This window comes from Streptomyces sp. NPDC024017, from assembly GCF_040638895.1.
In the GTDB taxonomy this organism is placed as follows: domain Bacteria; phylum Actinomycetota; class Actinomycetes; order Streptomycetales; family Streptomycetaceae; genus Streptomyces.
The window spans coordinates 54,182-109,029 of record NZ_JBEZYZ010000006.1 but is presented as its reverse complement, the minus strand read 5'-3'; the positions used below and the strand labels follow the sequence as shown (position 1 = coordinate 109,029).

The window sequence follows — 54,848 nt, the reverse complement described above, 5'->3', positions numbered from 1 at the left end:
CCGAGCCGGTCCCGGACGGCCCGCCGGTCCCCGACGACACCCTCCTCGCGGCCGCGCTGCGCGCCATCCGGGCCGGCGATCTCGCCTCCACCACCCCGCGCAAGCCCGGCGCGGCTCCGGCGGTCAACGGTGAGCTGCCCCGCACCGGCGCCGCCGAGACCCTCGCCACCATGCAGGCCGCCGTCCTCACCGGCGAGGCCCTGTGGATCGGCTACGTCAACGCCGAGGGCGCCGCCAGCCAGCGGGTCATCGCCCCGATCCGCGTCGAGGGCGGCTTCGTCACGGCGTACGACCACACCGCGGACGAGGTCCGTACGTATCCGCTGCACCGGATCACCGGGGTCGCGGAGCTCGCCGACGACGCGGGCTGACGTCCGCGCTGACGAAGACTCGCGGGCCGTCACCCGTTCGGGTGCAGGCGGGCGTTCATGCACGCCACGCCGGGGAGTTCCCACCCTTGGGCGACCTTCCCGGGTGTGCCGCATCACGCCGTGTGCGCGGGGGCAGCCACCGGGTGTCCTGTGAGCTTCGCCGAAAGGAAGTCCCCCGCATGCGCGTTGTCCGTCGAGTCGCCGCCGTCCTGGCCACCGCCGCCCTGATGACGTTCGGAGGGCTCGCCACCCCGGCCTCCGCGGTGAGCATCGATGTCGCCGGTCTCGTCCTCGAGACCCCGCAGATCTGATCCGGTCCCGCGCACCCGTCGGGCCGGCCCGGGCGTCCCCGGGGCCGGCTCGCGACGCGGTGTCCCTCGTCTCTCAGCCCGTGAAAGGCCTTGCCGTCCCCATGCGTGAGAACCTGCCCGCCGTCGCCCTCTGTGCCGTCGCGCTCATGGGGGTGCTCGCGCCCTCCGCCGGCGCGGCCCCCGCGCCGCCGCTGCCCCTGCCGGTCGCCGGTGTGGAGCCGCTGGTCACCGAGGGGGTCACCATCGAGGGCCCGCTGGTCCAGAACGTCAGTCTGCCCACGCTGAAGTAGCGCGGCGCGTCCGGTAGCTGTCCCCGTCCAGCCGCACGATCTCGGCGTGGTGGGCGAGGCGGTCCGTCATCGCCGGGGCGGACGGGCCGAAGACCTCGTCCCAGCGGCCGAGCGGGCGGTCGCTGGTCACGATCAGCGAGGCCCGCTCGTAGCGGTGCGCGACGAGCTGGAAGAACAGGCCCGCGGTCGCCGCGTCGAAGGGCGTGTAGCCGACCTCGTCGACGATCAGGAGGGAGTGATCGTCGAGAGCGGTCAGCTCCGCGTCGAGCCGGCCGGCGGCCCGGGCGCCCGCGAGCCGGGCGGCCCACTCGGCGGCGGTCGCGAACAGCACCCGGTGCCCGGCCTGGCAGGCGCGTACGCCCAGGGCGACGGCCAGGTGGGTCTTGCCGGTGCCGGGCGGGCCGACGAAGACCACGTTGCGCCGGGCGGTGACGAAGTCCGCCTTGCCGAGCCTGGCCACGGTCTCCCGGTCGAAGCCCCGGGGATGCTGCTGGTCGAAGTCCTCCAGCAGCTTGCGGGCCGGGAAGCCGGCGGCACGGATCCGGGCCTCGGCGTCGACGTCCGGGTGGGGCTGCGGCGGGACGGCCGCCGCGGCCACCGGGCTCTCGCCGCCCGGCTCGGGCCGCCGCGGGTCAGCCGGTGCGGCCGGCAGGGCCTCGGGATCCGGCTTCGCCCGCTGCCGGTCCGCGTGGTCGTGCTCCCGTGGGCGCACGACCGGCGGGTGCTCGGACGGTGTGTGTCCGGCCGGTGTGTGTCCGGCCGGTGTGTGCCCGGCCGGCGAGCGGTCGGCCGGCGAGCGGTCGGCCGGCGAGCGGTCGGCGTGTCCGCGGTCCGCGTGCGCGACCATCGGCCCCGACATGTAGGCGAGGATCGCCGCCGAGGCGATGAACGCCATGTGGATCACCGTCCCCCACAGCAGGGCGTGCTGGGAGGTGTGGTGGACGTCCACGAACATCTGGAGCAGGTGCACGGAGGAGATGCCCACGATCGCCGTGGCCAGCTTGACCTTCAGCACGTTGGAGTTGACGTGCGAGAGCCATTCGGGCTGGTCCCGGTGGCCCTGCAGGCCGATGCGCGAGACGAACGTCTCGTAGCCACCGACGATCACCATGATCAGCAGGTTGGCGATCATGACGACGTCGACCAGCTTGAGCACCGCGAGCATCACGTACGTCTCGGTGGCGTGCCCGCTCACGCACATCAGGATTAAGGTCCAGAGCTCCTTGAAGAACTTGTAGACGTAGACGCCCTGGGCGGCCACCAGCCCGAAGTACAGCGGGGCCTGGAGCCAGCGGGTGGCGAACAGGGCGTATCCGAGCGTGGTGGTCGTCGGGTTCTGCACCTTCGCCATTCTTCGGGGCCGCGATGGAAAAACTGAATTCACACCACACGTTGGGATGAATAGGCATTCAGTACGACCGGACGCGCAGATCACACCACCTGACGCGGTCGATCAGGCACACTTGACGTTTGGCCGGGGCGTCGCGCTGTCGAACCGTCCGAGCCGTCCGGCCGTAGAAAGGGTGCCGCGCGTGAATGGTCCGCTGATCGTCCAGTCCGACAAGACCCTGCTCCTGGAAGTCGACCACGAGCAGGCCGACGACTGCCGTCGGGCCATCGCCCCGTTCGCGGAACTGGAGCGGGCACCGGAGCACATCCACACCTACCGCGTGACCCCGCTGGGCCTGTGGAACGCCCGCGCGGCGGGCCATGACGCCGAGCAGGTCGTGGACGCGCTCGTGCAGTACAGCCGCTACCCGGTGCCGCACGCGCTGCTCGTCGACATCGCCGAGACGATGGACCGCTACGGCCGTCTCACCCTGTCCAAGCACCCGGCGCACGGGCTGGTCCTGACCACCACCGACCGCCCCGTGCTGGAGGAGATCCTGCGGTCGAAGCGGGTCACGCCCCTGGTCGGCGCCCGCATCGACCCGGACACGGTCGTCGTGCACCCCTCCGAGCGCGGGCAGATCAAGCAGACGCTGCTGAAGCTGGGCTGGCCGGCCGAGGACCTCGCCGGGTACGTCGACGGCGAGGCGCACGAGATCGAGCTGGCCGAGGACGGCTGGGCGCTCCGGCCGTACCAGAAGCAGGCCGTCGAGAACTTCTGGCACGGCGGGTCGGGCGTCGTCGTCCTGCCCTGCGGCGCCGGAAAGACGCTGGTCGGCGCCGGGTCGATGGCGCAGGCCAAGTCCACGACCCTGATCCTGGTCACGAACACGGTCTCCGCCCGGCAGTGGAAGCACGAGCTGGTGAAGCGGACGTCGCTCACCGAGGACGAGATCGGCGAGTACAGCGGGACCAAGAAGGAGATCCGCCCCGTCACGATCGCCACGTACCAGGTGCTGACGACCCGGCGGAAGGGCGTCTATCCGCACCTGGAGCTGTTCGACTCGCGGGACTGGGGGCTGATCGTCTATGACGAGGTGCACCTGCTGCCCGCGCCGGTCTTCAAGTTCACGGCGGATCTGCAGGCCCGGCGGCGGCTCGGTCTGACCGCCACCCTGGTGCGCGAGGACGGCCGCGAGTCGGACGTGTTCTCCCTGATCGGTCCCAAGCGGTTCGACGCGCCGTGGAAGGAGATCGAGGCGCAGGGATACATCGCGCCCGCCGACTGCGTGGAGGTCCGGGTCAATCTGACGGACTCCGAGCGGCTCGCGTACGCCACGGCCGAGACGGAGGAGAAGTACCGCTTCTGTGCGACGACCGCGACCAAGCGGAAGGTCACGGAAGCCATCGTCCGCCGCTTCGCCGGGCAGCAGATCCTGGTCATCGGCCAGTACATCGACCAGCTCGACGAACTGGGCGAGCACCTCGGGGCGCCCGTGATCAAGGGCGAGACGTCGAACGCGCAGCGGGAGAAGCTCTTCGACGCCTTCCGGGAGGGCGAGATCAGCGTGCTCGTCGTGTCCAAGGTCGCGAACTTCTCGATCGACCTGCCGGAGGCGACGGTCGCCATCCAGGTCTCGGGCACGTTCGGATCCCGGCAGGAGGAGGCCCAGCGGCTCGGCCGGGTGCTGCGTCCCAAGTCCGACGGCCACCAGGCGCACTTCTACTCGGTGGTCGCCCGGGACACCATCGACCAGGACTTCGCCGCCCACCGCCAGCGCTTCCTGGCGGAGCAGGGGTACGCGTACCGGATCATGGACGCGGACGAGCTGCTCGCGGAGAGCTGAGGAGGGCGCCCCCTCTCACTTGGGGCTCACTTGTGGCGGCGGACCACGCCGACTTCCTCTCCGTACTCGCCGAGGACGACCACGTCGAAGGCTGCGCGCGCGAAGACCTTGACGGCGCGCAGGGCATCGCCGAGGCGGTGGCGGTGGCTGCCTGCCACGGCGGTGGCGCCGGGCGGGCGGCCCGGTGCCGGGGCGGGGGAGATGGTTGCTGCGCTCATGTCTCCATAGTGCGTTTTCGGCCGTAAAGCCCGCGTCGGTCTCCGGACCGAACTGTGCGGTGGTCCGTGTACGCCCGTGGGGCGACCCGGCCCCCTCAGGGAGGAGGGCCCTGTCCCCTAGGGGATGAGGGAAGAGAACGGGCGGAGAAAACCGTTCGCGGCCGGCACCCCCGCTCCTCTAAGATCTCCGCTCTTGCCCGCCTCCCTCACGGAGTGCCGCCGACCGGACGGAAACCGGCCGGCATCTCACCGCCATCCCGCCAGCAGGTCCCCCCGGAGGCACTCCCTTGTCCACGCCCGTCGACGACCCGCTCTCGCGTGAGCGCTCCCACCTCTCCGCGTCCCGTTCCGCCCTGCGTGCCATGCGCGAGGGCGTCGAGGCCCTCGACATCAGCGACGTCACCGCGAACTGGGTCAACGCCGAGGTGCTGGCCCACCAGATCGAGGAACGCATCAAGGCTCTGGCCGACCTCAGCGACACCCCGCTGTTCTTCGGCCGGCTCGACTACCTGCACGCCCCAGGCGCCGAGGAGGCGGAGGGCGCGGAAGGGGAGCGCTTCTACATCGGGCGGCGGCATGTGCACGACCACGACGGCGACCCCATGGTCATCGACTGGCGCGCGCCGGTCTCGCAGCCGTTCTACCGGGCCTCCAAGAAGGACCCGATGGACGTCGCGCTGCGCCGCCGCTTCGGCTACACCCGAGGCGACATCACGGCGTACGAGGACGAGCACCTCTCCGACCCTGCAGAGGCGGCCGTCACCAGCAAGCTGCTCCAGCAGGAGATCGAGCGGCCGCGTGTCGGCCCGATGCGGGACATCGTCGCGACGATCCAGCCGGAGCAGGACGAGATCGTCCGGTCCGGCCTGTCCGGCACGGTGTGCGTGCAAGGGGGCCCGGGCACCGGGAAGACCGCCGTCGGCCTGCACCGGGTCGCCTACCTCCTCTACGCCCACCGCGAGCGGCTCGCCCGCACCGGCACACTGGTCATCGGGCCGAACCGGTCCTTCCTGCACTACATCGAGCAGGTCCTGCCCGCGCTGGGCGAGTTGACCGTCCAGCAGGCGACCGTCGACGACCTCGTCGCCCACGTCGAGATCAAGGGCACGGACGACGCGACGGCGGCCGTCGTCAAGGGCGACGCCCGGCTGGCGCAGGTGCTGCGCCGGGCCCTCTACGCGCACGTCACGATGCCCACCGAGCCGGTCGTGGTCGTGCGCGGCTCCCGCCGCTGGCGGGTACCGGCGTACGAACTGGAGGAACTCGTCCGCGAGTTGCTCGACCGCGACATCCGCTACGGCGCCGCCCGCGAGGCCCTGCCGCAGCGCATCGCGCATGCCGTGCTGGTGCAGATGGAACGGTCGGGTGAGGCGCCGGACGACCGGGTGCAGGACGCGGTGGCCCGCAACAGCGCGGTCAAGGCGGCGGTCAAGGCGGTGTGGCCCGCGGTCGACCCGGCGAAGCTGGTGCTGCGGCTGCTGTCGGATCCGGAGTTCCTCGCCGTCCACGCCGACGGGATCCTCGACGAGGACGAGCAGAAGGCGATCCTCTGGGTGAAGCCGGCGCGCAGTGTGACGTCGGCCAGGTGGTCGGCCGCGGACGCCGTCCTGATCGACGAGGCCACCGACCTGATCCAGCGCACGCACTCCCTGGGGCATGTCGTCCTCGACGAGGCGCAGGACCTCTCCCCCATGCAGTACCGGGCGGTCGGCCGCCGCTGCACCACCGGCAGCGCGACCGTCCTCGGCGACCTGGCGCAGGGCACGACGCCCTGGGCGACCCGGAGCTGGCAGGAGGCACTGACCCACCTCGGCAAGCAGGACGCCCTGGTGGAGGAGCTGACGGCCGGTTTCCGTGTCCCGACGGACGTCATCACCTACGCGTCCCGGCTGCTTCCGCACATCGCCCCGGGCCTCACCCCGGTGGGGTCGATCCGCGAGAACCCGGGCCACTTCGAGGTACGGCCGGTCTCCGGCCCGAAGGACGTGGTCGAGGCCTGTCGCGAACTGCTGCGCCACGAGGGCTCGACGGGCCTGATCGTGGCAGACGCGCGTGTGCCCGAGCTGGCTGGGGCGCTGACGGAAGCCGGCATCCCGTATCTCGGCCCCGGCGAGGAAACCACCCAGGACACCCGCCTGACCCTGGTCCCGGCGTCCCTCGCGAAAGGCCTGGAGTACGACTACGTGGTCCTGGACGAACCCCGGGCGGTGGTCGACGGCGAACCGGACGAACGGACAGGCCTCCGACGTCTGTATGTGGCGCTGACGCGAGCCGTGTCGGGCCTGATCGTCACGCACGCGGCCGGGCTGCCGCCGCAGTTGGCGTCGACCACCCTTCGCTGAAGCGTCGGGCCCGTACAGCGGGCATCACTGGCGGTGATGCCCGCGGGCGTCGCCCCTCAGCGCCAAGCAGTCGCTCCTGCGCTCAGGTCGCGACCAAGCCGCCGTCGGCGGTGAGCACCGCGCCGGTGATGTAGCTGGCCTTGTCGGAGGCCAGGAACACCACGGCTTCGGCGATCTCCTCAGGCTCGCCGGCGCGGGCGAGCGGTGTGGTCTGGCTGAACGCCTCGAACATCTCGCCCACCGTGTCGACGGCCATGTCGGTCCGGATCGGGCCGGGCGCCACGGAGTTGACGCGAACGCCCGCCGCGCCGAACTCGACGGCCCACGACCGGGTCAGCGCGTCCATCGCGGCCTTGGAGGCGTTGTAGACGGAGCCGACCGGGGTGCCGATCTGCGCGGCGACCGACGACACGTTGACGATCGCACCCTTCTTCTTGGTCACCATGGCCGGCGCGAGCGCGGCCGTCAGGAAGTAGGACGCACGAACGTTGATGTCGAACACCTGCTCGTAGCTGTCGAGCGACTGCTCAGGGGTCGGCGAGAACGGGAAGATGCCCGCGTTGTTCACCAGCACGTCCACCTCGCCGACCTCCTCGGCGAGCTTGCGGACGTCGTCGATGTTCGCGACGTCCGCGACGACGAAGTGGCCCGTCCCGCCCGCCTGCTCGATCAGCTCGACGGTCTCCTTGCCGAGCTCGGCCCTGCGCCCCGTCACGTAGACGGTGGCTCCCGCCTCCGCGAGCTTGACCGCGATCGCGCGGCCGATACCCGACGTGGCGCCGGTGACGAGTGCCTTCTTGTCCTGCAGTTCGTTGGTTGTCATGTCTGCAAACGTGGCGGCGCCAGATCGTCGGAGCATAATTTCCGGATATACGGCCTGGTCAGGTAGCGCAGGCATCGAAATGAATCAGGTGGTCAGGGCCGCTGTGCGCAGCCTGAAGTAGCGGCGCACGAACTGCGGCAGCCGGTAGCGGCCGAGTACGAGCGGCTCGATCAGGTGCACGCCCGTGAGCGACTCCAGCACCATCTCGATCTCACCGGGGTCGGCCCCGGACATCTCCGCCGCATGGTGGCTGTCGATCACCTCGGCGTCCTGGCGCGCGAAGCACATGAGCATGTGCCGTTCCGGTTCGCTCAGCTGCTCCTCGGCCGCGATCAACGGGGCGAACATCGCAGCGCAGTCGGAGGGGATCACGCCGTCGAGCTTGCTCTGCCGCTCCATTTGCAGCAGGACCATCCCGATCGTCCAGTGAGGACGTGAGCTGAGCTTGCCGCCGATCACCCTGATCGGGCCCGGCAGGCGCGAGAGGCGTTCCAGCAGCATCTCGGCCTGCCCGGGTTCCGCGTCCGCGCGCACCGGACCGAGGACCTTGCGGAAGAAGTCCCGTGCCTCCCTCTCGGCCAGCCCGGCGGTCTTCAGCCAGGTCACCCCCGGCAGCTCGTTCAACCGGCGGACACTCGTGAGAATCATCGCCGAGCCGGGCGTGGCGAGATCACGTACGGCCGCCGCGTCCTGCACGTCGTCGACCACGACGAGGAAACGCTTGCCCCGCGCCTTCTCCCGCCACAGTGCGGCTTTGTCGCCGACGGGGTTCTCCACGCCGACCGCGCGCAACAGCTCGTCGACGACGTCCCCGCCCCCGACGAAGATCTGCCCGTCCGGGAAGCGGCCCTTGCCGAGGTGGCCGATCCGGGTGGCCAGCGCGGTCTTGCCGCTGCCCCGCATACCGGTGATGCCCACGGTGCCCGGCAACGTCCGGAGAGCCTGCGCGATCTCCTCGGCACGGCCAGTGAAGTCGATCAGATCCGGCAGCAGCTGCTCCGGTCTGCGCGGCGGAGTGAGGTCGCCCTTGAGGATCCGCGCGTGGATCTTGCGCAGCTCCGGCCCTGGTTCGAGGCCGAGCTCCTCGTTGAGGAGTGCGCGCGCCTGGTGGAAATGGTCAAGTGCTTCGCCCTGCCTGCCCTCCAGGTAGAGCGCGCGCATCAGGAGAGCGCGCGGTCGTTCCCTGAGCGGGAAGGCGGCGACGTGCTTCTGCAGCTCCAGCACGTCGAGTTCACGTTCGAGGCAGTCCTCCCGCGCCTTGAGCCGGTAGTCGCCGAGCCGCACCCGTTGCGCGTCGAAGTAGGCACTCCGGAGGCCTTCCAAGGGCTCTCCGCGGCAATCGTCGACGATCTCCGCGCGGACCGTGTACCCCCCGTCCCTGGACTTCAGGTTCAGCTCCGGAAGGATCTTGCGGATCTTGTACACGTACGTCCGCAACGCCATCACCGCGCTCGGCGTCGGGTCGTCCCAGACCATGCTGATCAACTGGTCGTTGCTCAGCCGGATGCCGTTGTTCAGCAGCAACGCCGCCAGCACTGCCCGCTGCTGGCGCGGCCCCAGTTGGATCTCCTCTTCGTCGTGCCAGGCTCGTACCGGACCCATCAGTGAGAAGCGCAGGCTCATGCAACGGCACAACGCACGAGCACGTCCCCCGCTTCCCCGTACAGAGGCGACCTGGAGAAACGCGGCACGGCGAACTGCCGTCGCCCGTCAGGGTGGTGGCGGACATCACCGCACGCGGGGTCACCGTCACCCAGGGGTGAGGGCCGGGGGCGTTCAGACGGCGTCCAGGGCGGCCCGCCACCGTGCGACGGCATCCGCCGACACCGGTGCCTCCCAGCCCTCCGGCCGAGCCGCCCCGCCGATGTGGAAGCCGTCGACCCCTGCCGTCAGCAGCGTCGGCACATGATCGAGCCGGAGCCCGCCCCCCACCAGGAGATGCTGCTCGTACCCCGGCTGTCCCTGCCGCCCCGCCTCCGCGAGCAGCACCGTCAGCCCCTCATCGACCCCACCCGAAGCCCCGGCCGTCAGGTACGTGTCCAACCCCGGCATCCCGTCCAGCTGCTTGCGCAGGGCGTCCCGGTCGGCGGCCCGGTCGATCGCCCGGTGGAAGGTCCAGGGGCATCCGTCCAGGACGGCCACCACCCGCTCCACGGCCGCCAGATCGACCACACCCCCGGCATCGAGGAACCCCAGCACGAACTCCTCCGCCCCGGCCTCCCGCAGCTCACCGGCCACCCGCACCAGCCGGTCGACGTCCCCCGCCGCGAACCCGTCGGCCAACCGCAGCATCACCCGCAGCGAGATGTCGACCGCCCCGCGGATCCCGGCGACGGTGGCGGCCGACGGCGTGAGCCCGTCGGCCGCCATGTCGGTGACCAGCTCGAGGCGGTCCGCGCCTCCCGCCTGGGCGGCGACCGCGTCCTCGACGCCGAGGGCGATCACCTCCAGGACTGCACGCTTGCTCATGGGGCCCCTTCGTCGGCACGGCGTCGGCGTTCGGACGCCTGACGGTTGCGACAGGTCTAGTCCAATCAAGACTACGCTGCCCACTCCTGCCGAATCCCAAGCACCCGGGGCCCCGCTCCCGCCTCAGCCGAAGATGTTCAGCTCCTTCGCCTCCACCCCGGCCAGCTCGAACGAAGGCACCTCGTCGACCGGCCGCCCCGTGTACAGCCGTACGAGCGTCGGCCCGTCCCCGATGAAACGGCCCGGGGGCCGCTCCCCGCCGCTCTCCCCCAGCCGCAGCGGCTCGTCCAGGTCGTCGAGGTCGGCGTGCAGCGGCACGTGCCCGCGCTCGCGGGTGATCCGGGCGAGCAGCGCCAGCGCGTCCGGCAGCCCGGCCCCGCCGTACGCCCCCGGCTCCCCGAGGGCCTCCCGCACGTCACCGGCGTGCACCCACTCCCCGAGGGCGAGACCGTCCAGCTTCCCGCCGGCCCCGGCGATGAGCGGCCCGGCCTCGCCCATCCCCCGCTCCAGCTCGTCGACGATCTGTGCGTCGCTCCAGCCGGACCGCTCCGCGATGTCCCGGTCGTTGGCCTCGGGCGAGAACACGCCCTCCTCGAACCTGCCCTCCGTCACCCGCGTCAGCGCGGCCGAGCAGTGCGCCAGCACGTCCCGCACCGTCCAGCCCGGACACGCGGCGACGGGCCGCGCGAAGTCCTCCCCGGCCCGGCCCCGCAGCAGCGGGATCAGCGCGTCACGCTCGATCGTCAGCAGCCGTCCGGGCTGCTCGGGGTCCCGTACATCAGGAACATCAGCAGGAGTCGTCATGCCCCCACGCTAGGTGCCACACCCCGCTCAGCGGGAGAATGCCACCATGGCCGATCTCGACACCCTGCGCACCCGCTTCGCCCGCACCCTGGAAGCGACCCGGGGGCCGGCCGGCGGCCCGGACCCGGCGCCCTACGCCGGGAACCTGCTCACCCGCTGGCAGGAGCCCCAGCGCCGCTACCACACGGTCGAGCACCTCACGGCGGTCCTCGACCGCGTCGACGAACTGGAGCGGTACGCGCACGACCCGGACGTGGTCCGGCTGGCCGCCTGGTTCCATGACGCGGTCTATCTCCCCGACCGCTCCGAGAACGAGGAGCGCTCGGCCCGCCTCGCCGAACGCGCCCTCCCGGAAGCCGGCGTTCCCGACGCGAAGACCGCCGAGGTGGCCCGTCTGGTCCGGCTCACCGTCACCCACGACCCCGCCGAGGACGACCCCGACGGCCAGGTCCTGTGCGACGCCGACCTCGCGATCCTCGCCTCGCCCCCGTCGGCGTACGCCGCCTACACCACGGCCGTCCGCGAGGAGTACCACTTCGTCCCGAACGACGCCTTCCGCGCGGGCCGCGCCGCGATCCTGCGCCAGCTCCTGGATCTCCCGCGCCTGTTCAGGACGCCGCACGGCGCCACCGCGTGGGAGGCCACGGCCCGCTACAACCTCGCCGCCGAGCTGGAAATGCTGTCGCTCTCCACCCACGACGCCTCGTAGCCTGCCCATCATGTGGACAACGGGAGCGGAACAGGTGGAGCAGGCCGTCGCCGAGTGCGTCGGGCTGTTGGGGGCGGTCACCGACCGGGACTGGGACGGAGTGCGGGCCGGGCGGCTGGAGTGGAGTTGCCGCCAGACGGCGGTGCACATCGCCGAGGATCTCATCGCGTACGCGGGGCAGCTGGCGGGGCGGGAGCAGGACGGGTACTCACCGTTCGAGCTCTCGCTGGAGGAGGGGACCGACAACGCCGGTGCGCTGCGGGTGATAGGCGCGATGGGGGCCCTGCTCGCGGCCGCGGTCCGCACCACCCCGCGCGACGTGCGGGCCTTCCATCCGTACCCGTTCCGCAGCGCGAACCGTGAGGGGTTCGCCGCGATGGGCGTGGCCGAGGTGCTGCTGCACACGCACGACATCTCCGAGGGGCTGGGCCTGTCGTACGAACCGGCGCCCGAGCTGTGCGACTTCGTGCTCACCCGGCTCTTCCCGCACGTCCAGCCGGGACCCACCCCGTGGCTGACCCTGCTGTGGGCCACCGGCCGCGGGGAACTGGCCGGCCGCGCCCCGGTCGCCCAGTGGCGCTGGAACAACAACGTGGTGATCGGGACCGAGCGGCTCACCCTGGAGGGCGTCACCCCGGCGGCGGCCACCGATCTGTCCACGGTCGGCCACGGCGGCTTCGAGTGGATCGAGGGCGGCCCGATCGAGGGCACCCGGGTCGGCGCCGGCCTGGTGTACAAGGAGTACGAGGACGGGGTCCACCGGCCGGAGTGGGGCATGTACGTGCTCGTCCGGCGCGAGGACGGCCGCGCGGTCGGCGCCATGGGCTTCCACAGCGTCCCGGACGAGGCGGGACGGATCGAGGTCGGCTACGACCTGGTCGAGGGCGCCCGCGGCCACGGCTACGCCACCGAGGCGCTGCGCGCGCTGTCGTCCTGGGCGCTGGACCGGCCGGAGGTGCGGACCGTGGTCGCGACCGTCGAGCGGGACAACGTGCCGTCGCAGCACGTGCTCGCGCGGGCCGGGTTCACCCAGGTCGCCGAGGACCCCGAGCACCTGACCTACGAGCTGCGCGAACTCCGCGAGGGATAGCGCCCCTTGGGCCGTCGCAGCCCCGCCCCGTACAGCAGCCGCACCACCTCGCGGCTGCTGACCTCCACGGCCCCGGCCCGCACCGCGTCGGCGTACCGCTGGTCGGGGATGTCGTAGTGGTCGCGTTCGAAGGCCCGGCGGGGGACGCCGAGGCGGGCGGCGAAGGCGTGGAGTTCCTCGAAGGAGACGTCGCTGACGAGGTGGGACCACATGCGGCCGTGGCCGGGCCAGTCCGGCGGGTCGATGTAGATCGTCACGAGGGCCTCACGAGGACGCCGCCCCGCCGATGGCCTCGCTCAGCGATCCCACCGCGGCCACCTTCACGCCCGCCTCGCTGCACACCCAGTGCGGGTCGGGCCCCAACTCCGGTTCCACGTCGAGGGCGTGCGGGTCGCCGGTGCCGCACACCGGGCACAGCGGCCAGCGGCCGTACCGCTCCAGCAGGGAGTCCTGGACGTCCTGCGCGACCAGGCCGGCCACGTACCGCGCGCCCTCGGGCCACTGCTCGACCCACCATCGGCGCTGCTTGACGGACTCCTCGACCAGGGACACGACATCCGCCTCGGCGACGCGGCCCGCGACGAGGTCGGCCAGCACAAGGGCGCGCGCGGCGTGCAGCGCCTGCTCCAGGGGGCTGATGGGATCCATGCACCCATTGTGCGCACTCTTGACCCGAACGCCGCCCCGAAAATATCTTTCAAACGTGACCCGAGACGTGAAGGAAATTTTCGCCAGCGAGCGCGGCGGCCCCTCGGGGGTGAGCGGCACCCCGCCCGCCCCCGCCGCCCTCGCGGCCAAGGTGCGCACGCTGGGCCCCTCGATGACGCGGTCCATGCAGCGCGTCGCCGAGGCCGTCGCGGCCGACCCGGCCGGCTGCGCGGCCCTCACGGTCACCGGCCTGGCCGAACTCACCGGCACCAGCGAGGCGACCGTCGTACGCACCGCCCGCCTGCTGGGCTATCCGGGTTACCGGGATCTGCGCCTGGCCCTCGCCGGACTCGCCGCGCAGCAGCAGTCGGGCCGCGCCCCGGCCATCACGACGGACATCGCGGTGGACGACCCGATCGCCGACGTGGTCGCCAAGCTCGCCTACGACGAACAGCAGACCCTCGCCGACACCGCCGCCGGCCTCGACACCGTCCAACTGGGCGCGGCCGTCACCGCGCTGGCCACGGCCCGCCGCACCGACGTGTACGGCGTCGGGGCGTCCGGCCTGGTCGCGCAGGACCTCACGCAGAAGCTGCTGCGCATAGGGCTGATAGCGCACGCCCACAGCGACCCGCACCTCGCCGTCACCAACGCGGTGCAACTGCGCGCGGGCGATGTCGCGATCGCCATCACGCACTCCGGGGCGACGGGGGACGTCATCGAGCCGCTGCGGGTCGCCTTCGAGCGCGGGGCGACGACGGTGGCGATCACCGGCCGGCCCACCGGCCCGGTCACGCAGTACGCCGACCACGTCCTCACCACGTCCACCGCACGCGAGAGCGAGCTGCGTCCGGCGGCGATGTCGTCCCGTACCGGTCAGCTCCTCGTGGTGGACTGCCTGTTCGTCGGGGTGGCGCAGCGGACGTACGAGAAGGCGGCGCCGGCGCTGTCGGCGTCCTACGAGGCGCTGGCCCACCGGCATCGTTCCTGAGGCGCGCCGCCCCGCCCAGCACCGGAAAGACACGGAAAGAGCCGTTCATGACCTCCACCTCCAGCCCCCGTGATCTCAGGACCGAGTTGGAGTCCCTGACCACCGAGGCCTTCCGGCCGGAACTCGCGGACATCGACCGGCTCCCGACCCTCGACATCGCCCGGTTGATGAACGGCGAGGACGCCACCGTGGCCGGGGCGGTCGCGGCGCGGCTGCCGCAGATCGCCGCCGCGATCGACGCCGTCGCGGAGCGGATGGCCCGGGGCGGCCGCCTGGTCTACGCGGGCGCGGGCACGGCGGGCCGGCTGGGCGTCCTGGACGCCTCCGAGTGCCCGCCCACGTTCAACACCGACCCCTCCCGGGTCGTCGGCCTGATCGCGGGCGGCCCGGACGCGGTGGTCACCTCGGTGGAGGGTGCGGAGGACTCCCGGGAACTGGCCCGGGCGGACCTGGCGACCCTCGCCCTGACCCCCGACGACACGGTGGTCGGCATCTCCGCCTCCGGCCGCACCCCGTACGCCATCGGCGCGGTCGAACACGCCCGCGCCCGCCACTCCCTCACCATCGGCCTCGCCTGCAACCCCGGCAGCCCGCTCGCGGCGGCCGCCGACCACGGCATCGAGATCGTCGTGGGGCCCGAACTGCTCACCGGCTCCACCCGCCTGAAGGCCGGCACGGCGCAGAAGCTCGTCCTCAACATGCTCTCGACGATCACGATGATCCGGCTGGGCAAGACCTACGGGAACCTGATGGTCGACGTCCGCGCCTCGAACGACAAGCTCCGTGCCCGCTCCCACCGCATCGTCGCCCTCGCGACCGGCGCCGCCGACGAGGACATCGAGCGGGCCCTGACCGCCACGGACGGCGAGGTGAAGCACGCGATCCTCACCCTCCTGGCCGACGTGGACGGCCCGACGGCGGCCCGCCTGCTGGAGGAGTCCGACGGGCACCTGCGGGCGGCCCTGACGGCGGCCGGCTGACACCACCGTCCCGAGGGCGCTGGCCGACCTCCTCTCACTGGAACCGGGCGACGTACTCGGCGAACGGCTCGATGCCCACCCCTGCGCGCAGCTCGTCCACACGGCCGGGCTCGGCACAGGGCCAGGGGATCGGGCTGCCGTCTTCCCTCACTCCGGCGACCTGGGTGCCGTAGACCTGCTCCCGCCCCTCGTTGACGAGCGTGCGGTCCCGCAGGAACGCCAGCTCCCGGGCACCGGCCCGCCCCGCCGCCACGGCCTCCTCCAGCAGCCGCAGCGCCCGCCGCTGCACGTCCAGTTGCCGGTCGGCATGCTGAGCGAGGATCCAGGCGGCCCGGGCGGCGTCCGCACCGACGAGGTCCGCCGTGGGCCAGCCGGCCTCGTCCATGATCTCGTTCAGCCGGTCCCCGTGACGGGCGGTGAGCCGCCGCCAGGCGAGCTGCTCGGCCGGGTGGTCGCTGTGGGCGGCTCCGGCGGCGGCCTGCTCGTGGTCGGCGGCGGCCATGGCGGTGAGTTCCTCGGCGAGGGTGGCGAGGGTCATCGCGAACTTCCTTTCACAGAAGGGGCGTTGACCCAAACCCTAAAGCCGCATTCCACCCATGAAGATCATTCCGGAGAACGGTGACACGGCCCCCCGGGTGCTGGGATACTGGATCTACCCCACCCGGCCGGACACCTCCACAGCCACCCGCAGCCCCTCCCCCAGCCGCTCGGCCTGTTCCGCCGTCGCTTTCTCGGCCAGGGCGCTGACCGCCGCGTTGAACCGCTCCATCGAGGTGGGGCGGTCCTGGCCCAGGACGTACTCCTTGAGGACCCGGCGCTGGGGTGCCATCGGGTCGCGCCGCGGCTCGCGGACCGAGTCGAGGATCTCCGGGAGCCGGGTGCAGGCCCGGTCCAGCAGGTACGCGCCGCCGGCCGTGGTGTAGGCCGCCCGGAAGTCCTCGTCGGGCAGGTCGTTCGCGTTGGTCAGGACGTACGGCTTGAGGCTCGCCACGAAGTCCGCGACCACGGACGACACATCGCTGATGAGGATGTCGGCCTGGTCGAAGCACGCGTAGAGCGTGGGAAGTTGCCCGGTGATGACGTGGTGCCGGACGGGGCCCCGGCTCTCCCAGAAGATCCGGTGCCACTCGGCGCGCAGCTCGTGCCACTCGGCCTCCCCGTCCAGGTCGGGCAGACGCGCCTCGCGGGTCTGCTGGGCGTCGTCGCCGCCGAGCCGCCCGGACAGTTCGCCGAGCCGGGCCTGGATCTCCGCGAGCCGGGGCCGCGCGGCGGCGGCAGCGGCCTCCGCCCACTCGGCGTCACGCCGCTCGTTGTCGGCGCGCAGCAGCTCCCGGATCGCCCGGTCCGCCTCGGCCGCCGCGCGGGAGCGCTTGCCGGTGAGGGGATGCGGCTTGTAGAGGACCCGTACGTTCTCGGCGAGCAGCTTCTCGATCAGCGGCACGCCCATCGGGATCAGGGACGTATGACAGTCGTCGTCGCTCCAGCCCTCCCAGGTCGGCGCGTACAGCACGGTCGGCAGCAGCCCCGGCACGTGGTCGGTGTGCAGCCGGATCGACGACAGCTGCGGGCGGCCCACCTCGACGATCGCCTTGTCGCTGATGGCGTGCCGCACCCGCTGGTAGCGGTCGCGCCCGGCCCGCCCGGCCACCCAGATCTCGTCGTACACCTTGCTCACCCGGTTGCTGCTGGCGAGCTTGTCGCTGTCGCCGTGCCCGATGAAGACGTGCTTGGCCTCGGCGACGCGCAGCATGTGCACGTTCTTGCCCGCGTTGCCCGGGTAGAGGACGACCCGCAGCTCGGGCATCTCCAGCTGCGCCACGTCGTCGGCCTTCGGCACGCACACGACCGGGATCGACGTACGGCTGAGAGAGCGGAACGAGGCCCGCTCCCGCAGGATGATCAACGGCCGCCGGTCGAGCTGCTCCAGCGTCTCGATCCACATGTTGACCTGGTACATGAAGTCCCGGGACACAGCCGCGAAACTGAAGTACAGCGCCACCTCCGGCCGGTACCCGGCGAGTTGCCGGTTGACCTCGGCGATCACCTCGTCACCCGACGGCATCCGGCGGGCCCGGCGCAGCTGCCCGAGCAGCGCCGCGACGGCCGCGACCGCGAGCCCGGCCGTCAGCACGAAGCCGATGCCCGCGGGCTGCCACGCCCCGGCCGCCAGCGCGGCGAGGAGCCCGGCGTGGGCCGGCAGGTCGAGGTGCAGCAGCTTGCGCAGGAAGCGCCGGTAGAGGAGAGCGGGCGGCGACTGCGGGATGCCCGCCCCGCTCATGTCGAGGTTGCGCACCACGACCGGCAGCGTGCGGCGCCGGCGAATCGCGTGGTGCACCGCCGTGTACAGCATCACCAGCGCGAAGTGAGCGCTGAACACCGCCAGCGCGGCCACAGGCACCGCACCCGGAGCGTTCATCCGGTCGGCGAGGGCGAGCAGCATCACCGTCCGCACGGCGAACCGCATGGTGCGGTCGAGCTGCAGCGCGGCCAGCCGCCGCACGAAGGCGGGAGAGCGCGTGTGCAGCACCTCGTCCACGGCGTACGTCACGGCCGAGGCCGCGGCGAAACCCCACAGCGACGGGAGCAGCGCGAACACGGGCAGTGCGGCGAATCCGGCGGCGAACAGGAACACAAGCAAAAGGTCGGTCTTCCCGCGCACACGCAGGACACCGCACAGCCAACGGAACGTCATAAGACAGGATTCCTCTGGGGAAAGGATGTGATTTCCGGAGTAGCGTGCGGTGGGGCGAACGCCGGTGTATGCGCGATACGCCTGTTCGACGGTGACGGAGGGCGAATGGTTGTACATCCATCGTTGGCTATTACTTCACCGTGACTTGGGCTCCCGGTTGACTTGCCGAACGCGAGCCCGCAAGGCCTCCCGCACGGGCAACGACCGCAGTACGTCGGTGAGTTGCTCAGCCGTCCGTACGTTGCACCGCCCCAGATCGACCAAGGCGAACGGCTCGTCGCTCGCGGCCGTCACCGGATCCACGCGCAGGGACGGCAGCACGACGCCGACTCCCGCGAGTGCGTCCCGCAGCGACTTCACGATCTCTTCGGTCGAGCGCACCTTCTGCTACCTCCACACAACCCGATCTGCACGACAGGGAGTCGCCCATGCCCGGATCCAGGGACCTCGACCCGTCCTCCTCACCTCGGGCCCTCCTGGGCGCCGAACTCCGCCACGCCCGCGAGAAGGCCGGCCTGAGCCAGGAGGAACAGGCAATGGCGCAGGATTACGGCCATGAGGAACACGCCTGAGTGGTACAAGTCCAGCTACAGCGGCGGGAGCGGCGACAACTGCCTGGAAGTCACCCAGGCATTCCCTGATGTCATCCCCGTCCGCGACTCCAAGACCCCCCACGGCCCGAAGCTCGTGTTCCGGGCCACCGCCTGGGCCGCGTTCGTCGAGAACCTCAAGGACGAGACGGCCTGAGCTTCGGGACCCGGGCTTCGAGCTCCCTTTTCAAGGAATGGGTGGAGGGCCTCAACCCGCCCTCCCACCCGGAGAGTTGACGGCACGCGTCCGGCTTGCCACGGACAGTCACGTACCTCTACCGTTCCTGGACAAGCAACAGCCCCCGCCCGGTGCGCCAACACCTGCGGGGGCTTAACCAACGAGATCGAAAGACAGTCGATCCCATGGCTGACGCCAACTTTAGTGCTGCCTCCCCGTCCGCGCACCCCCTGGCGAACCCGGGCTACGGCAAACGCACTGCTGCCGACCAACTCCCCGGCACGAACCACGACTTCGCGTACCTCCCGCCCCGCGAAGCCGCCATCGCCGCCTACCTCGACCGGCTCCCCGACGGCGCGGACATCTCCGTAAAGACGCTGGCCAAGCAGCTCCCCTACGGACAGTGCGCCCTCGGCACCGCCCTCAACCGCATCCAGCAGGCGGGCCACCTGCGCCGGGGCCGGGAGTGCGTCACGGCCGACGACGGCAGCTCCCGCTGGATCACCCGATCGTGGTGGTCCCGAACCGCCCGGGATGACGACTGGTGGGCCGCCTTCACTCGCGGCGATGCACCGCAGCCGCAGGCGACACGCCCCACCCGCTCCCGCGCCCACATCCTCCTCGCCGCCCTCGGCCGTACCGCGACCGCCCTGTCCCTCTCCGAGGCAGACTGCACGACCCTCGCCCCACTCGTGACGGAGTGGTTCGAGCGGGGCGCCTCGGAGGAGGACGTACTGCGTGCGCTCACGGCTGGCTTGCCGACCCCCGTCCACCACGCCGCTGCCCTGGTCCGCAAGCGCCTGACCAGCAAACTCCCGCCCCCACCCGCTCCACGCCCACCCCTGCGGGTCCTGGAGTGTGCGAACTGCGGCATCCCTGGGCGTCCGGAAACCCTGCCAGGGGGTCGTTGCAGCGCCTGCCGGGGCGAACGCGCGCCCGCGCAACCCCCTGCACCTCTGTCCGCCCCACGGTCCGCGACCGCGCGGCCGAGATCCGCGCCGCGATGTCCCAACGACGCCAAGAGAAGGCACCCACATGACGGCACCTACGGTCCGACGTCACCAGCCCGGGGCACGATGGAGGGAAGGAGGCGACGCCATGACCCCAGAGACCGCTGACCGCCCGCAGATGGACGTCGAGGACTTCGACGAACTCGTTCGCAGGGCTCCGAGGGAGATCCGGAACAGGCTGGAGTTCCTGGGCGGGCGGCTGTGCATCCGGCACGGCCCGCTCGACGTGGACGAGTTCGAGGAGCTTGCCGCAGTAGCCCCCGAAACCGTGCGGCTGGAGTACGTCAATGGAAAGGTAGAGGTCAAAGCCATGCCGGACGGCAACCACACATCGATCTTCATGTGGCTGTTGCGCCAGTGCATGCAGCACCGACCCGACCTGGATCTCGCACCGGAGCGGGGCGTCAAGGCAGAGGCTTACCGCAAGGGCCGGGCCCGCACGGACGGCTTCCTCGCGCCAGTGGACCATTTCAAGGGCGACCGCGAGTGGTCCGACCCCGACGGTGCCCTGATGGCCGTGGAGATCACCTCCCACGACCGCGACACCGACCAACGCGACCGCATCGACAAGCCCATCGGGTACGCCGAAGCCGAGATCCCCGTCTACCTCCTGATCGACCGCGACAACCACACCCTCACGGTCTTCAGCGAGCCAAAAGACGGCCGCTACCAGCAGATCTCCCCGCAGCCCTGGGGCGCCACGGTCGAGCTCCCCGCCCCCGTGAACATCACCCTGGACACCGAGAAGCTCAAGGACTACGCCGACTGAGGACAATGGGCCCATGAACCACGCCCAGCTCACCGCCCTAGGCCGTGCTCTCCGTCTGCTCGGTGAGCACGGGGAAGCCCTCACCTCCGACACCCCCGACGCCAAGCTGCACGAGGTCAAGGGCGACCTGAAGCGCGCCCTGGACCTGCTGGAGGACAGTGTCACGACCGCGGCACCCAGTACGCGCTGCCCCGAACATCCCAACGGCCCGGTCGACGAGGCCGCCCCCGACCTGTGCCTGCTGTGCGAGACCCGGCGCAGGGCCGCCCGCCGCAACGAGTTCAACGGTCCCGCGCCCCAGCAGCCGCAGACCGAACCCGTCCAGTCCCGCTACGGCGCACGCGCCGACCGCCCCCAGCCCCAGCAGCGCTGGCTGGCGGAGCTGTGGAACGGCCAGACCTGGCAGCTGTGCGGCACCCCGCGCCGGGACCGACGCGAGGCGGAGTTGTTCATCGCGGCCCAGCGCAAGGCTCCCCGGGCCGCCATGGCGTACCGGCTGGTGCACGAGTTCACGGACTACGAGGTGCTGCGGGTGTGGGGGACGCCGGTGAAGGTGGACATCGAGCCCATGGGCAACCTCTGACCGCCCGCGCTCACAGCAGCGGCAGGGGCGGGAAGTCGTAGCCCTCCCACAGGCGCCGCGAGGTCTCCTCCGGGTACGCCGCGACCACCGGCTCCGCGTCCAGCACCTGCACCAGCCGCTGCTCGTCGTCGTACGCCGGCCAGCCCGGGTCTCCCGACCGCGCGAACGAGGTCCAGGACGAACGGAAGCGGGACGACAGCTCAAGGGCCTCGGTCGACGGCTCCGTGCCCGCGAACAGAAGCAGCCCCAGGTCCGCCCCGTACGTGCCGAACAGCAGCGGGATGTCCAGGCCGTGGCAGGCGCCGAGCGCGCCGCCGTTGCCCGGGGCGGGCCAGGTCAGTTCGTAGACGTGGGCGCATCCGCCGCCCGCGCGCTGTGCCTCGGCCAGGTGCAGCGAGGGCATGTTGAACAGCCAGTCCGTCTGGACGCGTTCGTAGAGCTCGCTCGGGGCGGCGTCGGGGAAGGCCGTGCGGTAGGCCTGCTCGCCGTCGGGGGCGAACAGGTTCAGGGCCGAGGCCGCCCGCTCTTCGCTGATCTGGCCGAGTTGGCCAGCCATGGCGATGAACAGGCGGTACTCGTCACGGTTGTGGCCGACGAGGAGGTCGACATCCTTCGCCGATCCGGACCGCAGCGCTTGCCACGGGCTCGTCGGCAGCACCTCGCCGTCGACCACCGGTGAGAAGGGCGTGACCGTGGGCGCGGCCTGCCCCCAGCGGTCGATGTACTGGAGCATCTTGGCGCTCAGCGTCTCCCCTGCCGACGTCAGCCGACGCGGATCGACCGTCGCGAGGTCGGCGACCGTGGGGCGCAGGCCCACCTCGGCGGCGAGGGCGGTACCGATGTCCCGGGCCAGGGCGTCGGAGAAGAACGTCCCCGGCACGCTCTGCGCGATCGCCCGCCCGAACAGCCCGGACGCGCGCTCCATGGTGAGCAGCGAGGCGACCGATCCCGCGCCCGCGGACTCCCCGAAGACCGTGACCTGCCCGGGGTCGCCGCCGAAGGACTCGATGTTGTCCCGCACCCACTCCAGCGCGGCCACCTGGTCGAGCAGTCCGCGGTTGGCGGGCGCTCCCTCGATGAAGGCGAAACCCTCCATGCCCACGCGGTAGTTGAGGGACACGACCACCACGTCGCCGTCGGCCGCGATGTGCCGGGCGTCGTAGCCGGGGCTGCCGGAGTGGCCGAGCTTGTAGGCGCCGCCGTAGATCCACACCATGACCGGCCGGCGGGCGGCCGGGTCGGGTTCGGGCGTCCAGACGTTGACCGTGAGCCATTCGTCGCCCTCGGGCACGTCGAGCAGGCCCGGGCCGCCCAGGTTGCCGAGGTCCTGCGGGGGCGGCGGGCCGAAGGCGTACGCGTCGCGTATGCCGTCCCAGGGGTGGGCGGGGCGCGGGGCCATGAAGCGGGCCTCGCCCACCGGGGGTGCGGCGAACGGGATGCCGCGGAAGACCGCGAGCCCCGCCTCCCTGCGGCCCCGGACCGCACCGGCGGTGGTGCGGACCACCGGTCCGGGCTCACCGGCAGAGCCGTCGTGCGGCGGGCGGGGCTCGGTCGTCGTCATCTGGATCTCCTCACGAAAGGCCGGTGAACAGGCGCTCGGTCAGTGTCCTTGACTGACGCAAACAGATCCAGAGGCCCCCGGGAGGCGGACTCAGCTGAGGGTCTTCAGCGACGCCGGGTTGTACGGCGCCAGGTCCTCGAAGCGGCCGTCGAGCACCTTGCGGGCCCACTCGGGGTCCTGGAGCAGGGCGCGGCCGACGGCGACCAGGTCGAACTCGTCGCGCTCGAAGCGGTCGAGGAGGTTGTCGAGGTCGCCCAGTTCGGCGCCCTGGCCCTGGAAGGCCTTGATGAAGTCGCCGTTCAGGCCGACCGAGCCGACGGTGATGGAGGGCTTGCCGGTGAGCTTCTTGGTCCAGCCGGCCAGGTTGAGATCCGAGTCGTCGAACTCGGGGACCCAGTAGCGGCGGGTGGAGGCGTGGAAGGCGTCGACACCGGCGGCGGCCAGCGGCGTCAGGATGGCCTCCAGCTCCTCCGGGGTCTCGGCGAGGCGGGCGTCGTAGGCCTCCTGCTTCCACTGGGAGTAGCGGAAGATGATGGGGAAGTCGGCGGAGACGGTCTCGCGGACGGCCGCGACGATCTCCTCCGAGAGCTTGGCGCGGGCGACGCGGTCGCCGCCGTAGGCGTCGGTGCGGCGGTTCGTGCCCTCCCACAGGAACTGGTCCAGCAGGTAGCCGTGGGCGCCGTGGAGCTCCACGCCGTCGAAGCCGACCCGCTCGGCGGCGGCCGCGGCCTCGGCGAACGCGCCGATGACGGCGTCGATGTCGGCCTGCGTCATGGCCTTGCCGGTGGGCTCCGTCGCGCCGATGCGCAGGCCGGAGGGGCCGACGGCCGGCGCGTCGGCGACGGGCGGCTCGCCCTGGTTGCGGACCATGCCGATGTGCCACAGCTGCGGCACGATCGTGCCGCCCGCGGCGTGCACCGCTTCGGCGACCTTGGCCCAGCCCGCGAGCTGCTCGTCGCCGTGGAACCGCGGCACGCGGTCGCTCTGCCCGGCCGAGTCGTGGCCGACGTAGGTGCCCTCGGTGACGATCAGGCCGACTCCGGCGGCGGCGCGGCGCGCGTAGTACGACACGACGTCCTCGCCGGGCACACCGCCCGGGGAGAACATGCGGGTCATCGGCGCCATCGCGATCCGGTTCGGAACGGTCAGGCCGCCCAGCGATACGGGCCGGGACAGGATTTCGGCGGCGCGGGAAGCGGAGGCGGCGACAGTCACGTGGGGGCTCCCTCGGGGGTACCGGATGGTATGTGCATACGCATAGGACGCATGGTTCAACCACCCGGCCCGGCCGCGGCATCCCGTCCGCGCTGTGATCCCGGACACGCGAGAGGGCGCACCCCCGAACATGCGACAGGGCGCGCCCCCGGACACGCCCGAGGGCGGCACCCCCTGCCGGAACAGGAAGTACCGCCCTCGGTAAGACCGTTGATCAACCCTCAGGTCGATCAGAAGTCCATGTCACCGCCCGGCATGCCGCCGCCGGCCGGGGCAGCGCCCGCCTTCTCCGGCTTGTCGGCGATGACGGCCTCGGTGGTGAGGAACAGCGCGGCGATGGAGGCGGCGTTCTGCAGCGCGGAACGGGTCACCTTCGCCGGGTCGATGATGCCCTCGGCGATCATGTCGACGTACTCACCGGTCGCGGCGTTCAGGCCGTGGCCGACGGTGAGGTTGCGGACCTTCTCCACGACGACGCCGCCCTCGAGACCACCGTTGACGGCGATCTGCTTCAGCGGGGCCTCCAGCGCGAGCTTCACGGCGTTGGCGCCGGTCGCCTCGTCACCTTCGAGCTCCAGCTTCTCGAAGACCTGGGAGGCCTGCAGCAGGGCCACGCCACCACCGGCGACGATGCCCTCCTCGACGGCCGCCTTGGCGTTGCGCACGGCGTCCTCGATGCGGTGCTTGCGCTCCTTGAGCTCCACCTCGGTGGCGGCACCGGCCTTGATGACCGCGACACCGCCGGCGAGCTTCGCCAGGCGCTCCTGCAGCTTCTCGCGGTCGTAGTCCGAGTCGCTGTTCTCGATCTCGGCGCGGATCTGGTTGACGCGGCCCTGGACCTGGTCGGCCGAGCCGGCACCGTCGACGATGGTGGTCTCGTCCTTGGTGATGACGACCTTGCGGGCCTTGCCCAGCAGGTCGACCGTGGCGTTCTCCAGCTTGAGGCCGACCTCCTCGGAGATCACCTCGCCGCCGGTGAGGATGCCGATGTCCTGCAGCATCGCCTTGCGGCGGTCGCCGAAGCCCGGGGCCTTGACGGCGACGGACTTGAAGGTGCCGCGGATCTTGTTGACGACCAGGGTCGACAGGGCCTCGCCCTCGACGTCCTCGGCGATGATCAGCAGCGGCTTGCCCGACTGCATGACCTTCTCCAGGAGCGGGAGCAGGTCCTTGACGTTGGAGATCTTGGAGTTCGCGATCAGGATGTACGGGTCGTCGAGGACGGCCTCCATACGCTCCATGTCGGTGGCGAAGTACGCCGAGATGTAGCCCTTGTCGAAGCGCATACCCTCGGTGAGCTCCAGCTCCAGACCGAAGGTCTGGGACTCCTCGACGGTGATGACGCCTTCCTTGCCGACCTTGTCCATGGCCTCGGCGATGAGCTCGCCGATCTGGGTGTCGGCGGCGGAGATGGAGGCCGTGGAGGCGATCTGCTCCTTGGTCTCGACGTCCTTCGCCTGCTCCAGCAGGGCGGCGGAGACGGCCTCGACGGCCTTCTCGATACCGCGCTTGAGGGCCATCGGGTTGGCGCCGGCGGCTACGTTGCGCAGACCCTCGCGCACCAGGGCCTGGGCGAGAACGGTCGCGGTGGTCGTACCGTCACCGGCGACGTCGTCCGTCTTCTTGGCGACTTCCTTGACCAGCTCGGCGCCGATCTTCTCGTACGGGTCCTCGAGCTCGATCTCCTTGGCGATGGAGACACCATCGTTGGTGATCGTGGGCGCGCCCCACTTCTTCTCGAGGACGACGTTGCGGCCCTTGGGGCCGAGCGTCACCTTGACGGCGTCCGCGAGCTGGTTCATGCCGCGCTCGAGGCCGCGCCGCGCCTCCTCGTCGAACGCGATGATCTTGGCCATGTGAAGTGGTCCCTCCAGGACTGGGGGTGATTACTTCGGACCGCGCCCGCGCCCGCGACGGACGGCTCGCTTGCCTCGTGGTTCCTTCCCCACCTGGCCTGCGGGCCTCACCGACCCGGTCCTTACGTTGTCACTCTCACCTTCAGAGTGCTAACGCAATGATTAGCACTCGACCCCTGCGAGTGCAAGCGCCTCCCCGGGATCGGGCGGGGGCGTCAGCCGCCCGCGAACACCGTCCGGCAGCCCTTTCGAACAGGCCGAAGGGCCCGCACCCCGGGGGGTACGGGCCCTTCTGAGAAGACCGGTCGCTTGAGCGTTGGTCGTGGTGCGCGTTCAGGCAGCGACGCGAACCATGTCGGCCTGCGGCCCCTTCTGACCCTGCGAGATCTCGAACTCGACCCGCTGGCCCTCTTCAAGGGTGCGGTAGCCGTCCATCTGAATCGCGCTGTAGTGGACGAAAACATCCGCACCACCGTCGACCGCGATGAAGCCGTACCCCTTCTCCGCGTTGAACCACTTGACGGTGCCCTGAGCCATGCCTAACTCCCCTATTACTGGCCCTTGCACAGATCCACACTTCGCGGATCCGGGTCAGACCTCACCCCCCACGGTTGGGGGCGTGCGCCGGAACGCGTCGACCGCGGCTGAATGTATCTGTCCAACTGCCGTCTGCAACAGGTCAATCGGACGAGAATTCTGGACGCAACGGGTCCGGAATGTGGGGAGAATTCGCCCGAATTCAGGGCAAGTCGGGCTACACAAAGGGAGCAAAAGCCGCAAAAGATGCGCACACTTTGGCTACATCTTGTCGGGCTCGCGGCAGGAATTCAGGGTTCCGATCAAGGGATCGGGATCGCGTTCCCCAACTGTACCGCGCTCAATCACACAGAATTGCCCCCTCCGCTTCTCTCACGGAGGGGGCAATTCGATGAACTCTCGGTAATCGTCGTTACCGAAGGTAACAAACGGGCCGGTCGACCGGTTCAGCCACCGGCGACGGCGGGAATGATCGACACGCCGGCACCGTCCGGCGTGGCCGTCTCCAGACCCTGTTCGAACCGCACGTCGTCGTCGTTGACGTACACGTTGACGAAGCGACGCAGCTTGCCCTGGTCGTCCAGCACCCGGGCGGCGATCCCCGTGTGGTTCTTCTCCAGATCGGCGATCACCTCGCCGAGAGTCGCCCCGTCGGCGGCGACCTCGGCCTGCCCGCCGGTGTAGGTGCGCAGGATGGTGGGGATGCGAACGGTCACGCTCATGACTTCAAAACCTCCGGTTGGGTATCGCACCTAGGGGCGCGGGGAACTGCGCGACCAGCCCCCACCGGCCCGCAGCGAACGACGGTCAGACGAGACCGGCTTCCCGGAACGACTCCAGGCTGGGACGAATGGTCGCGGTCAGTCCGGTACCCGCGACCGCGTCCAGTGTCTTGAGACCATCGCCCGTGTTCAGCACCACGGTCGTCAACGACGGGTCCAGCGCGCCGCTCTCGATCAGCTTCTTCGTCACGCCCACCGTCACACCACCGGCGGTCTCCGCGAAGACGCCCTCGGTCCTCGCGAGCAGCTTGATCGCCTCGACGACCTGCTCGTCGGTCACGTCCTCCACGACACCGCCCGTGCGGCGCGCGATGTCGAGGACGTAGGGCCCGTCCGCCGGGTTGCCGATGGCGAGGGACTTGGCGATGGTGTCCGGCTTCTGGGGGCGCACGACGTCGTGGCCGGCCTTGAAGGCCGTCGACACCGGCGAGCAGCCTTCGGCCTGCGCACCGAAGATCTTGTACGGCTTGTCCTCGACCAGACCGAGCTTGATCAGCTCCTGCAGACCCTTGTCGATCTTCGTGAGCTGCGAGCCGGAGGCGATCGGCACCACGATCTGGTCCGGCAGCCGCCAGCCGAGCTGCTCGCAGATCTCGTACGCGAGGGTCTTGGAGCCCTCCGCGTAGTACGGCCGGAGGTTGACGTTGACGAAGCCCCAGCCCTCGCCGGCGGGGTCGCCGATCAGCTCGGAGCAGAAGCGGTTCACGTCGTCGTAGTTGCCCTGGATGCCGACGAGCTCACCGCCGTAGACCGCGGCCATGACGACCTTGCCCTGCTCCAGGTCGTGCGGGATGAACACGCAGGAGCGGAAGCCGGCGCGGGCCGCGGCGGCACCCACCGCACCGGCGAGGTTGCCGGTGGAGGAGCAGGAGAGGGTGGTGAAGCCGAAGGCGCGGGCGGCCTCCAGGGCCTGGGCGACGACGCGGTCCTTGAAGGAGTGCGTCGGGTTGCCGGAGTCGTCCTTGACGAAGAGCTTGCCGGCCTCGACACCGAGCTCGCGCGCCAGGTTGTCGGCCTTGACGAGCTTGGTCCAGCCGGGGTTGATGTTCGGCTTGTCCGCCACGTCGGCCGGGACGGGCAGCAGCGGGGCGTAACGCCAGATGTTCGCGGGACCCGCTTCGATCTGCTTGCGGAGCTCCTCGGTGTCGTACGCCGAGAAGTCGTAGGCGATCTCCAGCGGGCCGAAACACTCCTCGCAGGCGAAGACCGGGCCGAGGGGTACGCGGTGACCGCACTCGCGGCAGCTCAGGGCAGCCGCGGGACCCAGGTCTACGGTGGAGTCAGTGGTGCTTGCAACAGTCTGCACAGCCATGTGAGGCGAGGCCCTTTCTCCTCATCTTCCTCACGACGCATCTCGCCGTGAGACGGATTTGGCACCTTCCCTAGCCGGGAGCCTCGCGCAGGTGGTCGACAGTGACCTACGAGTACCGACTGGAGGGTTGCCGGGGCTTCAACGGGCCGTTTCCCTCTGCCCCTCTGGATGAGCTGTATGTGGTTGTAGGCGGCGGGCGACCCCGGACATGCGATGGTCATCCGCCTTGTTCAAGACTGTAACCGACGACCAGGACAGTTGAGATAGTCGTCCGAACCGCGAGATGACTGTACCCGTCAGCCGCTACCGCGGCGGGCAGTCCGTCCCGCCTGGAGAACGCAGAGGAGCCGCCACGGTGCTGGAAGAAGTCGAGCGCTGGCTGAGCACCCGTTCCTGGTCCGCGAACGAACGCCCGCTCCATAAGATCCTGGCCGCCAAACAGCGCACGGGCCAGACGGTCAGCGTCGTGCTGCCCGCCCTCAACGAGGAGGCGACGGTCGGCGACATCGTCGCCGTGATCCGCCACGACCTGATGCGGCAGGTCCCGCTCGTCGACGAGCTGGTCGTCGTCGACTCCGGCTCGACCGACCGTACGTCCGAGGTGGCCGCCGCCGCGGGCGCGCGGGTGGTGCACCGGGACGAGATACTCCCGCGCCTGCCCGCCGTGCCCGGCAAGGGCGAGGTGCTGTGGCGCTCGCTGCTCGTCACCCGCGGGGACGTCGTCTGCTTCGTCGACGCGGACCTCAGGGACTTCTCCTCCGACTTCGTCTCGGGGATCGTGGGCCCGCTGCTCACGGATCCGGACGTGGACCTGGTGAAGGCCATGTACGACCGGCCGCTCTCCGGTGCCGCCGGGCAGGGCGGCCGGGTCACCGAGCTGATGGCCAGGCCGCTGCTCAACATGCACTGGCCGCAGCTGGCCGGCTTCGTGCAGCCGCTCGGCGGCGAGTACGCGGCCCGCCGCTCGCTGCTGGAGCAGCTGCCGTTCCCCGTCGGGTACGGCGTGGAGCTGGGCATGCTGGTCGACGCCCTGCACCTGGTGGGGCTGGACGCCCTCGCCCAGGTGGACGTCGGGGTGCGCAAGCACCGGCACCAGGACGGTCAGGCGCTGGGCCGGATGGCCGCCGCGATCTACCGCACGGCCCAGCTGCGGCTGGCCCGCGGGCATCTGATCCGGCCGTCCCTGACGCAGTTCGAGCGGGCCGAGGACGGCTTCGAGCCGCGGACGTACTCCGTGGACACCGAGGAGCGTCCGCCGATGGTGGACATCGCCGAGTACCAGGCGCGGAGAGCGGCCTGACCGGGGCCGTTTTCGGCCGGGTACGGAAGATCCGTACGTTTGAGCGTTTCCGGGCCGGGCTAGGTTGAGGCTTATGGCTTCTACGTACGGTGCTGCACAGGTGCTGGTGGCCTCCAACCGCGGGCCGATCTCGTACACGGTGGGCGAGGACGGTTCGCTGGACGCCAAGCGGGGCGGCGGCGGGCTGGTCTCCGGGCTCTCCGCGATCGGCTCGGACGCGGATTCGCTGTGGGTGTGCTCGGCGCTGTCCGACGGCGACCGCGAGGCGGTCGGGCGCGGGGTCGGCGAGGACGGCGTGCGGATGCTGGACATCCCGGCCGACGTGCACGCCGACGCGTACAACGGCATCGCCAACTCGGTCCTGTGGTTCGTGCACCACATGCTCTACCAGACGCCTCTGGAGCCGGTCTTCGACGCGGGGTTCCGGCGGCAGTGGGCGTCCTACGAGACGTACAACCGGGCGTTCGCCGAAGCGCTGGCCGAGGAGGCGGCGCAGGGCGCTGCGGTCGTGGTGCAGGACTACCACCTGACGCTGGTCCCGGGCATGCTCCGCGAGCTGCGGCCCGACCTGCGGATCGGCCACTTCTCGCACACGCCGTGGGCGCCGCCCGAGTACTTCCGGATGCTGCCGGACGACGTGGCCGGGCAGGTGCTGCGCGGCATGCTCGGCGCGGACCGGCTGGGTTTCCTCACCGAGCGCTGGGCGGAGGCGTTCACCGCGTGCGCCGAGCAGTTCGCCGGCGGGCTCGGCGGCACGCGGGTCGGGGTGCACGGGCTGGGGGCCGACGCGGACTTCCTGCGCAAGCGGGCGCACGAGCCGGACGTCGAGGAGCGGATGGCCGCGCTGCGGGAGGAGATCGGCGAGGGCCGCCGCACCATCGTCCGGGTCGACCGCACCGAGCTGTCCAAGAACATCGTGCGCGGCCTGCTGGCCTACCGCCGGCTCCTGGAGACCCACGCCGAGTGGCGCGAGCGGGTGGTGCACGTCGCCTTCGCCTACCCGTCGCGTCAGGACCTAGCGGTGTACCGGGACTACACGGCCGAGGTGCAGCGGGTCTCGGACGAGATCAACGCCGAGTTCGGGACGCCGGGGTGGACCCCGGTCGTACTCAATCTGAAGGACGACTTCGCCCGCTCCCTGGCCGCGTACCGGCTGGCCGACGTGGCACTCGTCAACCCCATCCGCGACGGCATGAACCTCGTCGCCAAGGAGGTCCCGGTCGTCTCCGACGCGGGCTGCGCGCTGGTGCTGTCCCGGGAGGCCGGGGCCCACGAGGAGCTGGGCGAGGACGCGATCACGGTGAACCCCTACGACGTGACGGGCACGGCGGCGGCCCTGCACGAGGCGCTGTCGATGCGCCCGGAGGAACGCGCCGAGCGCGGCAAGCGCCTGGCAGCGGCGGCGACGGCCCTGCCGCCGGCGCAGTGGTTCCTGGACCAGCTCCAGGCGTTGCGGGGATGAGCGGCTCGATGCTGCCCACGCCGACCACCAAGGCGGGCCGGGAGGGCCTGGACGCCCTCCTCGCCCGCCCCGGCAAGGCCCTGATCGGGCTCGACTTCGACGGGACGCTCGCGCCGATCGTGGCCGATCCGGAGCGGGCCCGGGCCCATCCCCGGGCCCTGCCCGCGCTGGCCGCGCTCGCGCCGAAGGTGGCCGCCGTGGCGGTCATCACCGGCCGGCCCGCCGAGGTCGCGGTGCGCAACGGGGGCTTCGCGGACGTGCCAGGACTGGAGCACCTCGTCGTCCTCGGGCACTACGGCGCCGAGCGATGGGACGCCCGCAGCGGTGAACTCACCGCCCCGGAGCCGCACCCCGGCGTCGCGGCCGTGCGCGCCGAGCTGCCCGGGCTCCTCGACGGAAGCGGGACCTGGGTCGAGGAGAAGGGCCGGGCGGTGGCCGTGCACACCCGCCGGGCCGCCGACCCTCAGGCCGCCTTCGAGGCCCTGCGCGAGCCGCTCACCGACCTGGCGACCCGGCACGGCCTGATCGTCGAGCCCGGCCGCATGGTCCTCGAACTGCGCCCGCCCGGCATGGACAAGGGCGTCGCCCTGAGCGAATTCGCCCGGGAGATCGGCGCCGAGTCCGTCCTCTACGGCGGTGACGACCTGGGCGACCTGCCCGCCTACTCCGCCGTCGACACCCTCCGCGCGGCCGGCACCCCGGGCCTGCTGGTGTGCAGCGGCAGCGACGAGGTGACGGAGCTCAGGGAGCGGGCGGACTTGGTGGTGGACGGCCCGGAGGGGGTCGTGGAGCTACTGGCCGCGCTGGCGAATCGGATCGGCTGAGGTCGCGCACCGAAGGGGCGCGGGGCAGCGTCGGCATGCGGCTCCGCCGCGGGGCGCGAACAACCACGACGCACCCGCACCCCGCGACGGGCAGAAGCCCCACGGCCCTCAACGATCAGACCGACGCCGCTCCCGGACACGCCGCAGCCGATTGACCGTCACCGGGTCGTGGGCCAGGGCCCGTGGATCGTCCAGCAGGGCGTTGAGAAGCTGGTAGTAGCGCACAGGGGCGAGCCCCAGCTCCTCACGTACGGCGCGTTCCTTCGCGCCGGGCCCGGGGAAACCCCGGCGTTCGAGCGCGAGGATGTCCCGTTCCCTGCGCCCGAGCCCCCGCTCACCCGTGTCCTCGTCCATGCCCGGCACCGTAACGCCTGCCACCGACAGCGGAGCTACTCCGCGCTTTCCGCCCGGCTCGCCGCCGCCTGGAGGTGGCCCAGGACGCCCGAGGGGCTGCCGCCGGGCGCGACGGCCTTGCCGATCTGCTGCTTGACCTGGGAACTGACCTCGGCCCAGGAGGTCTTGCCGACCGGGTAGAGCTCGGAGGCCAGCAGCTCCTCCAGGAACGGCCTGAGGTGCCGGTCCTCGTCGGAGGCGGCCATGGTGGCGGACGCGGAGGAGGTGACCGGCAGCAGGTCGTACTCGCGGGAGAAGGCCAGCACGTTCTTCTCGCTGTAGACGAAGTCGAGGAAGTCGCCCACCTGGTCGCGGTTGCCGTTCTTGCGGAACGCCGTCATCCAGTCGGCGACGCCGAGCGTGGACCTGCTCGGGCCCTCGTGGCCCGGCGTGGGCACCATGCCGTACTTGATGCCGTTCTTGGCGGCGATCTTCATCAGCGAGGGGTGGCCGTTGAGCATGCCGACCTCGCCCTTCGCGAAGCCGGCGAACGCCGCGGCCCGGTTCAGGTTGCCCGGCGCGACCGGCCCGGTCAGGTCCTTGCCGACCAGGTCCTCCTTCAGCCAGGAGAAGGTGTCGATGTTCTCCGGGGAGTCGAAGCTGTAGCCGTCGACGCTGTCGGTGTAGCCGCCCCCGCCGCTCAGCATCCACTGCATGGTCTCGGCCTGCGCCTCCTCCGGGCCGAGGGGCAGCGCGTACGGGACCTTCACGCCTTCCGCCTTGAGCGCCTCGGCGTCCTCGGCCAGGTCGTCCCAGGACTCGGGCGGGGTGATGCCGGCCTTGGCGAAGAGGGTCTTGTTGTAGAAGAGCACCCGCGTGGAGGCGGCGAACGGCATCCCGTACTGCACGCCCTTGACCTGGCCCGCGGAGGCCAGCTGCCCGACGAAGTCGGCCTGCACGGGTATGGAGAGCAGGTCGTCGGCCTTGTAGAGCTGGTTGCGGGCCGCGTAGTCGGCGTACGCGCCGATCTGCGCCATGTCCGGCGGGTCCCCGGCGGCGACCATCTCCCTGACCTTGCGGTCGACGTCGTTCCAGGAGTAGACGCTGACGTCGATCTCGACGCCGGGGTGGTCGGCCTCGTACTCCTCGACGAGCTTGTCCCAGTACTTCTTCGAGCTGTTGGCCGTGCTGTCGCCGTAGTCGGCGGCGACCAGCTTCAGCGTCACGTCGCCCGAGCCGCCCGTGACGCCGCAGCCGGCGAGGACCGCCGTCATGCCCAGTGCGGACGCCGCCGCGATCGTTCCTGCCATCCGTCGCCGCTGCACCGCTGCTCTTCCCCAACCCTGGCGTCGCTCGCCAAACTCTGGCGTGGTCCGCCACCGAAACTTTTCGATATTCGGAATAAGGTCTACACCACGTGAGTGGACTAGACCTCTTGCGGGTCCCCGGGTCACACTGTTTCCGTGAGACATGTCATCGCCCTCGACGTGGGCGGCACCGGAATGAAGGCCGCCCTGGCCGGCCCGGAGGGCGAGGTACTGCACCGGGCCCGCCGGCCCACCGAGCGGGCCCTGGGACCGGACGCCGTCGTCACGGGCATCCTCGACTTCGCCGCCGAGCTGAGCGCGTACGGCACCGAGCACTTCGGCACGCCCGCGTCCGCCGCCGGCGTGGCCGTCCCCGGCATCGTCGACGAGGCGCACGGCGTCGCCGTCTACGCGGCCAACCTCGGCTGGCGCGACGTCCCCCTGCGCGACCTGCTGGCGCAACGCCTGGGCGTCCCGGTCGCCCTCGGCCACGACGTGCGCACCGGCGGCCTCGCCGAGGGCCGGGTCGGGGCGGGCCGCGGCGCGGACCGGTTCCTGTTCGTGGCCCTGGGCACCGGCATCGCGGGCGCCATCGGCGTCGACGGCCGGGTCGAGGCGGGCGCGCACGGCTTCGCGGGCGAGATCGGCCACATCGTCGTACGCCCCGGCGGGGCCCCCTGCCCGTGCGGGCAGCACGGCTGCCTGGAGCGCTTCGCCTCGGCGGCGGCCGTGAGCGAGGCCTGGGCCGCGGCCTCGGGCGACCCGGGCGCGGACGCGGCGGACTGCGCGAAGGCGGTGGACTCCGGCGACCCGATGGCCCGGGCGGTCTGGCAGCAGGCCGTGGACGCCCTGGCCGACGGCCTGGTCACCGCCCTGACCCTCCTGGACCCCCGCACCCTGATCGTCGGCGGCGGGCTCGCGGAGGCGGGAGAGACGTTGTTCGCACCTCTGCGGGAGGCCATCCGCCGCCGCATCACCTTCCAGAAACAGCCGACGATCGTCCCCGCGGCGCTGGGGGATTCCGCCGGATGCCTGGGCGCGGGCCTGCTGGCCTGGGATCTTCTGACATCGACCGACCGTTCGGAGGTATCCACCTGATGGCAACGCCCCCAGGGGCGCGGGGAACTGCGCGACCAGCCACCACGCACCCGCACCCCGCAACGACCGGACACCCCACGGTCCTCACCGGCGCAACCGTCGTCCTCCCGACCGAAACCGTCCACAACGGCCGGTTGATCATCGACGGCACCCGCGTCACCACCACAGCCCCGGAAAACGCCCACGTCATCGACGTAACCGGCCACTATGTGATCCCCGGCTTCGTCGACCTCCACAACCACGGCGGCGGCGGAGCCTCCTTCACCTCCGGCTCGGCCGACGACATCCTCAAGGGCATCCACACCCACCGCCTGCACGGCACGACCACCCTGGTCGCCTCCACCGTCACCGGCGACATGGACTTCCTCACCCGGCGCGCCGGACTGCTGAGCGAACTGGCCGAGCAGGGCGAGATCGCCGGCATCCACTTCGAGGGCCCGTTCATCTCCCCCTGCCGCAAGGGCGCCCACTCCGAAGCTCTCCTGCGCGATCCGCACCCCGCCGACGTCCGCAAGCTGATCGACGCGGCCCGGGGCCGGGCGAAGATGGTCACGCTGGCCACCGAACTGCCCGGCGGCCTCGACTCCGTACGCCTCCTCGCCGACCACGGCGTGATCGCGGCGATCGGCCACACGGACGCCACGTACGAGCAGACGGTGGAGGCCATCGACGCGGGCGCCACGGTCGCCACGCACCTCTTCAACGCGATGCCCCCGCTCGGCCACCGCTCCCCCGGCCCGATCACCGCGCTCCTGGAGGACGACCGGATCACGGTCGAGCTGATCAACGACGGCACGCACCTCCACCCCGCCGCGCTGCAACTGGCGTTCCACCACGCGGGCGCCCGCCGGGTCGCGTTCATCACCGACGCGATGGACGCGGCCGGTTTCGGCGACGGACGCTACTGGCTCGGCCCGCTGGAGGTGGAGGTCGCGGACGGCGTGGCCCGTCTGGTGGAGGACGGCACGATCGCCGGCTCGACCCTCACCCTGGACCGGGCGTTCAAGCGGGCGGTCACGGTCGACGGCCTGTCCGTCGAGGACGCGGTGACGGCACTCTCCGCCACCCCGGCCCGGCTGCTCGGCATGGACGACACGATCGGCTCACTGGAGGCCGGGAAAAACGCCGACCTGCTGCTGCTGGACTCCGCGTACGACCTGAAGGGCGTCATGCGCCGGGGTGAATGGGTGGTCGGTCCCCAACTGGGCTGATCCATCCCTCAGTCGAGAGACGGTGGCCGACTCCAGGACTGGGCCGACCGCCGTCTCTTTGGCATGATCAGGGAACGTTCACGGCAACAAGCGCGTCCGGGGGGAGGTCGGCCCAGGTGATCCTCACGGTCACGCTGAACACCGCTCTCGACATCACCTACCGCGTACGGTCCCTCAGGCCGCACGCCTCGCACCGCGTCTCCGAGGTGACGGAACGCCCCGGCGGCAAGGGCGTCAACGTGGCCCGGGTCCTCGCGGCGCTCGGGCACGAGGTGACGGTGACGGGGTTCACGGGCGGGGCGACGGGCCGGGTCGTGCAGGAGAAGCTCGCGGCGGTACCGGGGGTGGTGGACGCGCTGCTCCCGGTCTCGGGCGCGACCCGCCGCACGATAGCCGTGGTCGACCAGCGCACCGGCGACACCACCCAGCTGAACGAACCGGGTCCGACGGTCCTGCCCGCCGAGTGGTCGGCCTTCCAGGAGGCCTACGAGGACCTGCTCCCCGCGGCGTCGGCGGTGGCCCTGTGCGGCAGCCTGCCGCCGGGCGTCCCGGTGGGCGCGTACGCGGGTCTGGTCCGCACGGCCAGGGCGGCCGGGGTCCCGGTCCTCCTGGACACGAGCGGCGAAGCCTTGCGCCGGGGCGTCGCGGCCCGCCCCGACATCATCAAGCCGAACACCGACGAACTGGCGGAACTGACCGGCTCCCACGACCCCCTGCGCGCCACCCAGGACGCCCGCCGCCGGGGTGCCCGTGCGGTGGTGGCCTCCCTCGGCCCGGAGGGCCTCCTCGCAGTCACCCCCGAGGGCCGCTGGCGAGCCACCCCGCCCACCTCGGTGCGCGGCAACCCGACGGGCGCCGGCGACTCGACGGTAGCCGGCCTGCTGTCCGGCCTGGTCGAACACCTCCCCTGGCCGACCTGCCTCACCCGGGCGACGGCCCTCGCGGCGGCGACGGTGACGGCACCGGTTGCCGGGGAGTTCGACCGGGGGGTGTACGAGGGACTCCTCGAGCGGATCAGGGTGACGAGCGAGGCCTCGGCGGCGTAGGGCACACCTGATCGAAATGCGTGGGCGATCCGTCTCCGCCTCACCTAAGATCGCGGATGACCAAAGATCGACCATTTTGCTGGGGGAACAATTGAACAAGATCACTAGGCTCGCCATGGTCGGCGTCGCCTCAGTGGGCCTCATGGCCACCATGAACTCCGGGGCGTCGGCGGCCCCGGAGATCAAGGCCGGTCCGGCGGCCGTGCAGGACTGGGGCGGCGGCTGGAGCGACGTCCGGGACGTCAGCATCCGTGAGAAGCCCAGCACCACCGCACGGAAGGTCGGCACCCTCAAGAAGGGGAAGATCGTGAAGTGCTGGGTCGCCGGGTGCAGCGGCACGCACAACGGCGGCTCCTACAAGTGCACGAGCAGCTCGCCGACCGAGAAGGACTGGCACGAGGTCCAGTGGAACGGCAAGAAGGCGTGGGCCGCGAGCCGTTGCCTGGAGTGGGGCCGGGTCGAGTGACCTGAGCCCGTCGGGCCTGTACGTACGACGGCGGCCGTCCACCCGCGCGGTGCGGGAGGACGGCCGCCGTAGTGAAGCGCCAGTCTTGTCAGCCCTTGGGCGGGGCCAGGGAGAACTGGTCGAGCACCGCATCGCACTTGTTGCCCTCGTTGCAGGCGAGCTCGATGGTGTTGGTGCCCTTGGTCAGGTTCACGATGGCCCAGGTGCTCTTCCAGCCCTGCTCCCAGTCGCCCTTGGGGGTGTTCCCGAAGTTGCGCATGTCCAGGGGCTGGGTGTTGGCCTTGCCGTTGACCACCACAGTCGCGTCGGCGTCGGTGCCGGGGACACCGTAGTGCACGTTGAGCCGGTAGCTGCCGGCCTTCTTGATGCCATTCACCGTCCAGGTCACCTTGGCACCGACCTGGTTGAAGCCCGTCACATAGACCCCGCCGTCGGCCTTCGCGCCCTTGATGTCGGACGCCGTCGTCATGCCGGGGCTGAGCCGCAGGGCCTTCGCGTCGGTCTCCGGGAGATCCTGCTTGGCCGCTCCGGCCTTGCTGGCCGACGGGCTCGGCTTCGACTCCTGGGACTGGGTCGGGGCCGGGCCCGCCTCGTCGCCCGTGTCGTCCTTGTCCTTGTCGCCGCCCAGCATGGCCACGCCGATGCCGATGACGACCGCGGCGACCACCGCGATCGCGCCGATCAGGAGGCCCTTGGTGTTCGGGCCGCGGCCACCCCGGCCGCCACCGCCGCCGGCCGGTGTCTGGTGCTGCGCGGTCTGCGCACCGCCCGGCAGCGTCTCCGGCGCCGCGTAGTGCGCGTTCGGCCGGTTGTAACCACCCTGCTGCTGCGGGACCTGGCCGTAGGGAGCGGTCTGACCGGCCTGCGACTGCTGGCCGTACGGACGCGTGCCGACCGCCCGCACCCGGTTGACCGAGTTCGGGTAGCCGTAGCCCCCGGACGGCGGCTGGGCTCCGTTGGCCTGCCCGTCGGCGTAGAGATAGCCGAACGGGTCGTCGTCCTCGGGCGTGCTCGCGCCGTTGTTGCCGGGCGTCATCCCTTGGTCTCCTCAGTCAGGTGCGGTGCATGCGGTACACGGGTGAGTAAGCGAGCCTACCCGCTCCCAGAGACCCAAACGGGTGACTCAGACCGCATCAACTCGCTGACCAGGGCTTCACCCGGCGCGTCTGTGTTGTTTGGGACGAGATCGTTTCTCGACGTACATCCGCTCGTCAGCGGATTTCAACACTTCGTCCGCCGTCATTCCACAGTGTGCCCATCCGATGCCGAAGCTGGCCCCCACCCGGACGGCCCGCCCCTCGGCACGGATGGGCTGGATGATCTCGTTCCGCAGCCGGACCGCGAGGTCCTGGGCGTCGGCGCGGCCGAGCCCGTCGGCCAGGATGACGAATTCGTCACCCCCGAGCCGCGCGACCGTGTCCCCGTCGCGGACGCCGTTGCCCAGCCGCCGGGCGACCTCGATGAGAACCGCGTCACCCGCGTTGTGCCCGAACCGGTCGTTGATCGACTTGAAGCCGTCGAGGTCGCAGAAGAGCACGGCGAGGCCCTTGGTGCCGTCGTCGTGGTCCCCGTCCGGGGCGACGGTGTGCACATGGTGGTCGTAGGCGTCGTACGGCTCGGCGCTCTGCCGGAAGTCGAAGCCGGGCCCGACCACGTCGAAGGCGGGATGGCCGTAGGCCGCGTCGACGGACTCGACGGCGGTGTGCGGGGACGACGCGCGTTGACAGAGCCGGGCGGACAGGCGCGAGCGCAGTTCCGCGGAGTTCGGCAGGCCGGTGAGCGAGTCGTGCGAGGCGCGGTGGGCGAGCTGGAGCTCGCGGCGCTTGCGCTCCTCGATGTCCTCGACGTGGGTGAGCAGGAAGCGCGGCCCGTCGGCGGCGTCCGCGACGACGCTGTTGCGCAGGCTGACCCACACGTACGTGCCGTCGCGGCGGCCGAGACGGAGCTCCGCGCGGCCGCCCTCCGCCGAGGTGCGCAGCAGGGTGCCTATGTCCTCGGGGTGGACCAGGTCGGAGAACGAGTAGCGGCGCATCGCGGAGGCGGGGCGGCCCAGCAGCCGGCACAGCGCGTCGTTCGTGCGCAGGATGCGGCCGTGCTGGTCGCCGCCCATCTCGGCGATGGCCATGCCGGACGGCGCGTACTCGAAGGCCTGCCTGAAGCTTTCCTCGCTCGCCCGCAGCGCCTGCTGCTCGCGCTCCAGGCGGACCAGCGCGCGCTGCATGTTGGCGCGCAGCCGGGCGTTGCTGATGGCGATGGCGGCCTGGAAGGCGTACATCTGGAGCGCCTCGCGGCCCCACGCTCCGGGCCGGCGGCCGTTGCGCGGCCGGTCCACGGACAGCACGCCGATCAGCTCGCCGCACGCCGCGCTGCCCTGCGGGCCGGGCGCGTACATGGGCGCGAAGAGCCGGTCGGCCGGGTGCCACTCGTCCTCGAAGCGGGGGGCGGGGCCGTCGGTGTACCACTGCGGGACGTCGTCGTCGTCGAGGACCCAGCCCTCGGTGTGCGGTATGAACACCAGGTCGCCCCAGTGCTCGCCCATGCCGAGGCGGCGTTCCCAGGACTCGCGCGAGCCGACGCGGCCGGTGATGAGGGCCTCGGCGGCGGGGTTCCCGGCGAAAGCGGCGACGACGAGGTCGCCGTCCGGCCGTACGAGGTTCACGCACGCCAGCTCGTACCCGAGGGCCGCCACGACGCCCTCCGCGACGGTCTGCAGTGTGTCCGCCAGGCTGCGGGCCGTGTTCATGTCGGCCATGACCTGGTGCAGTTGTCGCAGGGACGCAAGACGGACGTAGGGCTCCGACTCGGTCTCCATGCTCGCCCTCCCCCCGAGTACTCGCAGCGATTCAAGGGTTGTCGTCGGCGTATCGTCCTGGCAGCTTCCCCGCCACTGAATCACAGCGCGCTGCTCACTCGGTACACAGGGTCAACAATTCCTGCCCCTTGTGACTCAAGTCACAGGCAAACCTGAACAATTGAGTGGAGTTTCTGCGTTCTTCACGAGCGTCCACCGAACGCAAACTTTGTCAGGTTGCGCGCATGTATTTCCCCGGTGCCCGTCGGGAGACCGCGGATGCCCGCCGGGAGGCCGGGATCGGTCGGGAGTCCTAAGACCGTGATCGGGCGGGAGCCCGATGCGCGGCGCGCGGGACGGAGATTAGCGTCTCCCGTGTGCCGAACACTCCCGCTGCCACGTCCCCGATCATTCCGTCGCCCGCCTCCGGGCATGCTGAGGGGGTGAGCAACGACGAGTTCCGCGCCGCCATGTCCCGGCTGGCCTCGGGTGTGGTCCTGGTGACCGCGCAGGAGCCCTCGCTCGACCCGGACGACCCCGCGGCGCCGGACGTCGAGGACGTGGGCATGACGGCCACGGCCTTCATGTCGGTGTCGCTGGACCCGCCCCTGGTGCTGGTGAGCCTGCGCGAGGGCTCCCGCATGGACGAGCTGCTGGAGGAGCAGGACCTGTGGGCGGTCTCGGTCCTCTCCGAGAGCCAGCGGCACATCGCGGGCCGTTTCGCGATGAAGGGCCGCCTCAGTGACCGGCTGCTGTTCGCCGACCTCCCGTACACGCGCGGCGAGTACACCGACGCCCCGCTGGTCGGCGGCGCCCTGGCCGTCCTGGAGTGCCGCACCGAGCAGCGCGTCCGGGCGGGCGACCACACCCTGGTCATCGGCCGCGTCCTGACCGCCCACGTCCCGAGCGCGGACGGCGGCCCCCTGACGTACTTCCGGGGCAGGTACCGGAAGTTGGGCTGAGGAAATCGCTGGCCCGGTGGTGATCGGCCTTCCTAAGGTGCGCGCATGACCAGGACCGGCCCACGCCTCGCAGAGATCACCCCCGCGAACCTCGACGCCGCCCTCGGCATCCGCGTCCACGCCGGCCAGGAACACGCCGTCGCCCCGGTCGTGAAGTCGCTCGCCGAGGCGTACGTCCACCCCGGCGTCGCCTGGCCCCGCCTGATCGTCGACGGTGACCGCACGGTCGGCTTCCTCATGGCCTTCCTCGACATCGACTGGTACGAGGACGGCAGCGTGCCGCGCTCGGGCCTGTGGCGGCTGAACATCGCGGCCGGAGAGCAGGGCAAGGGCTACGGCCGTTTCGCCGTCGAGTCCGTCGCGGAGGAACTCCGCCGGCGCGGCGCCAGGCAGTTCCACGTCACGTGGCATCCCGGCCCAGACGGCCCTGAGGGCTTCTACCTGGGCCTCGGCTTCCGCCCGAACGGAGAGGTCAGCGGGGGCCAGACGGTGGGTGTAGTCGGGCTGGGCTAGGGCCTGTCGTTTGGATCAGGTCGCAGGGAGGCGACGGTGCTGTTCAACGCCGGTGAGCGGGGTCTGGTGCGTGTCTCTGCAAGGCGGAGGAGGGCGTCGACGCGATGGGGGTCCCTCCCGCGCGAGCGCAGCCGAGCGTGGGGGAGTCGGCAACCGACGACAACGCGGCAGAGGCGCGTGCCAGGCCCCGCGTCTGCGGCCTGATCCAAACGACAGGCCCTAGTTCCAGCCCTGCGCCGACCGGCCTCGCTTGGTGTCCGAGCGCTGCTTCTTCTCCCGCAGCCGGCGTTCGTTGATACCCCGGGGGATCCGGGTCGGCTTGCGGGGCTTGGGCGGGGGCGCGGTGGCCTCGGCCAGGAGCGCGGTGAGGCGTACGGCGGCGGCCTCACGGTTGCGCCACTGGGAGCGGTGCTCGGAGGACCGTACGGTGACGACCCCGTCGACCAAGCGCCCGGCGAGCCGCTCCAGGGCCCGCTGCTTCCACACCGCGGGCAGTGCCTCGGTCTTCGCCAGGTCGAAGCTCAGTTCGACCTTCGAGTCGCTGGTGTTGACGTGCTGCCCACCCGGCCCCGACGACCGCGAGAAACGCCACATGAGCTCGGCCTCGGGCAGGGAGACGGAGCCGCGGATGACGTGGGGACCGGACATGCCGTCCATGTTCCCGCTTCTGTCCCGTCCACGTCACCCGAATAATCGCGAGTAAAGAAAGTAAAGGAGCTGGAACCTCGCGTACCCCTCTCCACGTTCATGGGGGTAGCTGTAGCTTCTTTGCCGCAGCTTCTTTGCCGCACGTAAACGAGGGAAGGGACTCCCAACAATGGCTGTAAGCCTGTCCAAGGGTGGCAACGTCTCGCTCACCAAGGAGGCTCCGGGCCTGACCGACGTCACCGTGGGCCTCGGCTGGGACGTCCGCACCACCACCGGCACGGACTTCGACCTCGACGCCTCCGCGATCGCGGTCAGCACGCAGGGCAAGGTCTACTCGGACGCCCACTTCGTCTTCTTCAACAACAAGCAGACGCCGGACAACACCATCGTCCACACCGGCGACAACCGCACGGGCGAGGGCGCGGGCGACGACGAGGCGATCAACGTCAACCTCGCCGCCCTCCCGGCCGACATCGACAAGATCGTCTTCCCGGTCTCGATCTACGACGCCGAGAACCGCAGCCAGAACTTCGGCCAGGTCCGCAACGCCTACATCCGCATCGTCAACCAGGCCGGCGGCGCGGAGATCGCCCGCTACGACCTGTCGGAGGACGCGGCGACGGAGACGGCCATGGTCTTCGGCGAGCTGTACCGCAACGGCGCGGAGTGGAAGTTCCGCGCGGTCGGCCAGGGCTACGCCTCCGGCCTGGTCGGCATCGCCCAGGACTTCGGCGTGAACGTCTGACGGACGCCTGAGCGTTTCGCGGGGAAGCCCCCCGGGCCGGAGACGGGCCCGGGGGGCTTCGCCTCAGGGGCGCGGGGCTGTGCCGATCGGCGGCTCCGCCGCGGGGCGCGACAGGCCACAGCCAACCCGCACCGGACGAGGCGCCCGAGCCCCTACGGCGCGTCGGATCTCGGCCGGAGGTGCATCTCCCACGTGATCCTCGACCCCCTGCCCGCGGCCCCCCGGGGCGATCCCCTCCTCGCGGAGCTGACGGCCCTCTACGCCTCCAACCACGCCTTCCACACCCTCAGCGGCGACTTCCCCGACCCGCACGACATCCACCCCGACCAGGTCGCCGCCGCCCTGGCGCAGGAATCGGAGCAACCCGGCACCGAGATCCTGCTCGCCCGCAGCTTCGGCCGCCTGATCGGCATCGCCGTCACCCTCGCCCACCACCCCGACCCCGCCGACCCGGACCCCTGGATCGGCCTGCTGATGGTGGACGCGAGCCTGCACGGCCAGGGTCACGGCCGCCGCCTGGCCGCCCTCGTGGAGGACCGCTTCCGCGCGGCCGGCCGCACCGCCGCCCGCCTGGCCGTCCTGGCGAACAACCAGAAGGCCATGGCCTTCTGGACCGCCCTGGGCTACGAGGGCCTCGACCATCGTGAGGACCGGGGCATGGGGCGCCCCTGCACCGTCCTCCGCAAGGAACTGACCACGTCGTAAGGCCTCAGGCCCGCTCCGGCTTCCCCTCCCCGTACAGCCACTCCTCCCAGACCCCCTCCAAGTCCGCCCCCGGCGCCTGCTCCTCGGCATAGGCCGTGAAGTCGGCGGTGTCGGCGTTCCCGTACCGGTACGTCGCCGCCCACCCCCGCAGGATCGAGAAGAAGCGGTCGTCCCCGACGGCCTGCCGCACCTTCTGGAGCACCATCGCCCCCCGCCAGTAGACCGGCGGCTCGGAGATCCGTGCGGCGCTCGGCGGTTCCGCCGGCGGAAACTCCCAGATCTCCTCCGCGGCCTCCTCCGTGTCGAAGTACTCGCCGGAGTACAGCGCGTCGAACGTCTCCTGGGCGCTCTCCCCGCCGTGGTCCTCCTCCCACAGCCACTCCGCGTACGTCGCGAACCCCTCGTTGAGCCACATGTCCCGCCAGCTCTCGGGGGTGACGGAGTCGCCGTACCACTGGTGGGCGAGCTCATGGACGAGGAGCGTGATGTCCGGAGCACCGGGGAACACCGGCCGGCTCTGGGTCTCCAGGGCGTAGCCGACGGAGGCCGCGCTGTCGACGATCGCGCCGGTGGTGGAGAAGGGGTACGGCCCGAACCGCCGCTCCGCCCACCGCAGCGCCTCGGGGATCCGCCCGAGCACCGGCCGGCTCGCCGCCGTCTCGGCCGGGTCGACGGCCGTGTACACGGGCAGGTCCCCGGCCCTGGAGCGGCTGATGCCGAAGCGGCCGATCGCGAGCGTGGCGAGGTAGCTCGCCATCGGCTCACTGGTGTGCCATACGAACGTCGTACGCCCCCGCGCGGTCGTCTCGCTCCGCAACTCCCCGTTGGAGACGGCCCGCAGTCCCTCCGGCACGGTCACGGTGAGGTCGTACGCCGCCTTGTCGGAGGGGTGGTGGTTGCCGGGGAACCACGCCATCGCCCCCGTCGGCTCGCCGAGCGCGAGTGCCCCGTCCGTGGTGCGCAGCCAGCCCTCCTGGGAGCCGTCCGGGTCCGTGACGGCTTCGGGTGCTCCGGAGTAGCGGACGATCACGCGGAACGTCTCGTCCCGGTCGATGTCGCCGTGCGGCCGGACGGTGAGCTCCTGCCCGGCGCGGTTCCAGCGGGCGATGTCGCGGCCGACGGTGACCTTCTCGACCTCCATGCCGAGCAGGTCCAGGTTGAAGGCGGAGAGGTCCTTGGTCGCGCGGGCGGTGAGGGTGGCCGTGCCGGTGAGGTGGTGGGCGTCGGGGTCGTAGGCGAGGCGCAGGCCGTAGTGGGTGACGTCGTAGCCGCCGTTGCCGGCCTTCGGGAAGTACGGGTCGCGTACGCCGGATCCGCCCGGGGTGCCGTGCACTCCGCCGCCGCACGCGCTGAGGACGAGAGTCGAGGCGAGCAGGGTGGCTGCGGGCAGCGTGGGGACAAGACGTACAGATCGGGCCACGATCGCGATCCTACGGGCGCGTGACACCATCACCTCCGTGCTCGACATCGGCTACGCCCTCTCCAACCGCTTCCCCGACCCGCCGCAGACCGACTACCGCCGCGCGGACGTCCGGGCGCTGCGGCACGACCTGTTCTGCGGGGACGTCTATCTGGCGGACACCAAGACGGACCACGAGGTGTCCACAGCCTGGGGATGGGTGCCGGTGCTCGACTTCGCGTGGGCGCTGTGCGACATCGTGGAGCGGATCGACCGGGACCCGGCCGGCTCGCGGGCGTCCCGGCCGCAGCGGGCCGAGCTGGACTTCACCGAGTCGACGGACCGGATGCTCTTCGAGCGCCGCTTCGGCTGGGTGGACATCGCGGCCGACTGGATGCGCGCGGAGGAGCCCCCGCTCACCGTCTCCCACTCCGAACTGCGCCGCGAGGCCCGGGACCTCCTGCACGACCTGATCGCCGACCTCATCGATCTGCACGACGACCTCGCCGAGAACCCGGCGATCTGGACCCTCCAGGCCCGCTTTCCCAGGGTCTCCTGACGACGGTCCGCCACCGGGCTGACACGATCTCCCTTCGAACGGCAGCGGATACAGCGGGCACGGGGAGAACGGTGACATGAGCCAGGGGCGCGTGACCTACGACCTGAATTACAAGATGACGCCACCGGTCATCGTCAGCGGAGAAGGGCTTGAGCAGGGCACCATCGTCCGGCTCCATCGCGACCCCGACAGCCCCGCACCGGACCGACTCCGCTCACTGCGGGCCTTCCATCTACGTGCGCAGGACTGGGCGCCGGTCGCCCGGGTCGTGACGGAGCAGCCCCTGGGGTCACGGCTGAGCGGACGCCCGGCGGTGTACCACGTCCTGGATCCGTACGGCGCGCCGCTCGGGCGGATCACCCTGCGGCGGCGCCGGGCCTTCCGGTGGGGCCGTAAGCGTTGGACCGTGGAACCGGTCGCGGGGCCGGTCCTCCAGGGGTATCAGGGGCGTCTGTGGAGCTGGCTGCTGTGGTGGCCCTTCGGGCTCCCGGTCTATCTCCTCTTCCTGCTCCTGGCCCTGATGGCGGAGATCGACGACGGCTTCCGTCCACCCCGGCGCATCACCTGGCGCGACGGCTCCCATCGCGCCCACCTCGTCTTCCGCGCGGTGGCCGAGGACTACCAACTGCTGCGGCACGAACTGGACCCCCGCCTGGTCTACGGCCTCATAGGCCTGCACCAGTCCTACGACTGGCCGGAGCAGGCGGGGTCAGAGGGCTGGTACGGGACATGAGCCTGCGACCATGAGCATGCGGCGATCAGCCCTCCACCCGGATCCCCCACTGCGCCGCCAGCACCGGTGCCAGATCAAGCAGTTGGGCCGTGCTGATCACCGCGCCCGACAGCCGGTCCAGTCCGCGGCTGATCTCCAGGGAGGCGGCGCCGCGCAGGTCGACGTCCGTGAGGGTCGCCGCGTGCAGGTCGGCGCCCTTCAGGACGCAGTCGACGAACTCCACCCGCTCCAGGCGGGCGCCGCCGAAGTCCGGCTCGACCAGGACGCAGCCCTCGAAGACGACGTCCCTGAGCCGGGCCGTGCGCAGGTTCAGATAGTCGATCTTGCCGCCGCGGATCAGCACGCGCTCCAGCACCGCCCCGTGCAACTGCGGTCCGCCGAGCCGGGCATCGGTCAGCTCCACGTCGCGCAGGGTCGCCTCGGCGAGGTCGGTGCCGACGCCCCGGACGCCGGTGAGGACCGAGTCCAGGACACGGGCGTGCCGCAGCCGGGTCTCGTCCAGCGCGCAGCCCGTCAGGGCGCAGTCCATGAAGCGGGCGCCCCCTCCGTCCTGCCCGGAGAGGTCGGCATCCCGGAACTCCAGCCCGTCGTAGTCCCCGTCCGGCTCCAGCGCGCCGCCCTCGTACGGCTCCAGCACCGGCAGCCGCACCTCCGGTCGCCGCGCGCCCTTCACACCCGTACCGCCCGCCGCTCTCCTCGCCATGCCCCCATGCTGCACCCCGCCACTGACAAAAGGCCCTGACCTGCACGGACACCGGTGATGTCACATTCCGGTGCCCTCGATCGGTCGTACTCACAGAAGGCGACCCGACCCGAGGGAGATCCCCAGCCATGCATCGCATCACCGTCATCGGCGGCGGCTTCGCCGGTCTGACCGCGGCCATCACCGCTGCCGAGGCAGGCGCCAAGGTCACCATCCACGAGGCCCATCACACCCTCGGCGGCCGGGCGCGCACCGCCAAGGGCCCGTACCGCACCAACGAGGGCCCGCACGCCCTCTACAACGGCGGCCCGCACTGGGCCTGGCTCAAGCAGCGCGACCTCATCGGGCCGCTCGCCCCGCTCCCGCCCCTGGAAGCGGCCCGGCTCCGGCTGCGGCACCAGGGCGTGCTGCGCCGCACCCCGCCCTTCCCGATGCTGAAGCTGCTGCGCCGCACGAGCCGGCAGGCACCCGTGGACGTGGACTTCCTGACCTGGGCGACGGGCATCGCGGGCGAGGAGGGGGCCCGGGCCGCCGCCCACTACTCGGCGGTCGCCCTGTTCCACCACGACCCCGGGTCGCTGTCGGCCGCGTTCGTGCAGGAGCGGCTGCGCCGTGCCACCAAGCTGCCGCCCGAGGCGCACTACCCGCGCGGCGGCTGGGCCAGTCTCATCGACCGGATGGCCGCCCGCGCCTGGAACCTGGGCGTCCGGATGGAGACCCTGTCCCGCGTCGACACGCTCCCCACCGACACACCCGTCGTCGTCGCCACCTCCCTCGACGCCGCCCGCCGCCTGCTCGGCGACGACTCCCTGACCTGGCCCAGCGGCCGCACCGCCCTCGTCGACCTGGCCGTACGCACCCGGCGCGGGGACGCCTTCGCGGTCTCCGACCTGGACGCCCCCGGCTGGCTCGAACGGTTCACCGCCCAGGACCGCAGCCTCGCCCCGGCCGGCGAGCAGCTGATCCAGGGTCAGATCCCCCTGGCGCCGCACGAGTCCAAGGCCGACGGCACCGCCCGCGCCGAGCAGCTGCTCGACCTGGGCTTCCCGGGCTGGCGCGAGCGGGTCACCTGGCGGCGCGATTCGGTGGCGAACGGCCGTACGGGCGCGGTCGATCTGCCCGGCACCAGCTGGCGCGACCGGCCGGCCGTGGACCGGGGCGACGGGGTTTACCTCGCCGGCGACCAGGTCGCGGCCCCCGGTGTGCTGTCGGAGGTGTCCTTCAACAGCGCCCTGACGGCGGTCTCCCTGGCCCTCGGCCGGCACGAGCTTGACCTCAAGCAAGCTTGAGGTTGAAAGCTGTCGGCATCGGACGTCCCCACCAGAGGAGTCACCATGCACGCCATCCGCCTGCACGCCTTCGGCCCGCCCGAGAACCTCACCTACGAGCGGGTCGAGGACCCACGGCCGGGCCCCGGCCAGGTCCGTATCGCCGTACGCGCGGCGGGCGTCCACCTCCTGGACACCGCTCTGCGCGAGGGCATGCCGGGCGGCCCGGCGAACGAGCGGGCACCGCTGCCCACCGTCCCGGGCCGCGAGGTCGCCGGTGTCGTCGAGTCCCTGGGCGAGGGCGTCGCCGGGCCGTGGCTCGGCAAGCGGGTGGTCGCCCACCTCGGCTTCGTCCCGGGCGGCTACGCCGAACTGGCCGTCACCGAGGCCGAGCGCCTGCACGAGATCCCCGGGAACCTGGACTTCGCCGAGGCCGTCGCCATGATCGGCACGGGCCGTACGGCGATGGGCATCCTGCAGTTCGCCGACCTCGGCCCCGACTCGGTGGCCGTCGTCCCGGCCGCCGCCGGAGGCATCGGCACCCTCCTCGTGCAGTACGCCAGGAACGCCGGGGCGACGGTCGTCGGACTCGCGGGCGGACCGGAGAAGACCGCGCGCGTGCAGGCGGGCGGCGCCGACCTCGCCGTCGACTACAAGGACCCCGCCTGGCCCGCGAAGGTCCGCGCGCACCTCGGCGGTCGGACCGCGACCGTCGTCTTCGACGGCGTCGGCGGCGACATCGCCCGCCAGGCCGTCGCACTCCTCGGCCCCGGCGGCAAGCACATCGTCTTCGGCTGGTCCGGCGAGGGCATCCAAGGCGGCGGCCCCTACCTCGTCGACGGCGTCTCCGAGCAGGTCCTCGGCCCGGTGATGCTGCAGAAGGCCGGCGGGCCCGACCCCCTCCGCACCCTCGAACTGCGGGCCCTCACCGAGGCCGCCGCCGGCCGGCTCACCCCGGCCGTACAACGCTTCCCGCTCGCCGAGGCCGCCGCCGCGCACCGTGCGCTGGAGACCCGGGGCACGACCGGAAAGGTGGTTCTGGAGCCATGACCCGACGCCCCACCGGCGGCGACGAATCCCGCGGATGCAGCCCGCCCCGATCCGTGGTCTTCTGACGAGATGAGTGGCACCCGGACCGGCGATCAGGGCCCTCCCGTGGACACCGATCCGCGCCGCTGGTGGGGCCTGGTCGTCATCGCCCTGGCCCAGCTGATGGTCGTGCTCGACGCGACCATCGTGAACATCGCCCTCCCCTCCGCACAGCGCGACCTCGGCATGTCCGACGGCAACCGGCAGTGGGTCATCACCGCCTACACCCTCGCCTTCGGCGGACTGCTCCTGCTGGGCGGCCGGATCGCCGACCTGGTGGGCCGCAAACGGACCTTCGTCATCGGACTGGTCGGCTTCGCCGCCGCCTCGGCGCTCGGCGGCGCCGCGACCGGAGCGGGCATGCTCTTCGGCGCCCGCGCGCTGCAGGGCGCCTTCGCCGCCGTCCTGGCCCCCTCCGCGCTGTCCCTGCTGACGACGACGTTCACCGACCCCAAGGAGCGCGGCAAGGCCTTCGGCATCTACGGCGCCCTGGCCGGCAGCGGCGCCGCGATCGGCTTCATCGTCGGCGGGCTGCTCACCGAGTACCTGGGCTGGCGCTGGTGCCTCTACGTCAACGTGCCCATCGCGATCGCCGCCGTGCTCGGCGCCCTCGCCCTGCTGCACGACCGCCCCGGCCACGCCGGCGCCCGCCTCGACGTCCCCGGCGTCCTGCTCGGCTGCGGCGGCCTCGTCGCGATCGTCTACGGCTTCAGCGAGGCGGAGTCCCGGGGCTGGACGGACCCGATGGTGCTGTCGCTGTTCGCCGCCGGCGTCGTCCTGCTCGCGGTGTTCGTGTGGTGGCAGTCCCGGGCGCCCATGCCGCTGCTGCCGCTGCACATCATCCGCGACCGCAACCGCGCCGGCTGCTTCCTGACCATGGCCCTGGCCGTGATCGGCATGTTCGGCCTGTTCCTGTTCATGACGTACTACCTCCAGGCCGTCCTCGCGTACTCCCCCGTCAAGACGGGCCTGGCCTTCCTGCCCCTCACGGCCGCGATCATCATCGGCTCGACCCAGATCTCCGCCCGGCTGCTCCAGCGCGTGCCGCCACGGATGCTGATGGTGCCCGGCATGGTCCTGGCGGCGGGCGGCATGGTGATCCTGACCCAGATGACGACGCACTCGTCCTACGCCACCGAGATCCTGCCCGCGCTCCTGTCGCTCGGCCTCGGCATGGGCCTGACGTTCATGCCGGTCTTCGCCACCGCCACCGCGGGCGTCGCCCCGCAGGACTCGGGCGTGACCTCCGCGACGGTCAACACCTCGCAGCAGGTCGGCGGCTCCATCGGCACGGCCCTCCTCAACACCATCGCGACGACCAGCACCGCCACGTACGTCACCGCCCACCTCACCGACCCCTCGGACCGCACCCGGGTCGTCCGGGAGGGCGTCGTCCACGGCTACACCGTCGCCATCTGGTGGGCCGCCGGCATCATGCTGCTGGCCGGCCTGATCGCGGGCCTGATGGTGACGACGAAGGCCCCGAAACACGGCACACCGGCGGACACGCCCGTGCCGGAGCCGGTGGCCTGAGGGACGGGCAGCGGCCGGACGAGTAGCGGCCGAAATCCACATGACCCACCCGGCGCGCCCCACTACCGTGCCGAGAGTGATCGACATTCCCCGGGAACTGGCGGCATCACAGGAGAAGTTCAACGGCGGGGCGGGCCGCGCCTTCATCGCCGGACTGCCCGGGCAGACGGCCCGCTTCCTCGACCACTGGGACCTGAGACCCGACGGACCGCCCATGCACGGCGTCTGCGCCCTGGTCCTCCCGGTCCTGCGCCGCGACGGCACCCCCGCGGTCCTCAAGCTCCAGATCCTCGACGAGGAGAGCGAGGGCGAACCGGTCGCGCTGCGCACCTGGAACGGCGACGGAGCCGTCCGCCTCCTCGACCACGACGAGCCCACCGGCACCATGCTGCTGGAGCGCCTCGACGAGACCCGGATGCTCTCCCAGGTCCCCGACGCCCACCAGGCGGTCGTCACCCTCGCGGAACTCCTCGCCCACCTCACGTCGTGCCCGGCCCCACCCGGCATGCGCCGCCTCGGCGACATCGCCCAGGGCATGCTCGACCAGACCCCCTGGGCCCTCACCCGCATCCCCGACCCCGAGGCCCGCCGCCTGGTCGCCGACTGCGCGGCCGCCGTACGCGAGGTCGTGGACGAGCCGGGCGACCGCCTCCTTCACTGGGACCTCCACGACGAGAACGTCCTCGCCTCCGACCGCGCCCCCTGGCTCGCGATCGACCCCAAGCCCCTCGCCGGCGACCCCGGCTTCGAACTGTGGCCCGCGATCGACAACCGCCACGACCCCGACGACATCCTCTGGCGCTTCGACGCCATGACCGACATCCTCACCCTGGACCGCCCCCGGGCCCGCGCCTGGACCCTGGGCCGCCTCCTCCAGAACGCCCTGTGGGACATCGAGGACGCCCGCCCCATCGACGACACCCAACTGGAAATCGCCCGCCGGCTCCGCGCCCACGGGTGCTGACCGGCGCCGCCGTTCTCTCTTCAGCAAGTTCCGCGACGCCCGACGGCCCCCTGCCGGACCCGCGTCGGCAGCCCATCCGCTGAGGACCGCTGACAACGAAACCCCAGGTCAGAGCAATCCGACCTGGGGTTCAGCGGAGCCCCCTGTCGGATTCGAACCGACGACCTACGCATTACAAGTTGTCCGACCTTGGTCCAAGGGCGTCCGTCGACGTCCGCAAGGTGGCCAACTTTCCTGGTCAACGATGGGAAAGGACAACGGTGGACGCAGGTGGATACTGCCGGATCTACGGGCAAGTGAGACTGCGACTGAGACCGTGCTCATGACTGTTGACACCGCGGATAGCTGGTCCGCCACGGCCCTGAACGGGCCCACGAGTGACGCTATCCTTCAGCGATTGCACCTTTTCAGGGTACAAATTCTCTCAGAAACTCGCCGCATTTTACATTTCAGATCGGCAACCCAGACCCTGTGTGGAGTCATCCGACCCTGATGTGATAAATAGCCAAGAGAATGAAAGCGGTAGCCAAGAGAGCGAACAACTCGAACAAAAGAATCGACTGGCGAATACGCCTGACGAAACTACTCAACGTGGAAGTATCTCTGATAAGAAGGAAGGATGCCGCAAAGGCTACTGGGACAAGAATCAGAGTGGCATCTTTCGCGGTTAGTCCACGCGAAACAAGAGACTCCTTTGAGGGTTTCTCTGGAATGGGCGGCAGGCCGCGAGAAAGCAACAGATAGATCCCAAAGGCCGTGATTACCATGGTAACCCAAAGCATGGCGGAGTGAATTCGAGTAAGACGCAAGGGGCACTTGATATAGATACGCTCCTTTCGATCTCGGGACGAGTCGTACCGAAGGTAGAGTTCGAAAGTATTCGCCTCTTCGTCAACCGAATCTCGAATAGTGCCCCCTACCTCGTCCTTCACAATTGGGCGATGCTTTAGACGAACGGCCGTGTCAGAGATTGTGACTACGACATGGTTGGTCTCAGCGTCAGCAAACGCTACCATCTGCCAAGCCTCTTTGCGCCAATACTCCAACAGGGAGAGCCTCCTCCTGCTATTCGGGCTGAAGTAGATGGCGCGCTTTTCTTTCATACTGATTGTGAACGGTTTATCGGTCGGGATCGAACACTTAGCAAAGGCCATCCAGCGATAGCCGTACCCGAAATAGGCAGAGATGAACTTAGCAGCATCTGGGTCGCCCCGATGGGCCCGGGCGTCGGCCTCCTCCACCGCAACACAAAGGAGACCGAGCAGGAGCTGAATGTCAGGCGATCCAATAATTCTTTCCGGCTCGCGCCCCTGCTCTCGAATTTCCCTAAACAAGTGAGGAAGCGCGATAAGCGGATTCTCTGCACCGCTCAAGCAATCTGGAACAACGTGCCTTCGGGCAACCGTCCCAATGCGCTGAGCCAACGCCTGCCACTCCGAATAGTGGCGCGCGATATCGAAAGGGAATTGTCTCCATTCAGACATCAGATACTCGTGCTGTGCGTCATGGATGGCACTTTCCATCCAAGCGTCAAAGTTTTCCATTGAAAAGCGGTGATATTTCTCCCAAACGGCTTGATAGGCGTGAGATGGGCAATAAAAGAGAGACGCGAGGAAGTCCAACAAATGCACAGGAGTCGCTTGCGGAATCAGGCCCGCGATCTTGCCCAGGTGAATGACATGGCCTGCCTCGATACGGGCGCCTTCATCCTTTGTGATTCGATAAACAGGATTCCCGGCAACAGTGATCGTGAGATCCAATAGCGGAATCTTGGGAAGCTCCGCGATTGGCAACACCAACTCAAGATTGCCGTCTGGCGTTCGATGCCGAGCGAGCACCCTTCGCCAATCACACCCTCTGTTCCGAAGGTCAATCTCCCCCATCACCTCGGTCATTGGTTTGACGTGAATCTCTCGATCGCGTTCCGACCAGAGAGCACTTGAAAGCACTACTCGCTCAATGGCTCGAAGGCGCCATCCTTGCAGGTCGGAAAGGAGCGCCAAAGCGGCTTGGTCATACCGATCGTAGGGCTTACTCATTGGGATGGAGCCGCCTAGGGTGAGATCGACAACCTACTCACTTCTCTTGTATTCGCAAACCTTGAGCTTCGCACTCACGTTGATCCATATAGCGCAATCGCTTCACACGGACGTATCGGTGAAAATGCATCCGAAGCAGTGCTGAAGAGTGGGACTGAAGGGGCACGGCGCCGGCTGGCGTGCAACATGCTGGCCAGCTCTGCCATGCGCTGGACGTGGCGGAGCGCCCGCTCGAAAGTGTCCCCCTTGGGATGAGTCACTCGACGTTGGGACCGCGCCGGGCACCACACTCACTGCTTCAACGACTCACATGTCCGCCCCCGTCGGCCGACTCCCAAGCCCGAGGAAGCTGCCGAAGCGCTCGCCATCGGCCGATCCACCGTCTACGAGCTGATGGCAGAAGGCGCCCTGAAGTACATCAAGTTGGGCCGCACCCGCAGGATCCGGCGAGCGGACCTTGAGGAGTACGTGGCGAACCTCGCCCCCCTCTGCCCAACTGACCCCAGCACGTCCTGAGGCGCCCCGAGCACTCCGCTCGGGGCGCCTCCTGCATGGAGGAGCACATGAGCCCCGCAAGCCCAACATGGAATCGACCATCTACTTCGGTGCGGACGGCTGGTGGCACGGACGCGTCACGATGGGCGTGAAGAACGACGGCAGCCCCGACCGCCGGCACCGCCGCGCCAAGACCAAGGCGGAGGTTCGCCGCAAGGTCCGGGAGCTGGAGCGGCTGCGTGACCAGGGACGCGCGACCACCGCGGGGCGAAAGCCCACCGTCGCGCAGTGGATGGCGACCTACCTCACCGACATTGCGAGCCTGAAGCTTAAGCCGCGCTCGCTCGA

At 70.7% G+C, this 54,848-nt stretch carries 55 protein-coding genes, 1 tRNA gene, 3 pseudogenes and 1 riboswitch (2 of these 60 running past the window's edge); of the genes and pseudogenes, 33 read left to right on the top strand and 26 right to left on the bottom strand.

Annotation, left to right across the window (positions count from 1 at the left end):
- From AB0G20_RS17580 to AB0G20_RS17570, 3 genes are all read left to right on the top strand, one after another.
- On the top strand, positions 1 to 371 hold the end of the coding sequence (locus tag AB0G20_RS17580; RefSeq protein WP_361302750.1) for a helicase C-terminal domain-containing protein. The gene continues 2,170 nt to the left of window position 1, outside the view; only the last 371 of its 2,541 coding nucleotides appear in the window; the start codon falls outside the window, past its left edge; the stop codon is at positions 369 to 371.
- Between the two features lie 179 nt (positions 372 to 550).
- Entirely contained in the window at positions 551 to 682 is a 132-nt protein-coding gene (locus tag AB0G20_RS17575) for a hypothetical protein (RefSeq protein ID WP_257784341.1), read from the top strand.
- Positions 683 to 783: 101 nt separating this feature from the next.
- Positions 784 to 972 (top strand): hypothetical protein, encoded by a 189-nt coding sequence (locus tag AB0G20_RS17570; RefSeq protein ID WP_361302747.1) that lies wholly within the window; start codon positions 784 to 786, stop codon positions 970 to 972.
- Here AB0G20_RS17570 and istB read toward each other — a convergent pair.
- Entirely contained in the window at positions 950 to 2,323 is a 1,374-nt protein-coding gene (gene istB, locus AB0G20_RS17565) for an IS21-like element helper ATPase IstB (protein WP_361302744.1), read from the bottom strand. The two genes, AB0G20_RS17570 and istB, sit on opposite strands and share 23 nt — an antisense overlap.
- 181 nt (positions 2,324 to 2,504) lie before the next feature.
- Between istB and AB0G20_RS17560 the strand changes: the two genes are divergently transcribed.
- Entirely contained in the window at positions 2,505 to 4,148 is a 1,644-nt protein-coding gene (locus AB0G20_RS17560) for a DNA repair helicase XPB (RefSeq protein WP_361302741.1), read from the top strand.
- A 26-nt stretch (positions 4,149 to 4,174) separates the two neighbouring features.
- Here the strand turns inward: AB0G20_RS17560 and AB0G20_RS17555 are convergent, their stop codons facing one another.
- Positions 4,175 to 4,366 (bottom strand): hypothetical protein, encoded by a 192-nt coding sequence (locus AB0G20_RS17555; protein WP_361302738.1) that lies wholly within the window; start codon positions 4,364 to 4,366, stop codon positions 4,175 to 4,177.
- Positions 4,367 to 4,653: 287 nt separating this feature from the next.
- Between AB0G20_RS17555 and AB0G20_RS17550 the strand changes: the two genes are divergently transcribed.
- Entirely contained in the window at positions 4,654 to 6,708 is a 2,055-nt protein-coding gene (locus AB0G20_RS17550; protein ID WP_361302735.1) for a UvrD-helicase domain-containing protein, read from the top strand.
- An 82-nt stretch (positions 6,709 to 6,790) separates the two neighbouring features.
- On the opposite strand, the gene AB0G20_RS17545 is transcribed toward AB0G20_RS17550, so the two are convergent.
- From AB0G20_RS17545 to AB0G20_RS17530, 4 genes are all read right to left on the bottom strand, one after another.
- Positions 6,791 to 7,531 (bottom strand): SDR family oxidoreductase, encoded by a 741-nt coding sequence (locus AB0G20_RS17545; RefSeq protein WP_361302732.1) that lies wholly within the window; start codon positions 7,529 to 7,531, stop codon positions 6,791 to 6,793.
- 84 nt (positions 7,532 to 7,615) lie between these two features.
- A complete protein-coding gene (locus AB0G20_RS17540; protein ID WP_361302729.1) occupies positions 7,616 to 9,133 on the bottom strand; it encodes a BTAD domain-containing putative transcriptional regulator in 1,518 nt (505 codons plus the stop codon).
- A 174-nt stretch (positions 9,134 to 9,307) separates the two neighbouring features.
- On the bottom strand, positions 9,308 to 10,000 hold the full coding sequence (locus AB0G20_RS17535; protein ID WP_361302726.1) for a copper homeostasis protein CutC: 693 nt from the start codon (positions 9,998 to 10,000) through the stop codon (positions 9,308 to 9,310).
- Positions 10,001 to 10,123: 123 nt separating this feature from the next.
- Positions 10,124 to 10,804 (bottom strand): maleylpyruvate isomerase family mycothiol-dependent enzyme, encoded by a 681-nt coding sequence (locus AB0G20_RS17530; RefSeq protein ID WP_361302723.1) that lies wholly within the window; start codon positions 10,802 to 10,804, stop codon positions 10,124 to 10,126.
- A gap of 46 nt (positions 10,805 to 10,850) precedes the next feature.
- Between AB0G20_RS17530 and AB0G20_RS17525 the strand changes: the two genes are divergently transcribed.
- Together AB0G20_RS17525 and AB0G20_RS17520 are read left to right on the top strand one after the other, a co-directional pair.
- Positions 10,851 to 11,513 (top strand): hypothetical protein, encoded by a 663-nt coding sequence (locus AB0G20_RS17525; protein WP_361302720.1) that lies wholly within the window; start codon positions 10,851 to 10,853, stop codon positions 11,511 to 11,513.
- 34 nt (positions 11,514 to 11,547) lie between these two features.
- A complete protein-coding gene (locus AB0G20_RS17520) occupies positions 11,548 to 12,603 on the top strand; it encodes a GNAT family N-acetyltransferase (RefSeq protein WP_361303825.1) in 1,056 nt (351 codons plus the stop codon).
- Here the strand turns inward: AB0G20_RS17520 and AB0G20_RS17515 are convergent.
- The gene (locus tag AB0G20_RS17515) at positions 12,573 to 12,860 is read right to left on the bottom strand and encodes a DUF4031 domain-containing protein (RefSeq protein WP_361302717.1); all 288 of its coding nucleotides are present in this window, start codon (positions 12,858 to 12,860) and stop codon (positions 12,573 to 12,575) included. The two genes, AB0G20_RS17520 and AB0G20_RS17515, sit on opposite strands and share 31 nt — an antisense overlap.
- Before the next feature lie 7 nt (positions 12,861 to 12,867).
- Complete coding sequence (locus tag AB0G20_RS17510) at positions 12,868 to 13,251, bottom strand: hypothetical protein (protein ID WP_361302714.1); 384 nt, start codon at positions 13,249 to 13,251, stop codon at positions 12,868 to 12,870.
- 55 nt (positions 13,252 to 13,306) lie between these two features.
- Here AB0G20_RS17510 and AB0G20_RS17505 point away from each other — a divergent pair, with 55 nt between their 5' ends.
- Together AB0G20_RS17505 and murQ are read left to right on the top strand one after the other, a co-directional pair.
- Complete coding sequence (locus AB0G20_RS17505) at positions 13,307 to 14,242, top strand: MurR/RpiR family transcriptional regulator (protein ID WP_361302711.1); 936 nt, start codon at positions 13,307 to 13,309, stop codon at positions 14,240 to 14,242.
- Positions 14,243 to 14,289: 47 nt separating this feature from the next.
- Positions 14,290 to 15,222: an N-acetylmuramic acid 6-phosphate etherase gene (gene murQ, locus AB0G20_RS17500; RefSeq protein WP_361302708.1), complete on the top strand. Its 933-nt coding sequence runs from the start codon at positions 14,290 to 14,292 to the stop codon at positions 15,220 to 15,222.
- Positions 15,223 to 15,256: 34 nt separating this feature from the next.
- Here the strand turns inward: murQ and AB0G20_RS17495 are convergent, their stop codons facing one another.
- The 3 genes from AB0G20_RS17495 to AB0G20_RS17485 form a co-directional block, all read right to left on the bottom strand.
- The gene (locus tag AB0G20_RS17495) at positions 15,257 to 15,760 is read right to left on the bottom strand and encodes a DUF6624 domain-containing protein (protein ID WP_361302705.1); all 504 of its coding nucleotides are present in this window, start codon (positions 15,758 to 15,760) and stop codon (positions 15,257 to 15,259) included.
- Positions 15,761 to 15,874: 114 nt separating this feature from the next.
- The gene (locus AB0G20_RS17490) at positions 15,875 to 17,914 is read right to left on the bottom strand and encodes a hypothetical protein (RefSeq protein WP_361302702.1); all 2,040 of its coding nucleotides are present in this window, start codon (positions 17,912 to 17,914) and stop codon (positions 15,875 to 15,877) included.
- Positions 17,915 to 18,049: 135 nt separating this feature from the next.
- Entirely contained in the window at positions 18,050 to 18,295 is a 246-nt protein-coding gene (locus AB0G20_RS17485) for a hypothetical protein (RefSeq protein ID WP_062927569.1), read from the bottom strand.
- A gap of 47 nt (positions 18,296 to 18,342) precedes the next feature.
- On the opposite strand from AB0G20_RS17485, the pseudogene AB0G20_RS17480 reads away from it, so the two are divergent.
- The 5 genes and pseudogenes from AB0G20_RS17480 to AB0G20_RS17460 form a co-directional block, all read left to right on the top strand.
- Positions 18,343 to 18,444: pseudogene (locus AB0G20_RS17480) on the top strand (transcriptional regulator); the annotation flags it as partial.
- Between the two features lie 25 nt (positions 18,445 to 18,469).
- Positions 18,470 to 18,661: a DUF397 domain-containing protein gene (locus AB0G20_RS17475; RefSeq protein WP_361302698.1), complete on the top strand. Its 192-nt coding sequence runs from the start codon at positions 18,470 to 18,472 to the stop codon at positions 18,659 to 18,661.
- 206 nt (positions 18,662 to 18,867) lie between these two features.
- Positions 18,868 to 19,800 carry a hypothetical protein gene (locus tag AB0G20_RS17470; RefSeq protein WP_361302695.1) on the top strand — a complete coding sequence of 311 codons (933 nt, stop codon included), beginning with the start codon at positions 18,868 to 18,870 and terminating at the stop codon, positions 19,798 to 19,800.
- Positions 19,781 to 20,461, top strand: a complete 681-nt coding sequence (locus tag AB0G20_RS17465; protein ID WP_361302692.1) for a Uma2 family endonuclease — start codon at positions 19,781 to 19,783, stop codon at positions 20,459 to 20,461. The genes AB0G20_RS17470 and AB0G20_RS17465 overlap by 20 nt, the downstream gene beginning before the upstream one ends.
- Positions 20,462 to 20,474: 13 nt before the next feature.
- Positions 20,475 to 21,044, top strand: coding sequence for a hypothetical protein (locus AB0G20_RS17460; protein WP_361302689.1), 570 nt, complete (start codon positions 20,475 to 20,477; stop codon positions 21,042 to 21,044).
- A gap of 10 nt (positions 21,045 to 21,054) precedes the next feature.
- On the opposite strand, the gene AB0G20_RS17455 is transcribed toward AB0G20_RS17460, so the two are convergent.
- From AB0G20_RS17455 to thrC, 6 genes are all read right to left on the bottom strand, one after another.
- On the bottom strand, positions 21,055 to 22,605 hold the full coding sequence (locus tag AB0G20_RS17455; RefSeq protein ID WP_361302686.1) for a carboxylesterase family protein: 1,551 nt from the start codon (positions 22,603 to 22,605) through the stop codon (positions 21,055 to 21,057).
- A 90-nt stretch (positions 22,606 to 22,695) separates the two neighbouring features.
- Positions 22,696 to 23,820 (bottom strand): NADH:flavin oxidoreductase, encoded by a 1,125-nt coding sequence (locus tag AB0G20_RS17450; RefSeq protein WP_361302683.1) that lies wholly within the window; start codon positions 23,818 to 23,820, stop codon positions 22,696 to 22,698.
- A gap of 230 nt (positions 23,821 to 24,050) precedes the next feature.
- Positions 24,051 to 25,676, bottom strand: a complete 1,626-nt coding sequence (gene groL / locus AB0G20_RS17445; RefSeq protein ID WP_361302680.1) for a chaperonin GroEL — start codon at positions 25,674 to 25,676, stop codon at positions 24,051 to 24,053.
- A 333-nt stretch (positions 25,677 to 26,009) separates the two neighbouring features.
- Positions 26,010 to 26,213: a cold-shock protein gene (locus AB0G20_RS17440; RefSeq protein ID WP_003949956.1), complete on the bottom strand. Its 204-nt coding sequence runs from the start codon at positions 26,211 to 26,213 to the stop codon at positions 26,010 to 26,012.
- Positions 26,214 to 26,659: 446 nt separating this feature from the next.
- Positions 26,660 to 26,935 carry a ubiquitin-like small modifier protein 1 gene (locus tag AB0G20_RS17435; RefSeq protein ID WP_037670105.1) on the bottom strand — a complete coding sequence of 92 codons (276 nt, stop codon included), beginning with the start codon at positions 26,933 to 26,935 and terminating at the stop codon, positions 26,660 to 26,662.
- An 85-nt stretch (positions 26,936 to 27,020) separates the two neighbouring features.
- Entirely contained in the window at positions 27,021 to 28,307 is a 1,287-nt protein-coding gene (gene thrC / locus AB0G20_RS17430; RefSeq protein WP_248510381.1) for a threonine synthase, read from the bottom strand.
- An 18-nt stretch (positions 28,308 to 28,325) separates the two neighbouring features.
- Positions 28,326 to 28,482, bottom strand: a riboswitch (SAM riboswitch).
- A 180-nt stretch (positions 28,483 to 28,662) separates the two neighbouring features.
- Here thrC and AB0G20_RS17425 point away from each other — a divergent pair.
- The 3 genes from AB0G20_RS17425 (at position 28,663) to otsB (ending at position 31,893) form a co-directional block, all read left to right on the top strand.
- Complete coding sequence (locus AB0G20_RS17425) at positions 28,663 to 29,607, top strand: glucosyl-3-phosphoglycerate synthase (RefSeq protein ID WP_361302675.1); 945 nt, start codon at positions 28,663 to 28,665, stop codon at positions 29,605 to 29,607.
- A 73-nt stretch (positions 29,608 to 29,680) separates the two neighbouring features.
- Complete coding sequence (locus tag AB0G20_RS17420; protein WP_361302672.1) at positions 29,681 to 31,069, top strand: trehalose-6-phosphate synthase; 1,389 nt, start codon at positions 29,681 to 29,683, stop codon at positions 31,067 to 31,069.
- An 8-nt stretch (positions 31,070 to 31,077) separates the two neighbouring features.
- Positions 31,078 to 31,893, top strand: a complete 816-nt coding sequence (otsB, locus tag AB0G20_RS17415; protein ID WP_361302669.1) for a trehalose-phosphatase — start codon at positions 31,078 to 31,080, stop codon at positions 31,891 to 31,893.
- A gap of 108 nt (positions 31,894 to 32,001) precedes the next feature.
- Here otsB and AB0G20_RS17410 read toward each other — a convergent pair whose 3' ends face one another.
- Positions 32,002 to 32,247, bottom strand: coding sequence for a DUF3263 domain-containing protein (locus AB0G20_RS17410; protein WP_361302666.1), 246 nt, complete (start codon positions 32,245 to 32,247; stop codon positions 32,002 to 32,004).
- A gap of 35 nt (positions 32,248 to 32,282) precedes the next feature.
- A complete protein-coding gene (locus AB0G20_RS17405; protein ID WP_361302663.1) occupies positions 32,283 to 33,536 on the bottom strand; it encodes an extracellular solute-binding protein in 1,254 nt (417 codons plus the stop codon).
- Positions 33,537 to 33,689: 153 nt separating this feature from the next.
- Between AB0G20_RS17405 and AB0G20_RS17400 the strand changes: the two genes are divergently transcribed.
- From AB0G20_RS17400 to AB0G20_RS17385, 4 genes are all read left to right on the top strand, one after another.
- Positions 33,690 to 34,631: an ROK family protein gene (locus AB0G20_RS17400; RefSeq protein WP_361302660.1), complete on the top strand. Its 942-nt coding sequence runs from the start codon at positions 33,690 to 33,692 to the stop codon at positions 34,629 to 34,631.
- Positions 34,631 to 35,842, top strand: coding sequence for an N-acetylglucosamine-6-phosphate deacetylase (nagA, locus tag AB0G20_RS17395; protein ID WP_361302657.1), 1,212 nt, complete (start codon positions 34,631 to 34,633; stop codon positions 35,840 to 35,842). The genes AB0G20_RS17400 and nagA overlap by 1 nt, the downstream gene beginning before the upstream one ends.
- Before the next feature lie 116 nt (positions 35,843 to 35,958).
- A complete protein-coding gene (locus AB0G20_RS17390) occupies positions 35,959 to 36,888 on the top strand; it encodes a 1-phosphofructokinase family hexose kinase (RefSeq protein WP_361302654.1) in 930 nt (309 codons plus the stop codon).
- A gap of 91 nt (positions 36,889 to 36,979) precedes the next feature.
- Positions 36,980 to 37,354, top strand: a complete 375-nt coding sequence (locus AB0G20_RS17385) for a hypothetical protein (RefSeq protein WP_361302651.1) — start codon at positions 36,980 to 36,982, stop codon at positions 37,352 to 37,354.
- Between the two features lie 88 nt (positions 37,355 to 37,442).
- On the opposite strand, the gene AB0G20_RS17380 is transcribed toward AB0G20_RS17385, so the two are convergent.
- Both AB0G20_RS17380 and cdgB read right to left on the bottom strand, forming a co-directional pair.
- Positions 37,443 to 38,390 (bottom strand): CBM35 domain-containing protein, encoded by a 948-nt coding sequence (locus AB0G20_RS17380; protein WP_361302648.1) that lies wholly within the window; start codon positions 38,388 to 38,390, stop codon positions 37,443 to 37,445.
- Positions 38,391 to 38,507: 117 nt separating this feature from the next.
- Positions 38,508 to 40,166, bottom strand: a complete 1,659-nt coding sequence (gene cdgB, locus AB0G20_RS17375) for a diguanylate cyclase CdgB (RefSeq protein ID WP_361302645.1) — start codon at positions 40,164 to 40,166, stop codon at positions 38,508 to 38,510.
- A 356-nt stretch (positions 40,167 to 40,522) separates the two neighbouring features.
- Here cdgB and AB0G20_RS17370 point away from each other — a divergent pair, with 356 nt between their 5' ends.
- Entirely contained in the window at positions 40,523 to 41,107 is a 585-nt protein-coding gene (locus AB0G20_RS17370; protein WP_361302642.1) for a flavin reductase family protein, read from the top strand.
- Between the two features lie 45 nt (positions 41,108 to 41,152).
- Complete coding sequence (locus AB0G20_RS17365; RefSeq protein WP_361302639.1) at positions 41,153 to 41,620, top strand: GNAT family N-acetyltransferase; 468 nt, start codon at positions 41,153 to 41,155, stop codon at positions 41,618 to 41,620.
- Between the two features lie 219 nt (positions 41,621 to 41,839).
- On the opposite strand, the gene arfB is transcribed toward AB0G20_RS17365, so the two are convergent.
- Entirely contained in the window at positions 41,840 to 42,277 is a 438-nt protein-coding gene (gene arfB / locus AB0G20_RS17360) for an alternative ribosome rescue aminoacyl-tRNA hydrolase ArfB (RefSeq protein ID WP_361302636.1), read from the bottom strand.
- Positions 42,278 to 42,437: 160 nt separating this feature from the next.
- On the opposite strand from arfB, the gene AB0G20_RS17355 reads away from it, so the two are divergent.
- Together AB0G20_RS17355 and AB0G20_RS17350 are read left to right on the top strand one after the other, a co-directional pair.
- Positions 42,438 to 43,013 (top strand): TerD family protein, encoded by a 576-nt coding sequence (locus tag AB0G20_RS17355; RefSeq protein ID WP_248510418.1) that lies wholly within the window; start codon positions 42,438 to 42,440, stop codon positions 43,011 to 43,013.
- A gap of 192 nt (positions 43,014 to 43,205) precedes the next feature.
- Positions 43,206 to 43,718, top strand: a complete 513-nt coding sequence (locus AB0G20_RS17350) for a GNAT family N-acetyltransferase (RefSeq protein WP_361302633.1) — start codon at positions 43,206 to 43,208, stop codon at positions 43,716 to 43,718.
- Between the two features lie 4 nt (positions 43,719 to 43,722).
- On the opposite strand, the gene AB0G20_RS17345 is transcribed toward AB0G20_RS17350, so the two are convergent.
- The gene (locus tag AB0G20_RS17345; RefSeq protein WP_361302630.1) at positions 43,723 to 45,138 is read right to left on the bottom strand and encodes a M1 family metallopeptidase; all 1,416 of its coding nucleotides are present in this window, start codon (positions 45,136 to 45,138) and stop codon (positions 43,723 to 43,725) included.
- Positions 45,139 to 45,175: 37 nt separating this feature from the next.
- Here AB0G20_RS17345 and AB0G20_RS17340 point away from each other — a divergent pair, with 37 nt between their 5' ends.
- Together AB0G20_RS17340 and AB0G20_RS17335 are read left to right on the top strand one after the other, a co-directional pair.
- Positions 45,176 to 45,676 (top strand): hypothetical protein, encoded by a 501-nt coding sequence (locus AB0G20_RS17340; protein WP_361302627.1) that lies wholly within the window; start codon positions 45,176 to 45,178, stop codon positions 45,674 to 45,676.
- 76 nt (positions 45,677 to 45,752) lie between these two features.
- Complete coding sequence (locus tag AB0G20_RS17335) at positions 45,753 to 46,409, top strand: hypothetical protein (RefSeq protein WP_361302624.1); 657 nt, start codon at positions 45,753 to 45,755, stop codon at positions 46,407 to 46,409.
- Between the two features lie 25 nt (positions 46,410 to 46,434).
- Here AB0G20_RS17335 and AB0G20_RS17330 read toward each other — a convergent pair whose 3' ends face one another.
- On the bottom strand, positions 46,435 to 47,112 hold the full coding sequence (locus AB0G20_RS17330; RefSeq protein WP_361302621.1) for a pentapeptide repeat-containing protein: 678 nt from the start codon (positions 47,110 to 47,112) through the stop codon (positions 46,435 to 46,437).
- Between the two features lie 128 nt (positions 47,113 to 47,240).
- Between AB0G20_RS17330 and AB0G20_RS17325 the strand changes: the two genes are divergently transcribed.
- From AB0G20_RS17325 to AB0G20_RS17310, 4 genes are all read left to right on the top strand, one after another.
- Entirely contained in the window at positions 47,241 to 48,401 is a 1,161-nt protein-coding gene (locus tag AB0G20_RS17325) for an FAD-dependent oxidoreductase (protein WP_361302618.1), read from the top strand.
- 45 nt (positions 48,402 to 48,446) lie between these two features.
- On the top strand, positions 48,447 to 49,430 hold the full coding sequence (locus AB0G20_RS17320) for a zinc-binding dehydrogenase (protein WP_361302615.1): 984 nt from the start codon (positions 48,447 to 48,449) through the stop codon (positions 49,428 to 49,430).
- Between the two features lie 69 nt (positions 49,431 to 49,499).
- Positions 49,500 to 51,002, top strand: a complete 1,503-nt coding sequence (locus tag AB0G20_RS17315) for an MFS transporter (protein WP_361302612.1) — start codon at positions 49,500 to 49,502, stop codon at positions 51,000 to 51,002.
- A gap of 76 nt (positions 51,003 to 51,078) precedes the next feature.
- On the top strand, positions 51,079 to 51,966 hold the full coding sequence (locus tag AB0G20_RS17310; RefSeq protein ID WP_361302609.1) for an aminoglycoside phosphotransferase family protein: 888 nt from the start codon (positions 51,079 to 51,081) through the stop codon (positions 51,964 to 51,966).
- Between the two features lie 137 nt (positions 51,967 to 52,103).
- On the opposite strand, the gene AB0G20_RS17305 is transcribed toward AB0G20_RS17310, so the two are convergent.
- Both AB0G20_RS17305 and AB0G20_RS17300 read right to left on the bottom strand, forming a co-directional pair.
- Positions 52,104 to 52,168, bottom strand: a tRNA-Thr gene (locus tag AB0G20_RS17305).
- 277 nt (positions 52,169 to 52,445) lie between these two features.
- On the bottom strand, positions 52,446 to 54,005 hold the full coding sequence (locus tag AB0G20_RS17300) for a hypothetical protein (RefSeq protein ID WP_361302606.1): 1,560 nt from the start codon (positions 54,003 to 54,005) through the stop codon (positions 52,446 to 52,448).
- Between the two features lie 310 nt (positions 54,006 to 54,315).
- On the opposite strand from AB0G20_RS17300, the pseudogene AB0G20_RS17295 reads away from it, so the two are divergent.
- A pseudogene (locus AB0G20_RS17295) lies at positions 54,316 to 54,521 on the top strand (helix-turn-helix domain-containing protein).
- Positions 54,522 to 54,588: 67 nt separating this feature from the next.
- A pseudogene (locus tag AB0G20_RS17290) lies at positions 54,589 to 54,848 on the top strand (tyrosine-type recombinase/integrase); it runs 1,116 nt beyond the window's last position.

Excerpts from the sequence above, each read along its gene's own strand:
- AB0G20_RS17335 (WP_361302624.1), top strand. The coding sequence starts at position 45,753 with ATGAGCCAGGGGCGCGTGACCTACGACCTGAATTACAAGATGACGCCA.
- AB0G20_RS17545 (WP_361302732.1), bottom strand. The coding sequence starts at position 7,531 with ATGACAACCAACGAACTGCAGGACAAGAAGGCACTCGTCACCGGCGCC.
- AB0G20_RS17525 (WP_361302720.1), top strand. The coding sequence starts at position 10,851 with ATGGCCGATCTCGACACCCTGCGCACCCGCTTCGCCCGCACCCTGGAA.
- AB0G20_RS17325 (WP_361302618.1), top strand. The coding sequence starts at position 47,241 with ATGCATCGCATCACCGTCATCGGCGGCGGCTTCGCCGGTCTGACCGCG.
- AB0G20_RS17575 (WP_257784341.1), top strand. The coding sequence starts at position 551 with ATGCGCGTTGTCCGTCGAGTCGCCGCCGTCCTGGCCACCGCCGCCCTG.
- otsB (WP_361302669.1), top strand. The coding sequence starts at position 31,078 with ATGCTGCCCACGCCGACCACCAAGGCGGGCCGGGAGGGCCTGGACGCC.
- AB0G20_RS17495 (WP_361302705.1), bottom strand. The coding sequence starts at position 15,760 with ATGACCCTCGCCACCCTCGCCGAGGAACTCACCGCCATGGCCGCCGCC.
- AB0G20_RS17365 (WP_361302639.1), top strand. The coding sequence starts at position 41,153 with ATGACCAGGACCGGCCCACGCCTCGCAGAGATCACCCCCGCGAACCTC.
- AB0G20_RS17510 (WP_361302714.1), bottom strand. The coding sequence starts at position 13,251 with ATGGATCCCATCAGCCCCCTGGAGCAGGCGCTGCACGCCGCGCGCGCC.
- arfB (WP_361302636.1), bottom strand. The coding sequence starts at position 42,277 with ATGGACGGCATGTCCGGTCCCCACGTCATCCGCGGCTCCGTCTCCCTG.
- AB0G20_RS17460 (WP_361302689.1), top strand. The coding sequence starts at position 20,475 with ATGAACCACGCCCAGCTCACCGCCCTAGGCCGTGCTCTCCGTCTGCTC.
- AB0G20_RS17455 (WP_361302686.1), bottom strand. The coding sequence starts at position 22,605 with ATGACGACGACCGAGCCCCGCCCGCCGCACGACGGCTCTGCCGGTGAG.
- AB0G20_RS17435 (WP_037670105.1), bottom strand. The coding sequence starts at position 26,935 with ATGAGCGTGACCGTTCGCATCCCCACCATCCTGCGCACCTACACCGGC.
- AB0G20_RS17475 (WP_361302698.1), top strand. The coding sequence starts at position 18,470 with ATGAGGAACACGCCTGAGTGGTACAAGTCCAGCTACAGCGGCGGGAGC.
- AB0G20_RS17330 (WP_361302621.1), bottom strand. The coding sequence starts at position 47,112 with ATGGCGAGGAGAGCGGCGGGCGGTACGGGTGTGAAGGGCGCGCGGCGA.
- AB0G20_RS17315 (WP_361302612.1), top strand. The coding sequence starts at position 49,500 with ATGAGTGGCACCCGGACCGGCGATCAGGGCCCTCCCGTGGACACCGAT.
- AB0G20_RS17410 (WP_361302666.1), bottom strand. The coding sequence starts at position 32,247 with ATGGACGAGGACACGGGTGAGCGGGGGCTCGGGCGCAGGGAACGGGAC.
- murQ (WP_361302708.1), top strand. The coding sequence starts at position 14,290 with ATGACCTCCACCTCCAGCCCCCGTGATCTCAGGACCGAGTTGGAGTCC.
- AB0G20_RS17355 (WP_248510418.1), top strand. The coding sequence starts at position 42,438 with ATGGCTGTAAGCCTGTCCAAGGGTGGCAACGTCTCGCTCACCAAGGAG.
- AB0G20_RS17555 (WP_361302738.1), bottom strand. The coding sequence starts at position 4,366 with ATGAGCGCAGCAACCATCTCCCCCGCCCCGGCACCGGGCCGCCCGCCC.
- AB0G20_RS17300 (WP_361302606.1), bottom strand. The coding sequence starts at position 54,005 with ATGAGTAAGCCCTACGATCGGTATGACCAAGCCGCTTTGGCGCTCCTT.
- AB0G20_RS17490 (WP_361302702.1), bottom strand. The coding sequence starts at position 17,914 with ATGACGTTCCGTTGGCTGTGCGGTGTCCTGCGTGTGCGCGGGAAGACC.
- thrC (WP_248510381.1), bottom strand. The coding sequence starts at position 28,307 with ATGGCTGTGCAGACTGTTGCAAGCACCACTGACTCCACCGTAGACCTG.
- AB0G20_RS17570 (WP_361302747.1), top strand. The coding sequence starts at position 784 with ATGCGTGAGAACCTGCCCGCCGTCGCCCTCTGTGCCGTCGCGCTCATG.
- AB0G20_RS17540 (WP_361302729.1), bottom strand. The coding sequence starts at position 9,133 with ATGGGTCCGGTACGAGCCTGGCACGACGAAGAGGAGATCCAACTGGGG.
- cdgB (WP_361302645.1), bottom strand. The coding sequence starts at position 40,166 with ATGGAGACCGAGTCGGAGCCCTACGTCCGTCTTGCGTCCCTGCGACAA.
- AB0G20_RS17440 (WP_003949956.1), bottom strand. The coding sequence starts at position 26,213 with ATGGCTCAGGGCACCGTCAAGTGGTTCAACGCGGAGAAGGGGTACGGC.
- AB0G20_RS17405 (WP_361302663.1), bottom strand. The coding sequence starts at position 33,536 with ATGGCAGGAACGATCGCGGCGGCGTCCGCACTGGGCATGACGGCGGTC.
- istB (WP_361302744.1), bottom strand. The coding sequence starts at position 2,323 with ATGGCGAAGGTGCAGAACCCGACGACCACCACGCTCGGATACGCCCTG.
- groL (WP_361302680.1), bottom strand. The coding sequence starts at position 25,676 with ATGGCCAAGATCATCGCGTTCGACGAGGAGGCGCGGCGCGGCCTCGAG.
- nagA (WP_361302657.1), top strand. The coding sequence starts at position 34,631 with ATGGCAACGCCCCCAGGGGCGCGGGGAACTGCGCGACCAGCCACCACG.
- AB0G20_RS17420 (WP_361302672.1), top strand. The coding sequence starts at position 29,681 with ATGGCTTCTACGTACGGTGCTGCACAGGTGCTGGTGGCCTCCAACCGC.
- AB0G20_RS17465 (WP_361302692.1), top strand. The coding sequence starts at position 19,781 with ATGACCCCAGAGACCGCTGACCGCCCGCAGATGGACGTCGAGGACTTC.
- AB0G20_RS17530 (WP_361302723.1), bottom strand. The coding sequence starts at position 10,804 with ATGACGACTCCTGCTGATGTTCCTGATGTACGGGACCCCGAGCAGCCC.
- AB0G20_RS17320 (WP_361302615.1), top strand. The coding sequence starts at position 48,447 with ATGCACGCCATCCGCCTGCACGCCTTCGGCCCGCCCGAGAACCTCACC.
- AB0G20_RS17470 (WP_361302695.1), top strand. The coding sequence starts at position 18,868 with ATGGCTGACGCCAACTTTAGTGCTGCCTCCCCGTCCGCGCACCCCCTG.
- AB0G20_RS17380 (WP_361302648.1), bottom strand. The coding sequence starts at position 38,390 with ATGACGCCCGGCAACAACGGCGCGAGCACGCCCGAGGACGACGACCCG.
- AB0G20_RS17535 (WP_361302726.1), bottom strand. The coding sequence starts at position 10,000 with ATGAGCAAGCGTGCAGTCCTGGAGGTGATCGCCCTCGGCGTCGAGGAC.